This window comes from Tateyamaria sp., from assembly GCF_039945315.1.
Lineage (GTDB): Bacteria > Pseudomonadota > Alphaproteobacteria > Rhodobacterales > Rhodobacteraceae > Tateyamaria.
Genome location: NZ_JBDUXB010000025.1, coordinates 1 through 57,671 on the forward strand (window position 1 = coordinate 1; position 57,671 = coordinate 57,671).

A 57,671-nucleotide genomic window follows, 5' to 3' on the forward strand; every position below is an offset into this window, starting at 1 on the left:
GGAAAGGATCAAACGAAAGACGCTCGAAGCGCGCCGCTTGCAACACAGACAACGCGCCGCATAATCAAACCAACAAGATGAGCCAAACTCTCTCTTAGTTTAGGTCGCCATTGGTTCCAAAAACTCTGACGACCGACAGTCCGTACAACGCGACAAACAGATGCCGCTTTGGAAAAAGAATCGGGAACCGAGTTAGCGCTACGATTCATTGCTTTTCGTTCAGTACCATATCGGAGCGGCTTGGACGTTCACGAGTATCTCGATGACGCCTTATTTCAGCTTGCTTCCCCGGGGGGCGTGGATACGGGCGCCGAGGGCGAAATATTCACTAAAACCTTCGACTATTTGGAAGCCGCTTTGGGTGATTCCGCTTTCCAGAGATGGAATGGAGCTTCCTTCACCGGTAAGTTCCTGATGTCGCTTTTTGAGGTCATAGCTACAGGCACCTCAAAGAATCTAGCTGCTTTGGACGCAATGCAACCGAAGGACCGAAATGAACTTCTTATAGAGAAAGCCAAGAGCCTGCCTGAAGAACCAACATTCTCACAGAACTCCGGTGCTGGCGTTCGCGGCACAACCCGCCTTACAAACCTTTTGCCGATTGCAGAAAACCTCATGGCTCCGTGAGGGCACGCCGTGATTAAGGTCAGAACACTTAGTGAGATGCAAACGGCATTGGACCAAGAGATGGCTTGGCGCATCAAGGAGATCGGTGTTTTTAGAGTTGGCGCGGGTTCTAACGGTCCTCAGCGTAAGCCATACATTAGAGCTGGGGTCGCTTTGCTCTATGCACATTGGGAAGGCTTCATAAAGAACTCGTCCGAGATTTACCTCAGTTATGTTGAGAGCAGAGCCTTGCCCTATCGCGACTTGAAGTCTTGCTTTGTAGTTTTTGGTTTAAAGGGAAAGATAAATACACTTGTTGAAGGCAGGAAATCACTGCCTAACGTCGAGGCAATGGACTTTATCTTTTCGAAGATGGGTGAAACGGCAAAGTTGCAAATCAACTCCGCGGTCAAAACAGAATCCAACCTGACTTCTACGGTGTTCAGCAATATTGCCGGGTCCCTAGACATTGACACATCTCCCTATGAAACAAAATTCCACCTTATCGACTCCAGTTTGGTCGATAGGAGAAACAAGGTCGCACATGGTGAGTTCCTTGATATCAAAGGAGGCGACTTTGCCAGTTTGGTGGATGACATCCTGAGCCTTATGCGGCGGTACAAAACTGATATTGAGAATGCAGCTTCGCTCGAAAGCTACAAAAAAGCGGCCTGACTGCGATTTTCAGTCTTCCTTTGGGGGCAGTCCAGCATGTTGCAATGTCCGTATTGGGCTGGCTACGGTCATCTAGCCAAAACCATTAGATGGCGGCTCCGAGCCGGATGAGACTGAAGCTGCTCCCCGTCGAAGTGGCGGCAGTACGGAGAAAGCCGTTCGCATGAACGTGTTCCCACTTTTTTTGGCGGGTACTCAATCGTTTGGCCAAAATGCAAAAATGATTGGCCGGATTTGCTGGCCAACAGTTTGAGTGTGTCAGGTGTCTGCCAAATGGAAGAGGGCTTGAAATGTGTGCCGGTTGCTTTGGTTGAAAAAATTCTTGACACGCATTTGCATGAAACGCGCTGGATTTGCACGCTTATGGTCAATTTGCATTCAAGGTGTTGCTGGCTGGGATGGTAGGATTCGAACCTACGGTACACTGTACCAAAAACAGTTGCCTTACCACTTGGCTACATCCCAACGTGACGCGCTAATTAGTCTGCCATTGACCAGCGCGCAAGCCCCTTTACCGCAAAAACCTTGTCATTCGGTTAGTCCGTCATCCGTCAATAGGTCGGGGGTTTCGGGATCGTTTCGTTCTGCCTCGACAAGGCGGTCGAGGGAGGCCTGCGATGTATCTTCGACGTCTTTGGCTGCGATGGGCTGCTGTTTTGAAACCTGTTGGGCCTTTCGCATGGCAGGGGGCGGTGTGCTCTCTGGTCCTTTCCCCACCAATTGAATGCGATACGTTGTGTCCGGCACCTCGATCCCTTCAGCCTCGATCGCAGATTTGACCATCCGAATGGCCTCGCCCTTGGCTCGAGCAAGTGATGTGTTGCGCTGATCAATCCAGCCTGTGACCACAAGAATTATTGCGCCGTCGCCAATCCGGTCGATCCATGTCATGGGTGCCGGATCTTTTAAAGAGAAGGGCAGTTCTGCAACCACCTGTTCCGCTAAGTCGCGCACCTGCTCTAGATCTCCGTCGGAGGCCACGCCAATCTGGAAATCGTACCGGCGTTCTTCGTTGGTGGAGTAGTTCACAATCCGGCTCTTGAACACTGTGGCATTGGGAATCCGGATGTGATTTCCGTCAAAGCTGAGCAAAATGGTGGCCCGACTGGTCAGGCGAATGACCTTGCCCACATCTCCTTCGATTTCGACGATATCGTTTGGGCGAAACGGTTGACGGATCGAAAGCATGATTGAGGCGATAAAGTTTTCAACCGTGTCCCGTACCGCGAAACCAATGGCGAGCCCGACGATCCCGGCCGCCCCTAGGATTGTTCCAAGCAGAGCCGTCGCCCCTAGGATATCCAGAGCGATGACCAGTCCGCTCACGAAAAACACCATTCGCAGGACTTGCCGGTAGATATTTGCGATGAAAGCGTTCGGCGCAATGCGATCCCATGGACGGCGCATTCGAGCGAGCAGGATACCTGCAACAAAAACAATCGTGAATCCTAACAAGGCCACAGCCGCCAACGGCAAGAGCGCGACACCTTGCGCGAGGCGCGTTCGAAACCGATCAACGGCTGGATTAAGCCGTGCCATCAAATCCGTTGTTTCAGCGACTTCGTTTTCGATCGCCACGACACCGGCGATCCTCAAAACGATGTCATTCAAACGGGCAGCTTGTTGGGTTTCAATTGTGGTGCCGCGCAAGGTCACGATTCCGGAAGACACTGTCACGGTAATCTCATCGTAACCGTCCAGTTCGCTTAGGATGCTGCGGATCCGCACGGCGATGGCCGCGTCTTGCGAAGCGCTGTCTTCGACTGCGATCGTACCCTGCGGTTGGGTGGTGGTTTGCGCAACGGTCGGGCCTGCGCTCAGACACAGCAACAGGATCAGCGCGCGGATCATGCCTGCGTGTCCAACAGGATTGCTCCTGCACGATTGCCTGTTTCGACGGCGACGTGAGCCGCAACGCAGTCAGCTAAAGCAAAGGTTTCTGCGACTGGGCAGGTCAAGGCGCCCTGTTCAAGTGCTGTGTGCAGGTGTTGAATGGCGTGATCGCGCAAAGTCTTTGGCAGCAGATAAATCAGTAAGATATCAATGGTCACCGCTTTAAAAAGCATTGGCCCGAAGGCGAGCGTTGGGTTCATCTCTTTTGCTGATCCATATGCGGCGATGGTTCCATTGGGTGCGATCACTTCGGCATCGACAGCAGCGTTTAGCCCGAACTCAACTTCAACAATTCGGTCAACAAAGGCGCCTTGGTTTTCAGATAGTATCTTTTGCGCCAGATCGTCGCGAGCGTAGTCCAGAACGACGTCCGCGCCAGCTTTCTCGGCGGAGGGCATACCGTCGCCGCGCGCTGTTGCAATGACGCGTGCGCCGCCCCACTTGGCCAGTTGCACAGCCAGAAGGCCAACGGTTCCCGCACCGCCTTGAACCACAACCGTTTTGCCAGCGACTTCGCCGCCGCCAAACACGGCGTGACATGCGGTCAGCCCTGGTATGCCCAAGACCGCTCCGGTTTCCAGAGACACAGTGTCGGGCATTGCAACGGCCTGAGACGCGGGAAGGCAGATATGCGTTGCCGCAGTGCCGAAGGGGCGTTGCCATTGACCGTTCCAGATCCAGACGCGGGTTCCAACTCGTTCTATTGGTACTCCTTCGCCCACAGCCTCAATCACACCTGAGCCGTCGCTGTGCGGGATGATGCGCGGGAAAGGTGGCTTGGTCACGCCGGGGCGTGCGCCGGAACGGGCTTTGACGTCTGACGGATTCACTCCGGAATAGGCAAGCCGGACAAGCACTTCGCCTGGATTTGGCGTAGGAGTTGGAATCTCACTTAATTCCAGAACGTCAACGGCAGGCCCGAAGGCCGTGTAGGATGTGGCTTGCATCAGGTGTGTCCTGTATGAATTTTGTTTGAGTCAAGAATAACCGAGCGGGCCGAAATGGCCAGCCCTGACCCGACCAACCAGACAGGACATTTAAGTATGCCCAATCGAGCTTTGATCCCGCCTGCGCTGCGCGCTGCGCGCTGCGTGCGAAGTGGCGTGCATGTCGCCGGGTATCGCGGCAGATGGTTTTGTGTTCCTGACAGGCGTCACAGGGGCCAGCGCCGACGGGACAATGCCACAGGGGGATGTCGCCCAGTTTGAGCCTGTTTCGAAAAGATTGCTGCAGTACTCGCCGAAGCAGACCTGACGCTGGATTCTGTTGTGGAAATGACCAGCTATCACATCGGGTTGCGTGATCATTTCGACGTCTTTGATGCGGTGCGACGTGCGCATCTGCGCGATCCATACCCGGCATGGACGGCAGTCGAAGTCGCCGGATTGCGAAGGGTGGGCGCAGTTGTCGAAATCAGAGTCGTCGCGGCGCTGGACTAGTCGCGCAGTTCGTCCATGGCCACACCCCACAGGCGGGCTTTGGGCGCCCACCCTTTGTAACCGGCGGCCGTAACACGGCACCATTCCGGGTCGCATTTTCCGAGGCGGGCGATCACGCCAACCTCCAGAGCCGCGGCCACAGGTGCTTCGGCCTCGGGGCGTGTCCGAATGGTGAGCATGTCCTGTTCGATCAGAACCGTACGTGTTCCTGATAGGAGCGAATAGTGTATCCAACCACCCAGACCATCCCGGTCTTCGACACGACGCCAATGGCCGTGTTCGGCGGTGACTTGCAAAGGCATATCGCGACGAGTGTAGACCCAGTCGATCCGATGGGACAGCGAGGGCCCCCGTCGCACATTCCCTTCTGCCGCCTTAAGGGAGACATATCGCGGCATCGGCAGGTTTGTCACCGGGCCCACATCTTTTGCCATACTAGGACCTGCCAAAACACACAGACATAGCATTGTACTCAGTGCCGCCGAAATGGGGTTGGGAATACGCATCTCTCGCCTCTTGAAATGGCCGAGGTTCTTGTGCCTCGTGCTCACTTCCGCCACCATGATATGAAATGGCTCGTACGCCAAGGCCGGGGAGGGCACATATGCCAAAGGATCGCTTGAGTGTTGTCGTTACGCGACGGTTGCCCGCTGAGGTTGAGACACGCCTGAGCGAATTGTTCGATGTGCGCCTGCGTGAAGATGACACTGCGATGAGCCGGAACGAGATCGTGGAAGCAATGAAATCAGCGGATGTGCTGGTGCCCACAATTACGGACACTGTGGATGCGGCGATGATCGGGCAGTCCGGTGACAGATTGAAACTGATTGCGAATTACGGGGCCGGTGTCGACAACATTGACGTTTCTACGGCCCGCCAGCGCGGTATTCTCGTGTCCAACACGCCGGGCGTTTTGACCGAAGATACCGCTGACATGACAATGGGATTGATCCTGGCCGTGACCCGGCGCCTGCCTGAAGGGTTGGCGGCGATGCAAGCTGGCCGTTGGGATGGATGGTCACCGACCGCTTTCCTTGGCGGACGGATCGCAGGGCGGCGCTTGGGCATCCTTGGCATGGGTCGGATTGGGCGTGCTGTGGCAAAGCGTGCGGCGGCCTTTGGCATGCAGGTTCATTATCACAACCGACGCCGCCTGCGCCCGGAGGTCGAAGACGAATTGCAGGCGACCTGGTGGGAAAGCCTGGATCAGATGATCGCGCGCATGGATGTGATCAGCGTGAATTGCCCGCATACCCCGTCGACTTTTCATCTGATGAATGCGCGCCGTCTCAAGCTGATGAAGCTGGATGCGGTGATCGTGAACACCTCGCGTGGCGAGGTCATCGACGAAAACGCGTTGACCCGCATGTTGCGGGCAGGTGAGATCGCAGGAGCGGGGCTGGACGTTTACGAACATGGGCGCGAAGTAAACCCGCGTCTGAGAGAATTGCAAAACGTCGTGCTCTTGCCTCACATGGGCTCGGCCACCCGCGAAAGCCGCGTCGAGATGGGTGAAAAAGTCATCATCAATATCAAGACCTTCGACGATGGACACCGTCCTCCGGATCAAGTGGTGCCATCCATGCTGTAACGTAGCGGAAAACGCCCCATTTTCCGTTCGAGGATTTTGAAAAGCCCAGTAAGCCCAGAGGAGAGAGACATGCGTTTTTGTTTGACGGTCGCGTTTTTGATGTTGGCTGGTGCGGCGATGGCCCAGCAAGCCGCCGATGCGGTTCAGCCCGAAAGCGGGACGGGCGGAGACGCGGTTGTCACCTCTCAGGCTGTTGCAGACGCGCTGGCTGCAAAAGCGGACGGCGTTCCGGTTGAGGCACAGGATTACATGGTCGCAGCCGCCAATCCGCTGGCGGTGCAGGCCGGTGTTGATGTGCTGACTGCGGGTGGCACGGCGGCGGATGCTTTGGTGGCCGTCCAGACGGTTCTGGGCTTGGTGGAACCGCAATCCTCTGGTTTGGGAGGCGGTGCGTTTCTGGTCTGGTACGATGCCGCGACGCGATCTCTGACAACATTGGATGGCCGCGAAACGGCTCCTCTGGCGGTTACGCCGACGCTGTTCCAGAACGAAGATGGCAGCCGCATGGGCTTCTTTGATGCTGTTGTGGGCGGTCGATCCGTGGGAACGCCGGGCACGCCAGCACTGCTGGCCGAGGTGCACGCCCGCTGGGGCAATCAGCCTTGGGCGACCCTGTTCGAGCCAGGCATTGAGTTGGCGAGCACCGGATTTGAAGTCTCTCCAAGGCTCGCAGGTTTGATCGAGCGGGACGCGGAGCGGCTTGCCGTTTTTCCGACCACTGCGGAGTACTTTTTGCCGGGTGGTGCGCCTTTGACCGTGGGCGCTATGCTGCAAAATTCGGACTATGCTGCGACCCTTGGGGCACTGGCCATAGGCGGAGCCGAGGCCTTTTATACTGGTCAGATTGCGCAGGATATCACTGCAACAGTGCAGCAATTCTCCGCCAACCCTGGAGTGTTGTCTGAGCTTGATCTTGCCATCTATCAAGTCAAAGAACGTGGGCCGGTCTGCACGGCATACCGCACGCATGAGGTTTGTGGGATGGGGCCGCCGTCCTCCGGGGCGTTGACGATAGGGCAGATACTTGGGATGCTTGAAGCTTATGATCTGGCCGCCCTAGGGGCCGAAAACCCCGAAAGTTGGCGGCTGATCGGTGATGCCTCGCGCCTCGCTTTTGCAGATCGTGGGCGGTACATGGCGGATAGCGACTTTGTCCCGATGCCGACCGCTGGTCTGGTCGACCCTGCCTACTTGGAGCAGCGTGGCGCATTGCTGGGTGGGGATGGCGCGCTGGAGGAGGTCGCACCCGGCACGCCCGCTTTCGATCACAGTCTGAACTTTGCCGATGATCAGAGCATAGAACTCCCTTCAACCTCGCATATCTCGATCGTGGACAGCTTTGGCAACGTGGCGTCCATGACCACCACAATCGAAAACGCCTTTGGCTCGCGGCTAATGGTGCATGGGTTTCTGCTCAACAATGAGCTCACCGATTTCAGCTTTGCCACACATAACGACGGCGTACCGATTGCCAATGCCATTGCACCGGGCAAGCGGCCGCGCTCATCCATGGCGCCGACAATCGTGATGAAAGATGGCGCGCCGGTATTGGCCATTGGCAGCCCGGGCGGAAGTAGGATCATCGGTTATACAGCGCAGGCGATCATCGCGCACCTGGATTGGAATATGGACGTGCAACAAGCGGTCTCGATGCCTCATGCCGTCAACCGGTTCGGGACATTTGATGTCGAGGAGGAGACTGCGGCGACAGACCTTGTTCCCGCACTTGAGGCGATGGGGTATGAGGTGAATGTGCGCGGGTTGAACTCGGGTCTGCATGCGATTGCGATCGGTGACGGATTGCAGGGCTGTGCCGACCCACGCCGCGAAGGAATTGCGCTCGGGGAATGACCCGGACCACGACTGGAGGAGACACGCATGGCACAAGCTGTTGAACTGCCGCGAAATGAAGAAGGGATTGCCACTGCTCTTGGCATTCTCAAACAGCAGTTCGGGGATCGGTTTCATACCGGTCAGGCGATGCGGGACCAGCATGCGCACACAACCACCTACATCAAGCCGCAGGCCCCTGATGCCGTGGTCTTTCCGACCTCAACAAGGGAGGTTTCGGACATCATCAAAGTCTGCGCCATGCACAATGTGCCCGTGATCGGCTATGGTACGGGGACGTCGCTTGAAGGGCATGTGAACGCACCGGCAGGTGGGATCTGTGTGGACCTCAGCACCATGGACAAGATCATATCCGTCAATGCGGACGATCTGGACTGTGTGGTGCAACCGGGTGTGACCCGTGAACAGCTGAATACGTATCTGCGCGACCGCGGGCTGTTTTTTCCGATTGATCCCGGAGCGAATGCGTCGCTTGGCGGGATGGCGTCGACGCGTGCATCCGGGACGAACGCGGTGCGCTACGGAACGATGAAGGACAACGTGATCGCGCTTGAGGCCGTTATGGCCGATGGACGCGTGATCCGCACGGCGCAAAGGGCCAAGAAGACGTCCGCCGGCTATGACCTGACCCGGCTTTTGGTGGGCTCTGAGGGCACGCTGGGGTTGATCACCGAAGTGACACTGAAGCTGCAGGGCATCCCAGAGGCGATCCGGGCGGCACGTATGTCGTTTCCAAGCATTGATGCGGCTTGTCAGGCGGTGATGACGACGATCCAATACGGCATCCCGGTTGCCCGTATCGAGTTGATGGATGAATTGAACGTGCGCGCCGCTAATGCCTATGCAGGCCTTGATTTGCCTGAGACGCCTCTATTGCTGCTGGAGTTCCATGGCTCGGACAATGCAGTGGTGGAACAGGCCGAGATGTTTGGATCTATTGCTGAAGATGCGGGTGGATTTGACTTTGCGACCACGGGCACAGCCGAGGAACGCAACAAGTTGTGGAAGGCGCGCCACGATCTGTATTGGGCGACATTGCAGTTGCGCCCCGGCGCGCACGGAATTTCAACTGATGTCTGCGTGCCCATTTCGCGCCTTGCAGAGGCCGTGACAGGGGCGCAGGCCAAAGCGGCGGCGTTGGGCTTGTTGGCCCCAATCGTCGGCCATGTCGGAGATGGAAACTTTCATTCGCTTGTTCTGATTGATCTTTCAGATGCGGATGAAGTGGCCCGTGCCGAGGAGTTCACGGCCTACCTCGCTGATGAGGCCATCGCGATGGAGGGTACTTGTACAGGCGAGCATGGTATTGGGCAGGGCAAGATGCCTTACCTGATCAAAGAGCTTGGGGCTGCTGTCGAATTCATGGCGGCCATCAAGGACGCCTTTGATCAGCAGGGCATCATGAACCCAGGGAAAATATTCAAGCGCTGATCCTGCGGACGCCCTTGCGGGCGACGCCATGTTTTAGGGGCTCTGCCCCGTCCTTCGGATTCTCCGGGATTTTTTAAAATCAGAGAAGGGCGGTGCGGGTGGGCGTCGTTTTTTCGCTGTGACCGGTCGGCTTGTTGGCGCGCGAGAGCCTCCTTGTTTTCTAGAAGAGTGTTCAGGTCTTTGCGAGGAGTCGGCACATGAAAACGCACGTCAAAGCATTGGTTGTCGGGGGCGGAGCCGTTGGCACTTCGATTGCATATCATCTGGCCCGCGCGGGTTGGGACGATGTGATGTTGCTCGAGCGGGACGAGTTGACGTCTGGGTCGACCTGGCATGCAGCCGGTTTGCTCCCCTATTTCAACATGTCCTTTGCGACGACGCACATCCACGACTACTCAATTCGGTTCTACAAAACGCTGGAAGAAGAGACCGGCCTGAATGCGGGCTTTGCCGTAGTGGGCAATCTGCGCATGGCGCAGACGCAGGAGCGGATGGATGAGTACATGCTCTATGCCTCCACCGCGGAGACCTGCGGTGTACCTTATGAGTTCATGACCCCCGATCAGATCAAGGCGAAATGGCCGTTGATCAACACTGAGGACTTGAAAGGGGCGCTGTACCACCAAACGGATGGCTATATTAACCCTGCTGATGTCACCATGGCCATGGCCAAGGGCGCCCGGCAGCGCGGTGTCATGATCGAGCGTAAGTGGCAGGCAGATGCGTTCCACTGGACCGGTGAGGCGTGGGAAGTCACAGCCACCAAGATGGTCGAAAAAGGTGGCAACCTGATCCCTTCTGAAGAGCAGATCGTCATCACTGCCGAACATGTTGTGACGGCGAGCGGCAACCATGCCCAACGCACAGCCAAGATGCTGGGCATCAAGATGCCTGCGATCCCCGTTGAGCATCAGTTTATCGTTATGGAACGGGACCCTTCGCTGATGCAATTCCGCGAAGCAGGCAATGTCGAACACCCTGTGATCCGCGATGCTGACGCGCAGTCCTATGTGCGTGAAGAACGAGGTGGGTGGATCCTTGGGGTTTATGAAAAGGGTGCGCCTGCGCGCTTTGAGCATGGCGTACCCGACAGCTTCCGCGCCGATCTGTTCCAGCTCGATCTGGAGCGGATCGAGGATCAGTATATGGCGATGATCCACAGGGTCCCGTCCTGTGAGGAGAGCGGCCTTAAAGACGATTTCAACGGACCGATTTGCTACACGCCAGATGGCAACCCGCTGGTCGGGCCTGCGCCGGGTTTGCGCAACATGTGGCTGGCTGAAGGGTTCTCATTTGGCATCACCGCCGCAGGCGGCACTGGCTATTATCTGGCGCAGATGATGGTGGAAGGAGAGGCCGAGATCGACATGGCTTCGCTTGACCCCAAACGCTATGGCAAATGGATGACGACCGAGTTTGCGGCGCGCAAGAACGAAGAGTGCTACGAGCACGTCTATATCCTGCATCACCCGGACGAGGAGCGGCCAGCATGCCGGCCGCTGCGCACCTCTCCTGCCTATGACCGGCAAGCGGCCAAGGGAGCGCAGTTTGGGTTTGTGAACGGGTGGGAGCGGCCCAACTACTACGGACCTTTGGATGCGCCTGAAAATTTTGACCATGATGCCCGGTCGTTCCGGAGGGGTGGCTGGTGGCAATACGCCCATGACGAAGCAAAAGCCGTGCGCGAAGGTGTTGGCCTGATCGATGCGACGGCCTTTACCAAGCATGTGTTGCGCGGGCCCGGCGCGACGGCGTTTCTGGATTGGTTCACCTGCAACCGTTTGCCCAAAGTGGGACGCATCAACCTGACCTATGCGCTGACAGGGGCCGGCACGACGCGCACAGAATATACCATAGTGCGCAATGCCGAAGACGAGTATTATCTCGTGAGTGCAGGGGCTTGGCAGGCGTATGATAGCGATTACCTGCACAAGGCGATCGAGGATAAAATCCCAGAATTTGGCTGGATGTCGTGCCATGATGTGACGTCGCAATGGGGTGTGTTTGCCATCGCCGGACCAAAATCTCGGGATGTTTTGGGCGCACTGATCAAGGATGCTGATCCGGCGACTGCACTGTCGAACAAACGTTTCCCTTGGTTGTCAGCCCGGCAGATTGAGTTGGGGATGTGTCCGGTGAATGCGATCCGTGTGGCCTATACCGGCGAATTGGGATGGGAGTTACACCACCCCATCGAGATGCAGAATTACCTGTGGGATCAACTGGTTGCTGCGGGCGAACCTCATGGCATGAAGCTGGTTGGTGCGCGGGCGCAAAACTGGTTGCGTCAGGAGAAATCTTATCGCGCATTCGGCACCGAGTTGGGTCGGGATGCAACGCCGCTGGAGGCGGATTTGCCGCGCTTTGTGGACCTCAGCAAGGATTTTCACGGCAAGGCTGCGATGGAAGCGATTGGTGTACGTTCCAAGTGCGTGACGTTGTTGATTGATGGGCCGGATGACGCGGATCCGTGGGGGCGCGAGGCGCTCTACAATGGAGAGACCCGCGTGGGCCGTCTAACTTCGGGCGGTTACTCGGTGGCCTTTGGAAAGTCCATTGGCATGGGATATGTCTCTCCTGAGTTGGCGGTGCCCGGCACGAAGCTGCAGGTCAAGATGTTTGATCAACTGTGGGATGCGGAGATCGTGCAGGACAGCCCATATGATCCAGAAAACGCTGCGATCCGCATCGACGGGTAAGTCCGGCGGGGCGACGCTGTTTGCTTGGGCAAAGGCGTCCGTCCGCCGACCCGGGCGACGTGTTTCTTTAGCGAATTGTGCGCTGCTCCAGCCAGGACTGCCAAGACTCAGCGCTGCCATTGAAGACATTGATGTCCACCAATCCGGGTGTATTGGGCAGGGTGCCGGTGGCCGTGTATTGCCAAAAGCGCCACGACTGTCCCGGATAGGCTTCGGCCGGGGATTTGGCGGTGGTGCGCAACCAGAATTCGACGCCTTTGAAAGCACTTAGTCCGTTTTCCCGGTAAAAGCGTGGTGTGGTGTAAATAATCGGTTTCTGCCCAAAGTGTGCAGACACGATGTCTATCCAGCGCTGCATTTCATTGCGGACGGTCGCGCCGTCTGGGCGGCGCTGGCAGGTTGGGGAAAACGGGTTCCATTCCATATCCAGAACGGGGGGCAGGGTGCCGCGTGTGCGTGGGACTGTGTCGATAAAGAACTTTGCCTGCACTTCGGGCGTCGTGCAGAAATAGTAGAAATGATAGGCCCCGCGCACGATCCTGGCCCGCCCGGCGCCGCGCCAATGATCGTCAAACTTTATGTCCTTGAGATCTCCACCCTCGGTGGCTTTGAGAAAGGCGAACTCGATTCCGACGGCCTTGGCGCGTTCCCAATCGACGGAAGTCTGGAAGCGGGCGGCATCCATGCCGCGTACCGGGAACCTTTTGGGTTGGCGGCCGGAGAAGACAACCGGGGCGGTGTCCCCGATTTCCATGCGGCCGTTGAACTGTTCAGGGCTGGGCCCGCAGGCGGAGAGGAGGAGAAGCAGGACGGCGAGGATGCGGAGTGCCATGATTAATCCTTGTAAAAGCGGGCGGGAGAAAGGGATCGGATGGTTGCGGCGTCGATTTCGGGTGCTTGTTCAAGCGTGAGATCGGCCAGCAGTTGGCTGGCAGCGGGAGCCGTTTGGAAACCATAGCCGCCTTGACCTGCGCACCAGATAAACCGTTCGTTTTCAGGGTCTTGCCCCAGAACCAACGTACGATCCGGGGCAAAGCTCCGCAAGCCCGCCCACGACGAAGTCAGCCGTGTGACAGGTTCGGTGACGTGGTTCTCGTAGCGATCAAGTCCCTCGGCCAGAACCATGTCGTCTGCCCATGCATCATGTGGCTCTACCGGGTCCTCGTCCGCTGGAGAGACGAGCAACGCGCCCGCGTCGGGCTTCGCGTACCACGTCTCTCCGACGCCAAAGAAGATTGGCCAGCGGGACACGTCGTGACCGCCCGGGGCTGGGATACGCGCCATGGAGCGGCGATGTGGGGTGATCCCGACGGGATTTACCCCAGCCATAACAGCCACTTGATCGGCCCATGCACCGGCGGCGTTGACCAATAGATCTGCGGTTAAAGTTTCGTTGCCGCAACGCACGGACCACGTTTTGTCAAAACTGATCGCGCTGACCGCGTTCCCGGTCAGAACCTGCCCACCATTTGCGCGCACTGTCTTTGCGAAATCCTGAATCATACGGTCGGTGTCGATGTCGAAGGCGTCCGCGTGATAGGCTGCGCGGGTTATTGTTTCGTTCAGGATGGGAACGTGGTTGCGCGCCTCATTGACTGATATTTCGGGGCATTTCAGAGTTTTTGCATCTTTTTCAAACGCCTCGTCTTCGCCTGCGCGTCCGACCAGCAGAAAACCGCGAGGGCTGAGATAAGGTTGATGGAAGGCCGCACTGGCGTGGTTCAGCGTAATGACGGATGGCAGGCCGTAGTTTTCTTCAAACAGGGCCGCCGAACGACCTGAGGCGTGGTAGCCAAGCGAGTCTTCGCCCTCGATCAGAGTAACCTTTGCATGGGCTGACAGCCGTGCTGCGGCAGAGACACCTGCAATGCCCCCGCCGATCACGATGATGTCGCTCATGCCTCTTCGATCCGGTCCGTGGCGGGGGGCGGTGTGACACTGAAGCTGGTGATTTGTTCATAGAGTTCAGGTGTCATGTCGAAGTCGAGGGCCGCCAGCGATGGTTTGAGCTGATCGACTGACCGTGCTGAAACTATGGGCCGGGGCCGGGCAGGATGGGCCATGGCCCAGGCGACGGCCAGAGTTGCGGGACTGGTGCCGAGATCGCCTGCAAGGGCTGTCAGCTTCACGGCCGCATCGCGCATCCAGTCGACATTGTAGCGTGCTGCGTATCGGTGATCTTCGGTCAGCCGACCCGTGCCGCCGCTTGCGTATTTTCCGGTGAGCAACCCGCCTCCAAGCGGGGAGTAGGGCACGATTTCAAGGCCTTGATCCACGCACATCGGAAAGATTTCAACCTCTGCCTGCCGCTTGACGAGGCTGTGCATGGGCTGGACCATTTCGATCATCACGTCAAAGCCCAAGGCGACTCGCTGTACCTTGACCACTTGCCACGCAGCAAAGTTGGACACCGCGATGTGGCGGATTTTACCCGCGTGTTTGAGAGTTGCGAGGGCGTCGAAGGTTTCCTGCAATGGCGTGTCGTCGTCAAAGCGGTGCAGGTAGAGAATGTCGACTACGTCGAGGCCGAGCCGTTTTTGGGAGGTGTCAAAGCCGGTAAGGATATTTTCACGACTAGACCCGCCGTCATAGGCGGCCTTGGTGGCGATGATCAGGCTGTCGCGATCCTTTTGGATCATTTCGCCCAGCAGGGTTTCGGAGGCCCCGCCGTTGTAGACGTAAGCGGTGTCGAAATGCGTAATTCCGGCGTCGCGGGCAGCGTCAAACATGGCCCGGCTGGCAGCGGCGTTGGCATTGCCGCCAAACTGCATTGTACCAAAGGTGAGGGACGAGAGCGGGGTGCCATTCAGAGATGTAATCATGCTTCGATTGGTGCCATGACTGGGACCGTACGCGCAACGGTTAATGGGCACGCGGCCTGAAACGCTGCGAAAGCCCTTTAACCATGGGCTTTGAAGCCGGCACAATCTGTACACCGCACGTGCACAGTCTGTGCACAGCCACGTACACCGGGGTGTGGTTAACGCGGCGTGCGGTGGCGATTGTTACCAAAGTGTGAACGGCAAACTGGTCAGGATTTTTGGCTATGTTACCCTTGGTCCAGCATGATGAAGGGGGCGACGTTATGGCCGATGGTTTCGAGCAAATGGTTGAGGAGGCGCTTGCCTTTTTTGCACTGTTGGAGGCCAACAACTCCAAAGACTGGTTCAATCCGCGAAAAGAACACTACAAGGAAGCTATCGCTGGCCCTGCCGGGTTCTTTGCCGATCTGATGGCCGAAGATATTGCGCGCCTGACTGGCAAGCCCCACAGTTCGAAAGTGTTTCGCATCTATCGTGATGTACGCTTTTCCAAGGATAAGACTCTGCTAAACACGCACCTGCACATGATGTGGCAGCCTGCCGACAAGGATCCGTTGGCGCCAGTGTGGTTTTGGGGATTGAGCCGCGAGTACTTTGTTCAGGGCATGGGGGTGGTCGGTTTGCAGGGCGAGGCTCTGACCCGGTACCGTGCGTTTGTAGACACTTGGGGAGACGGGCTTCAATCCGCGTTGGATGATGCTCGCGATACGCTGGGCGCTGAACTGGGAGATTGGGGCCCTGAGCCTTTGAAGAAAGTGCCCAAGCCATATGACAAGGATCACCCGCACGCAGAGTTGCTCAAGCGCAAAGGCCTGACCGTCAGTTCGCCGATACCAAGAGATTGGCGCAAGACAGGTGTAATGAAGGCGACCCTGACCAATGCAAAAGGACTGATACCAGTGTGGGAGATGTTTGATGCGCATCTATGAGGGGCCGGGTAAAGAGTCGCGAGGAGGCCAGTCATGATTGATCACATCACCTTTGGCGTCCTGGATTTTGACCGCTCTACCGCCTTTTACGATTCTGCGTTTGCGCCTTTGGGTGTGCGGCGGGTTTTTGATGTTCCGCTCGAACATTCCGGTGGCGTGAAGGTGACGGGGTATGGGGATGACCGCCCATGGTTCTGGCTGGCTGAAGAGCGGGCGACCACGGGTATGATGCATATCGCGTTGCAGGCTGAAAGCCGCGCAGCGGTGGATGCGTTTCATACTGCTGCTCTTGCGGCCGGAGGGACGGACAATGGACCGCCCGGGCTGCGCCTCCATTACCATGCAGACTATTACGGGGCCTTTGTGCTTGATCCGGATGGCCACAATATTGAGGCGGTTTGTCACACTCCAACCGACTGATATTATAGTGTGATCTTAGAAAAACTTGAGCGTATCGCTTCAGTTTCAGCGTATCATGTTTGGTTCCACGAAAAAAAGTTTTCGCCAAATGTCCATCCGGTCTCTTCTCGTTCGTCATGTAGGTGAAAGCACTTTCGCTTTCGCCAACAACAAGGAGAGACGACTATGACACTTTGGACCATTCTTGCGAGCGGGGCGGGCGTTGTTGCTATCGCGGCTGCTGGCAGTCTGTTGCTGCCCCGCCACGTCCATGTGGAACGCGAAGCGACGTTGCAGGCCGCCCCCGAGGCCATTCTTGCGCTGGCTGCTTCCAACACTGGATACCAGCAATTCAACCCATACCTTAGCGTTGATCCGGCGTTGAAGATTGACCCCTTTGGGCCCCCATCGGGTGTGGGCTCGGGCTTTGCCTTTGATGGCAAGGACGGGACGGGCACTCAGATGGTGGCTGAGGTCAGTGATGGCGCCGTTCATTATGAGATCGATCTTGGCGCTATGGGTCAGCCGACGCAGATCATCGCTGTTGATCCGCTCGAAGGCGGTGTGCGCGTTACATGGAGCATGGACGCAGATATGGGTTTTAATCCTGTCGGTCGTGTCATGGGACTTTTCCTTGACGGGATGATCGGCAAGACTTTGGACCGTGGCCTGAGCAACCTTGCTGCCGCAATTTGAGGGAGAACTTCGATGCGTTATACTTTTTTGCTTTATACTGACCCTGCTGATCTGGCCCATATGGGTCCCGCGGACTGGGCCGAACAAAAACAGGCCTATGGCGCCTATATTGGTGCACTGAAGGAGGCGGGCGTTTTTGTGGATACCGACTGGTTGCAACCTGTCACCACGGCCACAACCCTTACGGCCAAGGATGGTACACAAGTTGTGCAGGACGGTCCGTTTGCTGAGACCAAGGAGCGGCTGGGTGGCTATTTCGTCATCGACGTGCCTGATCTGGATGCGGCCATGGAATGGGCGTGGAAATCCCCATCGGCCAAGACCAGCAAGGTTGAAATCCGCGCCTCGGCCATGGAGAGCTGAGTGAGCGATGCGGTCCGCGCTGCTGAAACAGCGGCGCGGGACAGCTATGGCCGATTGCTGGCTTATCTGGCGGCGCGCACCCGCGACATCGGGCTAGCCGAAGACGCGTTGAGTCACGCATTTACCAAGGCGCTGAGCGACTGGCCGGTCAGTGGTGTGCCTGACCACCCGGATGCGTGGCTGCTGACCGTGGCGCGCAACGCGGTGATCGACCGTCAGCGCCATCTGACCCGGTTTCACAAGGATACGGAGGTGCCCGACATGCCTGCGCCTGAGACGGCGGATGCCCTGCCGGACGAGCGGTTGGCTTTGATGATGGTCTGCGCTCACCCTGCCATTGCCCGCGATCTGCACACGCCCTTGATGTTGCAAACCGTATTGGGCGTAGAGGCGCGGGTGATCGCTCAACTCTTCATGGTCTCTCCTGCTGCGCTGACCAAACGGTTGGGCCGGGCAAAAGCTAAGGTGAAGGCGGCGGGCATTCCTTTTTCCTTGCCGGGGCCAGAGGATTTACCTGCGCGCGCCGCAGCAATTCGGGAAGCTATCTACGGGGCTTATGGTCTTGATTGGGTGGCGCCGGGGGACGGGCTGGGGGACGAGGCATTATATCTGGCGGATTTGCTTACCCGTTTGTTGCCTGGCGATGCGGAGGCTGCGGGGCTTGCGGCGCTGATCGCCTTTGGTAATGCCTGCGCGGGTGCACGTGTTGTCGAGGGCGTTTTGGTTCCCACGGACGTGCAGGATGTCCGCCTCTGGGATGAGGAATTGCAGTTTTACGCTGACCGTCAATTGACCCGCGCCTTTGGGCTGGGGGATCTGGGACGTTTTCAGATCGAGGCGGCCATTCAACAAGTCCATATGGCACGCAAAGACAACGGCGAAACGGATTGGAATGCGCTCAACTACCTCTATCACGGCCTGATCCAGATCGCCCCATCCGTTGGCGCCCAAGTCGCCCAAACGGTTGTAACTGCGCGGATTCATGGGGCTGAGGCGGGGTTGAAGGCGTTGACCGAGATCGAGTTGGACTGTGGTCATGCAGTTCAGACGCTTTGGGCGGCGCGGGCGGACATGATGTCCGATTTGGGAGACGTGGAGGCAGCTTGTGCCGCCTATGATCGGGCGATTGATTTAACAGCCGAAGCGCCGGTGATCGCGTTTCTACACGCGCAGCGGGCCAAGGCAGTCGCTCGCATTTGAGCTAAGTTTGCCTGATTGCCCCGACCGTCGAAAACCAGTTGTCAACGGATTTGGCTCATTTCCTTCAATACGCGATGATTTCAGAATGAGGTTGTTATGGAGCGGATGTGGGGCCTTTTGGCTTGCGTTGGATTGTGTTTGCAGGCGGCTTTTGCCTCTGCAGAGGCGCTGCCGATGGCAGCGCGGGGCAGTCTGCTGACCGATCGCAATCCGCTCTATGTTCAGACAGCAGTACGCGCACCCAATTCGCCCAGCCTGTTTGCGGGAAAAAGCGGGAACAGCCTGTTTCGCCCGATGCCTGTGTCTATCCGCGTGCCGTCTGGCCTCGGCGCGATGCCGTTTCATGATCTGGGACCTGTGGGGCAATTGCGCGCACTAATTGCGCAGGCAGAGGCAGGGGCCAAAGGGTATGACGCTGTGCAGCACGGTGCAGATATTCTTCCCAGTGGCCCACCGACGACCCTGACCATTGCGCAGATTTACGCGTGGATTGATGACACTCCGGGACAGCCCCACGCCATAGGCCGCTACCAGTTCATCCCGCCGACGCTGCGCCGTCTGGTCCGCCGGATGGGTCTGAAACATGACACACTGTTTAGCCCGAAGATGCAGGACCAACTGGCCAACCTTTTGCTTTACGAGGCAGGGTTGCACAAGTTTCAGTCCGGAGAGCTGGACCGCAAGGCCTTTATGAACAACCTCGCCAAGATTTGGGCGGGCCTTCCCAATGACACGGGCCAGTCCCATTACCACGGTTTCGCGGGCAATAAGGCTACGATGTCGTGGGTTTATTTTGACGCGCAAATGGGGCGGATTTTCCCGGGTTGAGCGCGAGTGTGTGAAGCGCACGACATTATCAAGGGCATGGAAAATCAAGTTTTGCGTGAGGCAGGAATAGGGGGCGAAACGTGCATAGTCAGCTTCTTTTGTGGAGGACGTTTTTTTGGCCGCAGCAGGGTGTGTTTGGCCCCAATTGCGGCCGCGCTTTTCGTCCCTGTTTGGGTCGTTTTTCGTGCGGAACAGTCTGTTCGAGCAAAGCTTTGGGTAGCTTGTGTGCCGGATCGGCACAAAAATTTTTGAAAATAAAAATCACCTAAATTCAATTGACTAAGTTCAATTCTCGCCAAAATGAGGTGCGCACCTCAAAATATGTATGGACGTGAGGTGCGTACCTCAAATAGCGTCATAGGTGTCCAATGGACGATTCGGCGACGTAAATTAAATGATGCCGATTTCACTCTGGGAGGAGAACCTATGAAACATTTGAAACTGGCATCAGCCAGCGCCCTCAGCATTGCAGCGGCGTCATTTGCAAGCACTGCTCAGGCCGAAGATCTGACATTGTGCTGGGCGGCGTGGGATCCGGCCAACGCTCTTGTGGAACTGAGCAAGGAATTTGAATCGCAATCCGGCCACTCCATGAGCTTTGAGTTTATTCCATGGCCCAACTTTGCCGACAGGATGCTGAACGAACTGAACTCGGGCGGTAAATTGTGCGACCTGCTGATCGGCGACAGCCAGTGGATCGGGGGCGGTGCCGAAAACGGCCACTACGTCAAACTGAACGACTTCTTTGACGCCGAAGGCATTTCGATGTCCGACTTTGCGGACGCCACCGTGTATGCCTACTCTACGTGGCCCAAAGGCACGCCGAACTACTACGCGCTGCCGGCGATGGGTGATGCAAATGGCTGGTTCTATCGCAAGGACTGGTTTGGCCGCGAAGACATTCAGGCCGCTTACAAAGAGGCCACCGGCGAGGATCTGCGCGAGCCACAAAGCCAGAAAGAAATGCTGCAAATCGCACAGTTCTTCCAGGGCCGTGAGATTGATGGCCAGACCGTTTACGGTGCTGCGATCTTCACCGAGCGTGGGTCTGAAGGCATCACGATGGGTGTGACGTCTGCGCTGTATCCTTGGGGCTTCAAGTACGAGAACACGCCAGGTTCCTATGACATGGACGGCGCTGTGAACTCGCCCGAAGCGGTAGAAGCGCTTGAATTCTATAAAGAGTTCTACCAAACAGCGACGCCTCCGGGCTATACGAACAGCTATATGGGTGAGAGCCTTGATGCGTTCAAATCCGGTCAGGTCGCCATGGCGATGAACTGGTTTGCCTTCTTCCCGGGCCTCTATGCAGACCCGAACACAGGCGGCGACAAGATCGACTTCTTCGTGAACCCACCGCAGAACAACGCGGGCTCCACGCTTGGCGGTCAGGGCATTTCGGTTGTGGCCTATTCCGACAAGCAGGATGCTGCACTTGAGTACATTAAGTGGTTCGCCAACCCCGACGTTCAGGCGAAGTGGTGGGAGCTGGGTGGCTATTCGGCGCACAACTCGGTCCTGAATGACCCTGGTTTCAAGGATAGCGCACCTTTTGCTGGTGACTTCCTCGAGGCGATGGGCTCGGTGCAGGACTTCTGGCAGGAACCGGCCTATGCCGAATTGCTGCTGGCGATGCAAAAGCGTCTGCATGACTACATCGTCGCCGATCAGGGCACAGCGCAAGAAGCGCTGGACAAGCTGGTCGAAGACTGGACCGAAGTCTTTGAGGACGAAGGCAAACTCTGACGCCTCCCGGATCACCCGTTTGCGCGGGTGATCACCCAAGACGGGCTGTCCCGGACATGTGTCCGGGGCAAGCCTTCCCTGCACCCTCACGTCTGGATCATCCCGCATGACTGATACCCCTGCCACCCGCGCGGCCCAAGCGACCCCGGTCGGCGTGGCGCGCAAGATCAAGGGACTGAGCGACCGCGCCATTGCGTGGATATTTGTTGGCCCCACGATCTTTTTGCTGCTGGCGATCAACATCTTTCCGCTGATCTGGACGATCAATCTCAGCTTTACCAACTTTCGGGCAAACCGCCTGAACCGCGAGGTCGACTACATAGGTCTGCGCAACTACGAGCGGATCCTGACAGACAGCGACATCTGGCTGAACATGCAGGCCACAGCACATTTTCTGTTCTGGACAATCTTCTTTCAGGTGCTCATCGGCTTTGCGCTGGCCTACCTGATCAACAAGAAATTCAAGGGCAATGACTTGTGGACCACGATCATCGTGCTGCCCATGATGCTGTCCCCAGCCGTTGTCGGTAACTTTTGGAAGTTCCTTTATCAGCCGCAAATCGGTTTGTTTAACTACGTCGTCTCTTTCATCACCGGCAAAGACCCGTCGAGTTTTGAGATGCTGGGATCGGTGCAGCTTGCCCCTTGGTCCATCGTGATTGTGGACACGTGGATGTGGACGCCGTTTGTGATGCTGATCTGTCTCGCGGGGCTGCGATCCATCCCAGACTACATTTACGAGGCGGCTGAGGTCGACCGGGCCAGCAAGCTGCGACAGTTCTTTACCATCACAATTCCCATGGTCTTACCTTTCCTGATGCTGGCGGTGCTGTTCCGGGGGATCGAAAACTTCAAAATGTTCGATCTGGTGGTACAGCTGACGGGTGGCGGGCCGGGTTCAACCACAGAGCTGACCTCGATCAACCTCAAGCGCGAGGCGTTTGAGAAGTGGCGCACCGGCTACGCGTCTGCCTACGCTATCATCCTCTTTGTAACCGTGTTCGGGCTCGCCTCGATCTACGTCAAAGCGTTGAACAAGGTGAAAGAAAGATGAGCAGTTTCTCCGTCACAGAACCGTCCAAACGATCCAAATGGTTCGCGGGCACGTTGGTCATCGTATATGCACTTATCACCATGGTGCCGTTGGCGTGGATCATGCTGACCGGGTTCAAGTCGCCTGCAGATGCGATCAGCTATCCGCCAAAAGTCTTGTTTGAACCCACGCTTGAGGGCTACGTGAATCTATTCACGACCCGCACCCGGCAAACGGACGAGTTCCTTGCGGCGAACCCGCCGCAGACTTGGTATGATGAAATCGTGCGTGAATACGACATGGTCATCGCGGGCCCGTCAAAGTTCGGAGAGCGGTTTCTGAACTCTGTGATTATTGGTTTCGGGTCTACCTTTCTCAGTATTTTCCTCGGTACATTAGCGGCTTACGCGTTTTCGAGGTTCAAGATACCTCTGGCGGATGACTTACTGTTTTTCATCCTCAGTACGCGGATGATGCCGCCCATTGCGGTCGCTATCCCGATCTTCCTGATGTACCGGCAACTGGGTCTCAGCGACACGCATCTGGGCATGATCCTGCTGTATACGGGGGTGAATATCAGCCTTGCCGTCTGGCTGCTCAAAGGGTTCATCGACGAGATTCCGTTGGAATACGAAGAGGCGGCACTTATCGATGGCTACACCCGCTTTCAGGCGTTTTACAAAGTGGTGCTGCCGCAGGCGGCCACGGGGATCGCGTCGACCGCAATCTTCTGTCTGATCTTTGCCTGGAACGAATATGCGTTCGCAGTCCTGCTGACGTCTGGAACCGCGCAAACGGCGCCGCCCTTTATCCCGACCATCATCGGAGTAGGCGGACTGGACTGGCCTGCGGTTGCAGCGGGTGCCACCATCTTCCTGCTGCCGGTCATGATTTTCACCATCCTGTTGCGCAAGCATCTGTTGCGCGGGATCACATTTGGGGCGGTGCGCAAATGACAAATTTTCTGAACGGATTGATGCGCCTGCGCCGTGGCCCGTGGGAGATGCTGGCCACAATTCTCATCGGGCTTGGGGTGTTCATGTTGATGCAGCCATTTGTGCTGTGGCTCTACACCTATTCCTTCATTGTAACGCTGGTGGGCACCGTGATGTTCATCATCGTCTCCCACTTCAAGGAGTAGCCGACTTGGCTCAGATCCAGATCAAGAACATCCGCAAGGATTTTGGCGACTTCAACGCGGTGAAGGAAAGCTCCTTCACAATCGAGGACGGCGAGTTTTTCATGCTGCTTGGCCCATCGGGCTGTGGCAAGACCACCACTTTGCGGATGATTGCGGGGCTGGAATTGCCAACGTCGGGCGAGATTTATCTTGACGGTGAAGAGATCAGCCAACTGCCTCCGTCCAAGCGGGACATCGCCTTTGTGTTTCAGATGTTTGCGCTTTATCCACATATGAACGTGCGCCGGAACCTTAGTTATCCGTTGGTGTCGCAGGGCATGGCCCGCAAGGATGTTAAGGCGAAAGTTGAAGAAGTTGCCGGGATCCTTGGCATTCAGGACATTTTGAACCGCCCTGTGGGTGGACTGTCAGGCGGCGACCGTCAGCGTGTTGCGCTGGGCCGTGCCATTGTGCGTGATCCCAAGGCCTTCATGATGGATGAACCTTTAGGTGCGCTGGACGCCGAATTTCGCGAGCACATGTCCGAGGAATTGCGCGCCCTGCATGATCGCATGAACGCCACAACCGTCTATGTCACCCATGATCAGCTTGAGGCGATGCAGATGGGCGACAAGATCGTCGTGATGAACAACGCAGTGGTCGAGCAATTTGGCACTCCACAGGAAATTTATGACAAGCCTGCGACGATGTTTGTGGCCGACTTCATTGGCTCGCCTTCGATGAACTTTCTGCACTTTGACGGCAACGTCGGAGAAGGGGCCGAGAGCGTGACGCTGGGTGGTGAAGTGATGCACGTCCCACGTACCCGTCAGGGCGCGTCGGGCAAGTTGGTGTTTGGGGTGCGCCCCGAACATGTGACGCTGTCGGACAGCGGTGCCTATCGTGGTGAGGTTTTGGCCTCTGAATACCTTGGGACCACACAGATCATCACTTTGGACACGCCCAATGGGGAATTGAAGGCACGCATCGACAGCGCGCAGGTGGCCAAGGTGGGCGAAAAGGTCGGACTTGGGTTTAATCCCAAAACAATCACACTCTTTGATGATGGCAGTGGCCACGCCCTGCGTTCTGACCTCAACAACGAGGTGCTGACCAATGGCTGAGGTTATTCTGAAAGGTCTGTCGAAATCCTTTGGCACCGATGTCGGTATTGCAGACGTGTCGATGACCATCCCGGACGGTGCATTTGTTGTGCTGTTGGGGCCGACGGGCGCGGGTAAAACGACTACCTTGCGTCTGATTTCGGGGCTGGAAAAGGCCGATGCGGGCGAGGTCTGGATTGGCGGGCGCAATGTTGGTGCCGAGACGCCGGCGCAACGCGATGTGGCGATGGTGTTCCAGCAATACTCGCTCTATCCGCATCTGAGTGTACGGGACAATCTGGCGTTTCCGCTAAAATCGCCAATCCTGAACACACCAGTGGACGAGATCGAACGCATTGTGGCTGAGGTCGCCAGTGTTCTACAGATTTCCCACAAGCTCGACAACAAGGCGACGGCCTTGTCGGGCGGTGAGATGCAACGGGTGTCCATTGGCCGTGCGTTGGTGCGGGAGCCATCGATTTACCTGATGGATGAGCCGCTGAGTTCGCTCGATGCCAAGCTGCGCACCGATTTGCGGGTCGAACTGAAACGCATTCAAGCGAACCTTGGCGCGACCCTGCTTTATGTCACCCACGACCAGATCGAAGCGATGACCATGGCGACACATGTGGGTGTTCTGAACGAAGGGCGGCTTGTGCAATACGGCACACCCCGCGAGATTTATGAGAACCCCAACAGCCTCTATGTTGCCTCGCGTCTTGGGCTGCCTCGCATCAACATTGTGCCGGCGGATGTCTTTGGCGGGATGCCTGCGGGTGTAACGCAGATCGGGATGCGCCCCGAACACATCCAGCAAGGCGAAGGGCAGGAGGCCGAAGTGCAGCGGGTTGAGCATCTGGGCGATCAGGCGAGGTTGCATCTGGTCCTTAAAGGCCACGCGATCACTACCATTGCCGACCCCCACACGACCTATACCCCGGGTGCACATATCAAGATCGCGCCCAAGAACCCGTTGTGTTTTGACGCCGAAGGCGCGCGCATTTCGTCAGGAAGGACAGTGACATGAGCCAGTTTATCAATGCCAAGGACACGCTTGTTACGGATGCTGTGGACGGCTTGCTGGAAACCTCCGGTGGCGTGCTGACCCGGCTGGATGGCTACCCTCATATCAAGGTGGTCTGCCGTGCAGATTGGAACAAATCCAAAGTCGCGCTGATTTCCGGTGGCGGTTCGGGACACGAGCCCGCTCATGCGGGATTTGTTGGGCAGGGCATGTTGACTGCGGCGGTGTGCGGCGAGGTTTTTGCATCTCCGTCTGTTGATGCAGTCCTGGCGGGCATTCTGGCAGTGACGGGCAAGGCGGGCTGTTTGCTGATCGTCAAGAATTACACCGGGGACCGTCTGAATTTTGGCCTGGCGGCTGAGCGCGCGCGCGCCTTCGGGCTTCAGGTCGAGATGGTCATTGTGGACGACGACATTGCCCTGCCGCACCTGCCGCAACCGCGCGGCGTGGCGGGCACGTTGTTTGTGCACAAGATCGTAGGAGATATGGCCGAAAACGGGGCTGATCTGGCAGCGATCAAGGCAACAGCAGATTGCACCATTGCGGCTATGTCCTCGATCGGGATGTCGCTGGATACCTGCACCGTACCCGGATCGGCCAAGGAAAATCGCATTCCTGTCGGCAAGGCTGAACTGGGCCTTGGCATTCACGGCGAGGCCGGAGTGGAGCAGGTCACACTGGAGGGTGCGCATTCCGCAATGGACATGGTTCTGGATAAGCTCAGCGCCAAAATCGAAACCGGCGAACATGTGGCCATTCTGAACAACCTTGGCTCGACCACGCCGCTAGAGATGTCGATCCTTGCCCATTGCCTGGCAACTTCGCCCAAGGCGGGCAATATCAAACATATCATTGGCCCCGCTCCGTTGATGACATCGCTGGATATGCATGGGTTTTCGGTCTCTGTCCTGCCTGTGGACGATACAAACCTTGCACCCTTATCGGCACCTGTTGATCTGGCGGCCTGGCCGGGCATGAAGGATATCGCGCCGGTCAAGGTACAACCCCTGCCGGACGGGTTGAGCCCGATCCAGCCCATTCCGTCCGCCAATGACAAAACCGCTGCCATCATTGCGCAATGTTGTGATTTGCTGATCGCTGCTGAGGGCGATCTGAACACGCTCGATGCCAAATCAGGGGATGGGGACACAGGCAGCACGCTGGCCACAGCCGCCCGTGCGCTGAAGGGCGCACTGGACCGGATGCCATTGGCTGACCTCACGCAGCTGTTCCGCGCAATCGGCAATGAGTTGAGTCAGACGATGGGTGGGTCCTCTGGTGTGATCCTTGCCATTTTCTTCGGTGCTACCGGGGATGCCTGTGCCAGTGGCAAGCCGACTCCCAAGGCGCTAAAGGCCGGGCTGGATCGGATCAGCCAGGTCGGTGGTGCTGCGCAGGGGGATCGCACCATGATTGACGCGCTCGCGCCTGCTCTGGCCGCGTTGCCCGAGGGGATTTCTGTTGCGGCCGCTGCTGCCCGGACGGGCGCGGATGGGACTGCGTCGATGGGGCAGGCCAAGGCTGGCCGCGCGTCATACGTGCCCGAAGAGAATCTACTGGGTCACAACGATCCGGGCGCCGAAGCCGTAGCGCGACTGTTTGAAGGGCTGGCCAAGGCCATGTGAAAACGCACAAAGGACGAAAGTGAAGCACCCCGACGACACCCTTTCAAATCCCACGATCAACGACATCGCCCGTGTCGCTGAGGTCAGCCTTGCGACCGTGGACCGGGTTCTGAACGCGCGCCCCGGGGTGCGCGAAGTGACGGTGCGCAAAGTGAACGCGGCGATTGCTGAACTGGGCTATGTGCGCGACACGGCGGCCGCCAATCTTGCGCGGGGGCGGGTCTATCACTTCACCTTCATCTTGCCTGCGACGCAGAACGAATTCATTTCACTGCTGGAAACGCAAATCGAGTTGCTCGGTCGCGGGCTGCGGCAGGACCGGACCAAATTGACCTTTGTTCGCGTGGCCGCCTTTGACCCTATGGCGCTGGCCAGTGCGGTAGATGCGATTGATCCGACCCAAGTGAATGGCGTCACCATTTTTGGCCCGGAAACGCCATCGGTGCGGGATTCTGTGGCGCACCTCAAGGCACATGGCGTCACGGTTGTCTCGCTTGTCTCTGACCTGCCCAGTTCAGAGCGTGACAATTATGTGGGCGTGGACAATATAGCCGCAGGGCGCACCGCGGCGCAATTGCTGGGCCGGTTTGTCGGGCAAAGGAACGGTAAGATCCTGGTGCTGACCGGATCCATGCTGGCGCGGGATCATCTGGAGCGCCGCCTTGGTTTTGACGAGGTCATGGCGCAGGATTTTCCCCAACTGGACGTTTTGGCCTCGCTTGAGGGGCGTGACGATCCGAATCTTATTCAGCGCTTGCTGCCCGATGCCTTTGCGGAAAATTCGGATATCATCGGAATCTACTCATCAGCTGCAGGGAACGATGGGCTGCTGCGGTTTTTTGCGACACATGATCAAACGCATCGCCCCATCGTGGTCGCGCACGAGTTGACGGACCTGTCGCGCGGGGCCTTGGCTGCCGGGCATTTTGATGCGGTCATCAGTCAGGACGCAGGCCATCTGGTTCGCTCTGCGGTACGCATCATGCGCGCCAACAGTGACCGCGCGCCGATTAATCTGGCACAGGAACGCATTCGGATAGACATCTATCTGAAAGAAAATATGGGCCCCTAAAGGGGTAAGATTTTGGCGCCGAGCCGGCGCATGATTTGGGAGGATCACTCATGAAAACGATAAAGGGACCAGCACTGTTCTTGGCGCAGTTTGCAGGCGATGAGGCACCGTTCAACTCGTGGGATGCGATCACGAAATGGGCGGCCGACTGCGGCTACAAAGGTGTTCAGGTGCCCAGCTGGGACGCGCGCTTGTTTGATCTGGCCAAAGCGGCCGAAAGCAAGACTTACTGCGATGAGTTCAAGGGGCAGGCCGCAGCAAACGGGATCGAAGTAACCGAGCTGTCAACGCATCTTCAGGGACAGTTGGTTGCGGTGCACCCGGCCTATGATACCGCCTTTGATGGCTTTGCTGATCCGTCCGTGCATGGGAACCCAAAAGCCCGTCAGGCGTGGGCTGTCGATCAGGTGATGAAGGCGATCAGTGCCTCGGCCAATATGGGTATAAAGAACCACGTTTCCTTTTCCGGCGCGCTGGCGTGGCCGTATGTCTATCCGTGGCCGCAACGCCCAGCGGGGCTGGTTGAGACGGCCTTTGACGAACTGGCAGCACGCTGGCGTCCCATTCTGGATCACGCCGAGGACAATGACGTTAACATTTGCTATGAAATTCATCCCGGTGAGGACCTGCACGATGGTGTGACGTTCGAGATGTTTCTGGAGCGGGTTGATAATCACGCGCGCTGCAACATGCTTTATGATCCCAGTCACTACGTGCTGCAATGTCTGGATTATCTCGACAACATCGACATCTACAAAGACCGGATCAAGATGTTCCACGTCAAGGATGCGGAGTTCAATCCTACGGGCCGACAGGGCGTCTATTCCGGCTATCAGCCGTGGGTGGACCGCGCTGGACGCTTCCGGTCGCTGGGCGACGGGCAGGTTGATTTCGCGGCGATCTTTTCCAAGATGGCGGCCAATGATTTCGATGGCTGGGCCGTTGTGGAATGGGAATGTTGCCTGAAGCATCCCGAAGACGGTGCCCGCGAAGGCGCGCAGTTTGTGTCCGATCACATTATTCGTGTGACGGAACGGGCCTTTGATGATTTTGCTGATGGCGGCACGGACGAGGCGGCGAACTGCAAAATGCTGGGGATTACTTAAGATGGCACGGATCAAGTTAGGCATGGTGGGCGGCGGCAATGACGCCTTTATCGGGGGCGTGCACCGCATTGCGTCTCGCATAGATGATCGGTTTGAATTGGTTGCAGGGGCGCTGTCCTCGACCCCGGAAAAGGCGCAGGCCTCGGGTGAGGCGCTGGGCCTGCCACGCATCTATGACGATTTCAAAGCGATGGCGATCCGCGAGGCTCGTCTCAAGGATGGAATCGAGGCAGTGTCCATCGTGACCCCGAACCACGTGCATTTTGCGGCAGCGCGCGAGTTTTTGAAGCGCGGCATTCACGTAATTTGCGACAAGCCGCTGACCTCGACTTTGGCGGACGCCAAGAAACTGGTGAAGGCGGCGGAAAGCTCGGATGTGTTGTTTGTGCTGACCCACAACTATACGGGCTATCCGATGGTGCGGCAGGCGAAGGCCATGGTTGATGCGGATGAGATTGGTACCATTCGCGTCGTGCAGGTCGAATATCCGCAGGACTGGCTGACGCAGGACGAGACCTTCAAGCAGGCCGAATGGCGCACCGACCCGGCGCGTTCGGGCGCGGGCGGATCGACAGGGGATATCGGGACCCATGCTCACAACCTTGCCTGTTTCATCACCTGTTTGGAGGTCGAGAGTCTGGCGGCGGATCTGGACGCGTTTGTGCCAGGCCGTCAGGTGGACGACAACGGCCATGTGATGCTGCGGTTCAAAGGTGGAGCAAAGGGGATGCTTTGGTGTTCACAGGTCGCGCCGGGCAACGAGAACGCTTTGCGCGTCCGGGTGTATGGGGACAAAGGCGGCCTTGAATGGGCGCAGGAAGACCCGAACTATCTTTGGCATACGCCCTTCGGAGAGCCGACGCGCAAGATCACCCGCAATGGGGCAGGGGCCGGCGATGCCGCGGCCCGAATGAGCCGTATCCCGCCCGGCCATCCGGAGGGGTATTTGGAAGGCTTTGCCAACATCTATTCCGAAGCTGCAGATGCAATCGAGGCCCATCGCGCAGGCACACCGGTTGCCACAGAGTTGATGTACCCGACCATACAGGATGGGTTGAAAGGGGTGCAGTTTATCGACGCCTGTGTCCGTTCATCAGCACGCAATGCTGCCTGGGTGTCGCTGTAGCGGCACTCAGAAAGGCGATGGATTTTGTGGAAATCTGTTCTGCGGAAGCAGTGAGATTTTATCGTTCGGCCGCTGATAGCTAAATCGCTTAAGATTTTGAGGTGCACGAGGGACCATCACTTGAACGCCGAGTGCTGCAAATGGTTGCTCGAATGCCGTATATGAAAACGCATCACGCTCTACCTGACCTGTTGATACTGTCTCGGGCACTCAGGTGGATTGGGTTTGGCTATCGAAGGGTTGGTCAGGCGCTGAAAGCTATCTCAATTCAGGTCGGGCGAGCGAAGTTGCACTCAGGATACGCGCTCGCAAATTCTCATTTGAACCCATCGACCGAGGAGAGCAGCTAACGCGTCTAATTTCCTCCTCGGTTGTCGTAGATCAAGTTTCCTCCAATTCGATCAGAGTAAAGTGACCCACCAATTGCTCGAAGATGTCGGGACGCAATGATCTATGAACCAACGAAGTTCGCATTTCTTAAGGCTGAAAGAGCCAAACTGGCTTCAGAAATGCTGGACACTTTCGCTTTGCTTGATGATCAACCGCGTCAGAATGTATGTGCAAAGAAGCAGTAGTGACAACTCTGCAGAAACGGACAGCAGAGCTGCCACACACGTTCCAGAAATTATGAACAGCTTTCAAAGGAGTAAACCATGCGTGTTAGTGACCATGGGCATACTGAGGCCGAGATCGCAGCACGCATAGGCAATCCGCCTGGCAAGGGAGTTTTGCGCGACGCCATCTACGGAGCAATTGACGGAACGGTCACGACTTTTGCCATTGTCGCCGGTGTTGCGGGCGCTGGGCTCTCGCCGTTCGTAATCGTTGTACTTGGGCTTGCGAACGTGCTTGCCGACGGGTTTTCGATGGCTGCGGCGAATTATTCTGGCTCAAAGGCAGAACAGGACAACGCCCGTCGAATTCGAAAAATCGAAGAGCGGCACATAGAAGAGTTCCCATCAGGAGAAAGACGAGAAGTCCAAGAGATTCTCAGTCGGATGGGGCTGGCCGGAAGTGTTCTCGAAGAGGCCACCGAAGCAATTGTCAGTGACAAGGAGCGATGGATCGCTCTGATGATGGAGGGCGAATACGGGCTAGGGGGGATCGATCCACATCCCCTGCGTGCAGCGGCGACGACATTTGTCGCGTTTTTACTGGCTGGGATGATACCGCTGGTTCCTTTCCTGCTTCAGCTGGACGGGGCGTTCTTTCTATCGGCAATCACAACAATGATGACTTTCTTCGGAATCGGGGCCATCAAGAGCAACTGGTCGCTAACAACCTGGTGGCGGTCGGCTGCAGAAACCATGGCGATTGGCGGCACTGCTGCAGCCTTGGCCTATTTTGTCGGATCTCTGCTACATGTTTAGAGAACCGCTGACCGGCCTTATTGGTCTGAACTCGTGGAATGCGCTCGCGGCCATCTAAGCGATCGAAATCATCAGCAAACCCGCGCTTGAAATGACGCCCAGAACTGGAACGGCGAATGGGGCGTGAATGGCACCTTCGGCTTTTTGTCCAGTCATTTTCAGTCTTATCAGAGCGAGGTTCACAAGTATGAACACAATCAAAACGATCTGAGAAGTGCGCTCAGCGAGAGCCTCAATCGGCAGAGCCAAACTGAGAAGCAAAATCATAGCTGTTACGGCCAAAGTTGCTACGATTGGAGTCTGTGTGGAGGGAGAAACTTTCGCTAAGACTGCTGGCAAGTGGTTTCGATCTGCCAGACCGTAGATGACGCGTGACGCCATGATCATCTGGATGAGGACACCATTTACAGTCGCAACGACTGCGATCAGTCCGAAGGTTTGCCTGGTTCTCTCTCCAGCCTCTGTGAAGACAAGAGAAAGCGGTGCCGAGGAAGAGGCCAGTGTCGCGATCGGGACTGCTACGAGTACTGCTATTGTCGTTCCGATGTACAACACGGTTGCCAGTATCAATGTCCACAAAATGGCTTTGGGCATAGTGGCCTTTGGGTTCTTAACCTCCTCGGCAACGTTTGCCATATCTTCAAATCCGACAAATGCGAAGAATGCCAACACAGAGGCTGACCCAATACCAACCCAATGTCCGAGTTCGGAAGGGGTAAGGGTTTCCATAATCGAAACGCCGTTAGGATCGGGGGCGCTGAAACCCCAGTACATTACGAAAACAAGCCCGGAAATTTCGATTACTGTGATCACCGCAGCGATGGTCACTGACTGTGTAATCCCCCAGAGCGCAATAAGTCCCATGACGATCACGACGCCTGACGTCAGAAACGCCTCAGATACGGCCCAGAACTCATGAAGATATGATCCCGCCCCAATAGCCACGGCCGATGCCGACACCATACCCGATGCGGCCACGAGCAGACCGACTGTTGTCGCGAGCCAGCCGCGCTTGAAGCCCGCTTCAACATAGGCAGCCTCGCCAGCACTTACGGGATACCTTGTCGATAGTTCTGCATAGGAAAACGCAGTGAAGGCCACAACGAGCGCTGCCATGAGAAATGCGATTGGAGCGAATTGGCCTGCTTCAGCAGCAGTGGTGCCCACGAGAACGTAAATGCCCGCACCAATTGTCACACCCAACCCGTAAAGAACCACCATCGGCGTTGTGAGGGCGCGCCGAAGTTTTGGCTTTCCCGTCGCGTTGATGCCACTGGAGCCTTGCGCACTAAGCTCGGAGACACTGTCAGGTGCGTTTCTCATGTTCTACGGCCCTTTGGACAAAAGCGGAAAAACTCCGAAGATCGTTCACATTTGCCCAATCAAGTGAAGAAACGTGTCAAATCTGCATTTTCACCGTATGTACGTCACCGAAGAACGTGCACTGCGCATTTGGCGTGACGCACGACCCGATGTGCGGTCGATCCCAAAAAGTAGTCCTTGAGGCCCGGACGGTGGGAGCACATGATGATGCAGTCAACGTTTGCCTGCTCAGCATAGTCAACGATTGTGCGCCCGGCATGCCCAGCAACAACGACTGCTTTCACATTTGGGATACCTCCGACTTCGGCCTTGAGCTCCGCTTCCGCTTCTTTTCGCCGGTTGGACAAGATTTCGGCAGGGATCTCATTTGCGGCAAAGGCTGGAATCTCTTCGACAACATATAGAGCCGTCATTTCCGCGCCCTCGTCCGTAAGGAGGCGGGCGACTTCGAATGCTTTTCCGTTTTCAGTGGAGTGATCCAGAGCAATGGCGACAAGGATATTCCTGTACATCTTATTCTCCTTTGTATGACCCGAACGAAGCAAACAAGGTGCGGGTGTTTCAGGTCATGTGGTGAACAGTTTCGACCTGCGCCGCGTGTATGGGGCGGCCAGACCACAACCATCACCTGTTGGTTTGCGATCTATCAAACTTACTTGGTTGGGCTTTCCCCTGCTTTGACACATCTCAAATTTCTAATGTTCATTGGAGATGTGTCGCCAAAGGTCTCGATCTTTGGGTCAGCAAGCAAAGTGGTGCTGGTTATGCCTAATTGGCCTTTAGGCAAGCAGAAGAAACTCTGCCCCGTGGCGGCGGGGGGCAAAGAAGTTTTCCAGTCGACTATACTTTTGGATAGGTGGCTATACGGAGTCGTACTTGCCCGGTCGGCCACGATCCTGTCTTTTCAAAGAGTGCTGGCAGCACAAGGGACGACGGAAGGCTAAACAAAATTCGCTTTCAGCTACACTCACGGATCGCGTAGAGCTTTCGGTTGTTCGACCTGTCTGTGTCATTTGTCCCGACATAGGCACTACTGGAGTCCAACGAATTGGATTCAGTCCCCGCGTTTTGGGAGGGCGCGGGGACTTCCCTTTTCTAATGCCCTCGGTTTTATGATTGGCTCTGGAAACGCCTTCATAGCAATTGGTGATGTTAGTGCCATGGAAGCTGACCTGGCGGCGATTGAAACACTCGGGCTCCTAATTCGGACATTCTACAGCTTGGAAACATAGCTGTTTTTCAAATAAAAAAGGCTCCACGCAGTGTGGAGCCCCTAATTTCATGATTTTGGGCAGGGCCGCTTATTGCGGAATCTCGCCTTCAATCCCTTCGACGTAGAAGTTCATGCCGGCCAGCGTCCCGTCATCTGCCGTCTCACCTTGGGCGAGCCAAGGTGTGCCGTCCTGCTTGTTCAGCGGGCCAGTGAAGGCGTGGTAGGAGCCGTCAGCCAGTGCGTCTTTCATCGCCAGTGCTTCGGCTTTGACGTCTGCAGGGACGCGGTCGCTGATCTCACCGATGCCAACCATGCCGGGGCCGATGCCGTCCCATGTGTCCTTCTGCTCCCATGTACCTTCCATCACGGCGCGGGTGCGGGCGATGTAGTAGGGCGCCCAGTCGTCAATGATCGAGGAGACGCGCGGGAAGGGCGCGTATTGGCCCATGTCGGAGGCTTGGCCGAAGGTGACCACGTTGCCGGCCTCTTGGGCGGCGGCCTGAGGTGCTGTAGAGTCGGTGTGTTGCAGAACAACATCCGCGCCCTGTTCGATCAGCACTTTGGCGGCGTCAGCCTCTTTGGCGGGGTCAAACCATGTGTAAACCCAGATCACCTTGAATTCGACGTCAGGGTTTACGCGCGATGCGTGGATATAGGCCGAGTTGATGCCCCGGATCACTTCAGGGATCGGGAAGGAGCCGATGTAGCCGATGATGTTGCTTTCGGTCATGTTGCCCGCGATGTGGCCCTGAATGGCGCGCCCTTCATAGAAGCGGGCCGAGTAGGTCGACACGTTGGGGTGCAGGCGCTTGTAGCCAGTGGCGTGTTCGAATTTCACATCAGGGAACTTGGCCGCGACGTTGTTGGTCGGGTCCATGTAGCCAAAGGACGTGGTAAAGATCAGGTCGGCGCCGTCGAGCGCCATCTGCGTCATTACACGCTCGGAGTCCGGGCCCTCTGCGACGTTCTCGACATAGACGGTTTCAACGGCATCGCCGAATTCCGCTTCGACCGCGAGGCGGCCCTTGTCGTGCTCGTAGGTCCAGCCGCCGTCGCCGATTGGGCCAACGTAGACGAAACCGACTTTGGTCTTTTCGTGACCGTCAGCGATGGCGCCGCCGGCAAAGCCAAGCGCAAGCGCCGCACTGGCCATCAGTGTGGTGAATTTCATGAGTGGATTACCCCCTAGTTTATGCGCCTCTTATCCCGAGGCGTGGAATGTACGCCCCAGTGACCCGGGCGCGCGTGATTTGTCGCTGGATAGAATCACCAATACGATGATCGTCACGATGTAAGGGGACATTGCCAAATACTCGACCGGAATGGCAACGCCCGCGCCTTGAAGGTTTAGCTGCAACTGAGTGATTCCGCCAAAAAGATAGGCACCGAGCAAAACCCGCCACGGTTTCCACGAGGCGAATACCACCAGTGCGAGTGCGATCCACCCCACGCCCGCTGTCATCCCTTCGGTCCACTGAGGCACGCGGATGAGCGAGATATAGGCCCCGCCAAGTCCTGCGCAGGCTCCACCGAAAAAGATAGCCGCAGTGCGGATGCGTTTGACCTTGTAGCCAAGCGCATGCGCGGCGTCGTGGTTTTCGCCCACTGCGCGCAAGACCAGACCGACCCGCGTGAATTTCAGCGTCGCCCATGTGACGGCAACGATGGCAAGGCCGAGGTAGACGATCATGTTGTGGCCAAAGACGATGGGGCCGATCACCGGGATATCTGCCAAAGGCCCAAGCGGTGTCGCCTCGGTCCGGGGCGGTTTGATCCCCACATAGGACTGGCCCATGAGGGCCGACAGACCCAGCCCGAAAAGGGTGAGCGCAAGGCCGGAGGCAACCTGATTGGCCAAAGCCACTTGGGTAAGAAAGGCAAAGAGCAGGCTGAGCACCGCGCCTCCCACGGCTGCGGCGATAAAGCCGACCGTTGGTGAACCTGTGTTGACGGTGATTATAAAGCCGCACACCGCGCCCGTGATCATCATCCCCTCAACCCCGAGGTTCAGCACACCCGCACGTTCGACAACAAGTTCGCCAATGGCGGCAAGCAGGATCGGGGTGGATGCCGCGATCATAGCTGCGATAAGAAGAATTGGGTTGATGGCTGAGAGGTCCATCACAAAGCTCCGCCGTGAATTACAAGATGCGTGACGCCTGCGGCCACTCCGGCCCCGGCAAGCATCAGCCCCACATGTTGCAAAGAGGGACGATGCAAACGCCCGGCCAATCGACGCAGGCGCTCAGAGGCAAAGAAGGGCAAAGTCAGTGCCAAACTCAGAATGGCAACATGTGCGCCCACAAAAAGGAATAGAGCGCTAAAGCTGCGGCTCTGACCTCCGGTCAGTTGCAAATGGAGCATCCAAAGCATCATCAGCCCCATAGCTGTCCCCATGACCACGGGCATTGCCACATGTCGCATCATGCTACCTCTCCTGTCCCAAATCGCACTCGGTAGTTTGTGAGGACATCCAGTGCGAGCAGGAAAAACAGCAGCATCCCCTGAAACACTTGTATTGCCGCCGCAGGCAATCCGAGCTGTGACTGGGCGATGTCCCCGCCGATGTAAGTCAGTGCCATGAGCAATCCCGCCGCCACAATCCCTAACGGGTTGAGCCGCCCGAGGAAGGCAACGATGATTGCCGTGAACCCATAGCCCACATTGAAATCGATGCTGATCTGCCCTGAGGGTCCTGCCACTTCAAACATGCCCGCTAGGCCCGCGAGCAGGCCCGACATGCCGAGGCAAAACAGGATCAGTCGCGCAGGGTTCACACCGCCAAACTTGGCGGCGCGTGGCGCTTCGCCGGTCACACGGATGGCAAAGCCAAGGCGGTGTCGCGTGAGCAAGACGTAAGAAAAAATCACCGCAATCAGGGCGGCGACGACACCCCAGTGCATTCCGGTGTTCGTGATGATCTCTGCATTATGCGCGGATGGGTATTGCTGCAGGTTCCGTGATCCGGGAAAGCCGAACCCTTCTGGATTTTTCAACAATCCCAAAGACATGGAGGCCAAGAGCTGCTCGGCCACGTAGACAAGCATCAGGCTGCCTAGGATTTCGTTGGTACCAAATCGCACCTTGAGAAAGCCGGGGATCAGCGCCCATAGGCAACCGCCCAAAGCACCAGCCAAAATCATAAGCGGGAAGATCAAAATGCTCTCTGTCGGGTAAAACGCCAGACCCGCGCCCGCGCCGCAAATGGCACCGACGATATACTGGCCCTCGGCCCCGATGTTCCAGATGCCTGCCTTAAACCCCAGCGCCAGACCAATGGCGATCAGCACCAGAGGCGCTCCTTTGATCAGCAATTGTGGGCGGTAAAAAAATGAGAACTCGCCAAAGAGTGGTTCCCAGAAAATAGTCAGAATGGCCTCGATCGGGTCCTTGCCGAGTGCTGCGAATAAAGCTCCCCCAAAGATCATCGTCGCCACAACGGCCAAGAGCGGCGTGGCCCATGACATCGTCGCGGACGGCTGTGGCCGTTTCTCAAGCCGGATCACGTGTGCATCCCTCGCTTCATCTTGCCAGATACACTCCGCCCGGAGGCTCCCGAATGATCACACATGCGCCACCTCCATTCCATGCGCGCCACCCAGCATCAGTCCGATCTGCTCCACATCCAGACCGGCTGTTGGCACCGGTGCACTCAGTCGCCCTTCGTTCAGGGCTGCAAAACGGTCCGAAATTTCCATCAACTCATCCAGATCCTGAGAAATGATCACAAGGGCAGCGCCACCCGCCGCCAAATCAAGCAAAGCTTGCCGAATGGATGCGGCGGCTGCGGCATCCACGCCCCACGTGGGTTGGTTCACCACCAGCACTTCGGGGCGTTGCAACACCTCGCGCCCAATCACGAACTTCTGCAAGTTGCCCCCTGACAGGGATCGGGCCGCATTGTGCGGCCCCGGGGTCCGTACATCAAAGTCGGCGATGATCCGTTCGGCAAAATCGCGTGCACGTGTCCAGTTTAGCATTCCGCCCTTCGACAGTTTCTCGCGAGCCATACCCGTGAGCATGGCGTTTTCTGTCAGCGACATATCCGGGGCTGCGGCGTGGCCCAAACGCTCTTCAGGTGCGGCCAGCACACCAAGCCCACGCCGTTCTTCAGGGCCTATGCCAGACAGATCGCGCCCCTGAAACTGGACCATCCCGGGGATACACGGCAATTCACCAGACAGAACGCCCAACAATTCGTCCTGACCGTTCCCGGCCACACCACCAATGCCCAGCACCTCACCGGCCTGAACCTCAAACGAGATATCTTTCAACGCCATCCCAAAAGCGGACGGAGACGCAGCCGACAATCCCGTGACGGACAGCATCACATCCCCGGTCGCATGGACCGCTCCTTTGGGTGTGGCCAGTGTACTGCCCACCATCAGCTCGGCCATTTCGCGAGCCGAGGTGTCACGCGGTACACAGGTACCGACATTCTTGCCGCCCCGCAGGATCGTGGCCGCATCGCACAGCGCGCGGATTTCTTCGAGCTTATGCGAGATGTAAAGGATCGCAGTGCCTTCCGCCTTCAGCTTGCGCAGGGTCTCGAACAGGATGTCCACCTCTTGCGGTGTCAGCACGCTGGTCGGCTCGTCCATAATCAGAAGTTTGGGGTCTTGTAGCAAACAGCGAATGATTTCAACGCGCTGGCGTTCACCTGCGGACAAATCACCCACGGTGCGATCCGGTGACAGGGGCAAGCCGTAGTTCTCGGACACTTCACTGATGCGGCTGGCCAACGTGGCCATAGGTGGGGGCGCCTCCATGCCGAGGGCGATGTTTTCGGCCACGCTGAGCGCGTCAAAAAGCGAGAAATGTTGGAACACCATGCCAACGCCCGCCGCGCGCGCGGCCCGCGGGTCGACGGGGGCAAAGTCATCGCCGTTCATCTTCATCAATCCGCTGTCGGGTTTGACCAGCCCGTAGATCATCTTGACCAGCGTCGACTTCCCGGCACCGTTTTCCCCCAAAAGGGCGTGTATTTCGCCAACACCGATTTCAAAGGATACGGTGTCGTTTGCAACGACCCCCGGATAGGCTTTGGTCAGGCCTGAAAGTGACAAAAGGGGTGTTGTCATGCGCGCACCTCCGCCCGGTACTGGGACTGTTTGCGCCTCATCAGTAGCTGATGGGCCACCCCAATCGCAATCATATGTGGCTGTTTGCCCAAAGCAGGATCACCGATTGGGCAGGTGATGCACGCAATTTGCTCAGACGTATGGCCCAATGCAGACAGCCGTTTGCGAAAGCGGGCCCACTTAGTGGCTGATCCGATCAACCCGACAGAGGCGAAATCGCGTTGTAGCAGTGCATGGCACAGGCCCAGATCAAGGTCGTGGGAATAGGTCAGGATCAAATGATCGGCGTCAGTCGCCGCATGAGGCACCAAAAGCAAAGGGTCTTGCGCAGGCACCACGGTGACACCAGACGGCACCGTACTCGGAAAGCGATCCGCCGCGGTATCAACCCACGTCAGAGTGACCCCGGGGACAGGGTGCAAAACATCAACAAGGGCGCGCCCGACATGGCCCGCGCCCCAAATCCAAAGGGGTTGGTCTGGCGGGCGGACTCCCTCGATCAACCACCCATCTATGCGTTGGGCGTTTGGCAACTGACCCTGATTGCGCGCGATTTTCAGAACCCGTTTGACGGACATCGGCATCGGTTCTGGCCCACGGGCGATAACGTCTTTGGGCAAGGCGCGGGCGCGTTCCAGATCAAACACTTCGCTGATCACCTCGACTGCGCCGCCACAGCATTGACCCAAATCAGGACCAAGGGCATGGCGGCTTGAAGTATCACTGGTCAGCCCACGGGCGGTCTGCGCCAGTTCATATTCCAGCGCGCCGCCTCCGATGGTGCCGGACTGGTCATTGGCCCAGACGCACATGGATGCGCCTACTTCGCGCGGGGCTGATCCGTGAATAGCGGCGACGACGACGCGCACCACACTCCCATGAGCCACACAAGCAGCGATCAGGGCGTCACGGTCAAACATCCAGAGCCCTGTGAGTAGAGGCGAGCACGCCTTCGGCGGTCGCGGGAGCGTGCAGGTCCGGATAGTTGGGGCCACAGGCTGACACCGCATCGCTCAGCGCCAGAAGGGCAGAGATGCCCAGCATCAGGGGCGGTTCCCCCACGGCCTTTGATTTGTAGATAGTGTCGGCGCGGTTCTCTCCGTCCCACAGGGCGACGTTGAAAATGTCAGGACGGTCGCCACAGGCTGGGATTTTGTAGGTGGAGGGCGCATGGGTGCGCAGCCGGCCCGCGTCGTCCCAAACCAGTTCTTCGGTCGTCAGCCACCCGGCACCCTGAACGTATCCACCCTCAACCTGCCCGATATCGAGTGCCGGGTTTAGGGACGCACCTGCATCATGCAGGACATCCGCGCGCAGAATGCGGTTTTCGCCGGTCAGAGTGTCCACAACCACTTCGGTTACTGCCGCCCCGTAGGCAAAGTAGAAAAACGGGCGGCCATGGCCTTTGATCCGGTCCCATTGAATGTCCGGGGTTTTGTAAAACCCTGTCGCTGACAGACTGATGCGCGCCTGATGCGCCATCCCGGCGACCTCGGCAAAGCTGTAATCCGCCTCGCCTGCCTGAACCCTGCCTTCGTCAAAGACCACGGCATCGGGGCGGCACTGATGCAATTGCGCCAGATGCTCGGCCATGCGGTTGCGCAGGGTGTCGCAAGCGGCCTTGACGGCCATGCCGTTCAGATCACTGCCAGAAGAGGCTGCGGTGGCAGAGGTGTTGGGCACCTTGGCGGTGTCAGTTGCAGTAATTTTTACCGCCTCCAAAGGAACGCCAAACCGGCTGGCAGCTACTTGGGCGACCTTTTGGAACAGACCCTGACCCATTTCTGTGCCGCCATGGTTCAGATGGATCGATCCGTCGGAATAGACATGTACCAACGCGCCCGCCTGATTGAGGTGGGTCAGGGTAAAGCTGATCCCGAACTTGACCGGCGTGAGGGCAATGCCCTTTTTCAGCACCGGATTGGCAGTGTTCCACTCAGCGACGGCGGCCCGGCGTGCGTCATACTCAGACGTCTTTGCCAATTGCGCGACCAGATCATCAAGGATGAAATCGTCGACGGGCTGTCCATAGGGCGTTGTCTGGATCTCTTGACCAGAGGAGGCATAGAAGTTTCTTTGGCGGACCACCAAGGGGTCAAGCCCCAGTTCGGCTGCCACGTGGTCCACGATCCGTTCCATCCCCAACATGCCTTGCGGCCCGCCAAATCCGCGAAAGGCGGTCGCACTTTGGGTATTGGTTCGCAAACGGTGGCTTTCGATCCGAATGTTGGGCAGCCAATAGCCATTGTCGGCATGGAGCATTGCGCGGTCTGCCACGGGCAAGGAAAGGTCCATTGCCCAGCCACAACGGGTGTACTGGCGCACATCTAACGCCGTGATATGGCCTTCCTCATCAAAACCGACGTCGTAGTCGATGCGGAAATCATGCCGCTTGCCCGTGATGATCATATCGTCATCCCGGTCGTATCGCATCTTGCAGGGCTGGCCCGTCAGACGCGCAGCGACGGCGCAGGCGACGGCCAGTGCGTTGCCCTGACTTTCCTTACCGCCAAATCCACCACCCATCCGCCGGGTTTCGACCCGAACCGCATGCATCGGCAGTCCGATGGCCTCGGCCACTTTGTGCTGGATTTCGGTTGGGTGCTGGGTGGAAGAGATCACATGCATGTCCCCATTCTCACCCGGCTGTACAAGGGCAGCCTGTCCTTCGAGGTAAAAGTGTTCCTGACCCCCAATATCCAAAGACCCGCTAAGGGTGTTTTCGGCGGCGTCCAGAGCGCTTGCAGCGTCTCCTTGCGCATAGATGCGCGGGCCGTCCTCGAAGCGTGCATTGGCGGCCAATGCGTCTTCAATGGTGAAAATGGGTTTTGTTTCGGTGATGTCGATCTTGCCCTGACGGGCGGCAAAACGGGCCTGCAAATGTGTTTCTGCGATCACCAGAAACACAGGCTGGCCCATGTAGTGCACAGCGTCCGTTGCCAGCAGCGGTTCGTCGTGGGCTGAGGGCGAGACATCGTTGTCAAAGGGTAAATCGGGTGCTGCCAGTACTGCAACGACACCGGACGCTGCACGAACTGCATCCAGGTCCATGTTGTCCAGGGTGCCGCAGGCTGCGGTGCTCATCCCAAAGGCAAGGTGCAAGGTGCCGGCGGGCGTCGGCATATCATCTACATAGCGTGCAGCACCTGTCACATGCAGGTGGACGGCGTCATGGGGCAGGGGTTTGGCGACGCTCATGGACCGACCTCAAGCACGTTCGCGACCTGTCCCTGATCTTCGAGCCATGCGCGCAGGAGCATGTTCTGGGCCGCTTCCATCCGGTAACTGGCGGAGGCACGCATGTCCGACAGTGGCGTAAAATCATGTGCCAAGGCGGTCATGGCTTTGGCCACGCCCGTCTCGCTCCACTTTCTTCCGATCAAAGCCGCCTCAGCGTGTGGGCTGCGTTTTGGTGTGCCTGCCATGCCACCAAAGGCGAGACGGGCAGCAAGGACAACGTCGTCTACGGTTTTGATCCAGAAACACCCACAGACTGCCGATATGTCCTGATCAAAGCGTTTTGACAGTTTGTAGCACCGCAGGTGATCGCCTTGGCGCGGAATAGTGATCGACTCTACGAATTCGTTCTTGGCGCGGTCCTGTTTGCCATACTCCACAAAGAAATCCTCAAGCGGCAAGCTGCGCAGCCCGTTCACACTGCGCAGATGCAAAATGGCCCCCAAAGCGATCAGCGCAGGAGAGCCATCGCCGATGGGCGAACCGTTCGCGATGTTGCCGCCGATGGTCGCGGCATTGCGCACCTGCACAGAGCCATAGCGGCGGATCAACTCGGCCAAGCTTGGGTGGTGGGGCATGATCGCGCTGTGCAGTTCGCTTAGAGTTGTTGCGGCCCCGATGCGAATTTCTTCGTCAGTGACGGTGACCCCGGACAACGCTGGAATCCTGTTCAGAAAGGCAACGGGCCCCAATTCGCGAAAACCCTTGGTCACCCAAAGACCCACATCTGTGGCCCCTGCAATCAACGTGCCATCGGGGTTTTCATCCATCCATGTTGCGAGGTCGTCTGGCGTGGTTGGAGGTTCTGCCTTCGTCGCCTCCCCTGTGGCTTTTTTAGCCTGAAGAAGTGTGGCGTCGTGCATATGCTCAGGGATAGGGGCCCCCGAGGCGTCTTCGGCGGCGCGGATGATTGGAGCATAGCCTGTGCAGCGACACAAATTGCCCGCAAGCTGGGTGTCGTAATCAGTGGCTCCGTTCAGGTGGGCGCAGGCCATCGTGGTGATAAAACCTGGTGTGCAGAAACCGCACTGGCTGCCGTGATGTTTGATCATGGCCTGCTGCACCGGGTGCAAAGTGCCATCTGGGGCGGCGATCCCTTCGACGGTGCGGATGGCTTTGCCCTCTAGCTGGGGCATGAACAGTATGCAGGCGTTTAACGCCCTCGCCCCGTCCTCATCCGTCACGATCACCGAACAGGCGCCGCAATCGCCCTCATTACATCCCTCTTTCGTACCTGTCAGGCGCTGATGTTCGCGTAGCCAGTCCAACAAGGTAGTGGTGGGAGAGGTATCTGCAGTGACGCGCCTTCCGTTGAGAAGAAATGTCGTATGCATGCTGTCGACCTGCCGCGGTACTCAGAAGCCCAGTTGTTTGCGCAGCCTCGATGCGGCGTAGAGGCAGGGCGCGGGCGAATTGTGGTTGAGGATGGCGGTGTGCGTGCCACTTGGCAAGAGCGATTGCGATTCGTGATGCATGGGCCGATTTGGTGTGCATAACTTTGCAGCACCACTGGATATAGGGGCGGGCTGGCCCTATTCTGCGATTCATGACTGACAGCCCCCGATTCATTCACCTACGCACCCATTCCGAATACTCGCTGCTGGAAGGTGCCATGCGCCTTAAAAAGCTGCCCGATATTGTGCGTGGGGCTGGGATGCCTGCGATTGCACTGACAGACACGAACAATATGTTTGCTGCGCTGGAATTTTCGGTTGGCATGGCTGGTGCCGGTGTCCAGCCGATCATCGGATGTCAGGTTGACCTGCAATACGTCGCACCCCGCCCCGGGGAGCGGCCCCGCCCACCGGCACCTCTTGTTTTGCTGGCCCAATCCGAGGCGGGTTACGAAAACCTGATGAAGCTGAATTCATGCCTTTATCTGCGCGAAGGGTCCGAACTGCCCCATGTCACGCTAGAGGAACTTGCAGGGCACGCTAGCGATGTGATCTGTCTGACCGGTGGGCCAGAAGGGCCGGTGGGCATGCTGCTACAGGGCGCCCAGCGCCCGGCGGCTGAGGCGCTGATTGATAGTCTGAGCGCGGCTTTCGGTGACAGGTTATATGTGGAATTGCAGCGCCATCCAGGTGAGGGCGGCGCGCCTGAAGCCGAAGTTCTGACCGAACGCGGATTTGTCGAGATGGCCTACGCTCGCGACATCCCATTGGTGGCGACCAATGACGTCTATTTCCCAAAAACGGACATGTACGAAAGCCACGACGCCCTCATCTGTATCGCTGATGGGGCATATGTTGATCAGCAGGAACCGCGCCGTCGGTTGACTGCCCAGCATTATTTCAAGTCACAGGCTGAGATGGTCACGCTCTTTGCCGACTTGCCAGAGGCGATCGAGAACACGGTCGAAATCGCGCGCCGCTGTGCGTTCATGGCCTACAGGCGCGACCCGATTCTGCCCAAGTTCGCGGATGACGAGGTCGAGGAGCTGCGCAAGCAAGCCAACGCGGGCCTCGTGGAACGTTTGAAGGTCATCCCGCATGCCGCAAGCGTCGAAGAGTACCAAAAGCGTCTCGATTTTGAGCTGGATATCATCGAAGGAATGGGGTTCCCCGGCTACTTTCTGATTGTTGCCGACTTCATCAAGTGGGCGAAGGACCACAACATTCCGGTGGGGCCGGGACGTGGGTCTGGTGCTGGGTCATTGGTGGCCTACGCGCTGACGGTGACCGACCTTGACCCCCTGCGTTACGCCCTACTGTTCGAACGGTTTCTGAACCCGGAACGGGTCAGCATGCCGGACTTCGACATCGACTTCTGTATGGACCGGCGCGAGGAAGTCATTCGCTACGTCCAAGAGAAATACGGCCGCGACAAGGTCGGGCAGATCATCACCTTTGGCGCGCTGCTGTCCAAAGCGGCCGTGCGCGACATTGGCCGGGTTCTGCAAATGCCCTATGGGCAGGTGGACCGCCTGTCCAAGCTGATACCCGTCGAAGGGGTCAAACCCGTCAGCATCGAAAAGGCGCTAGCGGATGAGCCGCGCCTGCGCGAAGAGGCCCGCAACGAAGAGGTGGTGGCTCGACTGCTAGAATACGGTCAGCAGGTCGAAGGCCTGCTGCGCAACGCCTCGACCCACGCAGCCGGCGTTGTGATTGGGGATCGTCCGCTCGACGCCCTTGTTCCGCTTTACCAAGATCCACGCTCGGACATGCCTGCGACCCAGTTCAACATGAAATGGGTGGAACAAGCTGGCCTCGTCAAGTTCGACTTTCTGGGTCTCAAGACGCTCACCGTAATCCAGAATGCGGTTGAACAGATACTCGCTTCGGGTCGCCCCCTCCAAGTGGCCGCCGATGGCACAGAACTCTATACGCCAGCGCACGGAATGGAGAACGACATCGGTGGCATCCCATTGGATGACGAGGCGTCCTACAAGCTTTATGCCTCGGCCAAGACGGTCGCCGTGTTCCAGGTGGAAAGTTCGGGGATGATGGATGCGCTGAAGCGCATGAAACCGGACTGTATTGAGGACATCATCGCCCTTGTTGCCCTGTATCGGCCCGGCCCGATGGAGAACATTCCGAAGTTCTGTGAGGTCAAGAACAAGCTGTCGGAACGGGATCTGCTGCATCCGACGATCGATCACATTCTGGACGAGACCCAAGGCATCATCGTCTACCAGGAACAGGTGATGCAGATCGCGCAGGTTCTGTCTGGCTATTCCCTCGGCGAGGCGGATCTTCTGCGCCGGGCCATGGGTAAGAAGATTGCCGCGGAGATGGAAGTCCAGCGCGCGCGCTTTGTCGACGGTGCCGTTGAGCGCGGTGTGAACAAGGCGCAAGCCGGATCGATCTTCGACCTTGTGGCAAAATTCGCGAACTACGGCTTCAACAAATCCCACGCGGCAGCCTATGCGCTGGTCTCCTATCATACAGCCTGGTTGAAGGCGAACCACCCGGTGGAATTCATGGCCGCGTCCATGACGCTTGATATGGGCAACACCGAAAAGCTTGGCGACTTCCGGCAGGAAGCCCGTCGGATGGGCATTGAGATCGTTCCGCCCTCGATCAACCGGTCCATGGTCGAATTCGATGTGCAGGACGGGAAGGTCGTCTATGCCATGGGTGCGATCAAGGGGGTCGGCGAACAGGCGGTCGAACATATCGTTGAGGTGCGCAGCCAGGGGGCGTTCAAGAGCTTGGGCGATTTTGCCCGCAGGATTTCGCCAAAGCAGCTGAACAAACGCACTCTGGAAAACCTTCTGGCGGCAGGTGCATTTGATGAGCTGGAGCCCAACAGGGCCCGCGTTCTGGAGGGGCTCGACAGGATCATGGGGCTGGCTCAGCGAACCGAAGAGAACAAGACACTCGGGCAGGATGAGCTGTTTGGTGGTAGCGACAGCGAAGAGCCCTTGCAACTTCCCGATGTTGCGGGCTGGACGCCGGACGTGCGTTTGCAGCGTGAGCATGCGGCCATTGGCTTCTATCTCTCGGCGCACCCGCTTGATGAATATGACGAGTTGCTCGAGAAAATGCGGGTTCAGCCTTGGGCGAAATTTGCCGAAGCCGTGAAGAAGGGCGCTTCAGCAGGGCGGCTTGCCGGTACGGTCATTTCCAAGCAGGAACGCAAGACCAAGACCGGAAACAAGATGGGCATCGTCCGCTTTTCCGATGGCACGGGGCAATTCGAGGGGCTTCTCTTCAAGGAAAAGCTCGAGCAGTTCCGTGATGCCTTGGAGCCGGGGCGCTCCATGGTGATTCTGGTTGGCGCGGACATGCGCGATGACGAGCCTTCGATCCGGATCGAACAAGTCGACCCGATCGAGAAGGTGGCGGCGCGCGTCCAAAAGAGCATGCGCGTGTTTTTGCGCGACGACCGTCCGATCCAAAGCCTCGTGCGCCATCTCAATGTGCGCGGCGAGGGGGATGTGACGGTGGTTGTTCTGTTGGAAAACGGTGCGCGCGAAGTGGAGGTGAAGCTGCCAGGCCGGTTCCGTCTCTCACCGGAAATTGCCGGAGCGCTCAAGGCCGTACCCGGGGTGACGGATGTTCAGATGGCCTGACTCAGATCGTCTGGCTTCAGGCGCTTAAGACGCCGCAGGCCAGATGATTTCGAGGCGGATGCCGCCGGGCTCGGCGAACATCATGTGCATGCGTGGCCCGCTCGACAGTGGTTCGGGCTGAAACTCGATGACGACACCTGGCCAGCTGGAGACTTTTTCGGCCATGGCCATAAGAGCCGCTTGGCTCTCCACTTCGAGGGCGACATGGTGCAGGCCAATGTTGGACCTGCGGTCGAATGGCGTTTTCGAAGAATTCCGGTCTGCTTGCCAGAGCGTGAAACGGCAGGCGCCGTCAGTTACTGTCGTGCGCGGGTAGCTCTCATCGCGGTTTAGCAGGGTCCAGCCCAGGCAGTCGGTAAAGAACGTCGTGGTCTGGTCTAGATCAAGGACAGTGAGTCCCAAGTGGTTGATCCCGATTGTACCTGGCATGCATACTCCTGTTCCGCCGATGGCTGCTATTGAGTGGAAGATGCAATTGAAACGGGTGCTTGGCAACCGGAAGGGCGGGACACGCCGAACTTGCGTTGTTTGCCGCCTTCATGAAGGTGGTCGTCCCAAGATCTTGGGACGCTTTGAAAACACGCATGTTTTCTAGGCAAAAGGTCTTGAATTTATAGAAACTGCCGCTTATAAGGCGCGCATTCCACACGCAAGGGGCGGAAACCGAGCTTATCGGCCTTCCATCCGGTGACGATCTGGACTTGTCCAGCGTCCAAATCCTCTTGCGGAGGTCAAACCGGAAAACTCAGGAGTTCAGGGCCATGGCTTTGCCCGATATCAACATGCGTCAGCTTCTCGAAGCTGGTGTTCACTTTGGTCACCAGAAGCATCGTTGGAACCCGCGTATGGGTCAGTACATCTTTGGTGTACGCAACGATGTGCACATCATCGATCTGGCTCAGACCGTTCCGCTTATGCACCAAGCGCTGAAAGCTGTTAGCGACACTGTCGCAGGCGGTGGCCGCGTTCTGCTCGTTGGCACCAAGCGTCAGGCGCAGGAAGCTGTTGCTTCAAGCGCGCGCAACTCTGCGCAGTACTTCGTCAACGCTCGCTGGCTCGGCGGCATGCTGACCAACTGGAAGACCATCTCCCAGTCGATCCAGCGTCTTCGCAAGCTCGAAGAGACTCTCAATTCTGATGCAGCAAACGCTCTGACCAAGAAAGAGCGTCTGTTCATGGACCGCGAGCGCGAAAAGCTCGAGCGGAACCTTGGCGGTATCAAGGACATGGGCGGCATTCCGGACCTGATCTTCGTGATCGATACGAACCGTGAATCCATCGCCATTCAGGAAGCACGCCGTCTGGGTATCCCGGTCGCCGCGATTCTCGACAGCAACTCCAATCCGGAAGGCATCACCTATCCGGTGCCGGGCAACGACGATGCTGGTCGTGCAATTGCGCTTTACTGCGACCTGATTGCCCGCTCCGCCATCGACGGCATCTCCCGTGCACAGGGTGCTTCGGGCATGGACGTTGGTGCTGGTGAAGAAGCTCCGGTTGAAGAAGCTCTTGCTGAAGCTGCTGCTGAAGAAGTAGCTGCTGAAGCCGCTCCTGCAACGGAAGCTGCTGCAGAAGCTTGATTTTTTCCTGCCGCGGCGACGCGGCAGGTTCTTGTTAAATTCGCAGATGTTGGCGCCTTTTGTTGCGCTTTCGTCATACAGGTACGGTGCCAGTCGGCTAAACCGTATCTATCAATAACCCCCATCCACGAGGCAATCGATGAGCATTACCGCTGCGATGGTCAAAGAGCTCCGCGAAAAATCCGGCGCTGGCATGATGGACTGCAAGACCGCCCTGAAAGAATCGGGTGGCGACATGGAAGCAGCTGTTGATTGGCTGCGCACCAAGGGCCTTGCCAAGGCCGCCAAGAAGGCCGGCCGCGTTGCTGCCGAAGGTCTTGTCGGTGTTGCTGCTGAAGGCAGCAAGGCTGCAGTCATTGAGCTGAACTCAGAGACCGACTTTGTTGCACGTAACGAAGGCTTCCAGGAACTGGTGAAGAATGTTGCAAAGGTTGCCGTTGGCACCGATGGCGACCTCGAAGCCGTTTCTGACGCCGGCTACCCGGGTTCTGAAAAGAACGTCAAAGACAGCATCACAGATGCTATCGCGACGATCGGTGAGAACATGACCCTCCGCCGCACGGCAGTTCTGTCCGTGTCCGAGGGTGTTGTCGCGACTTATGTTCACGGCGCAGTCACTGAAGGTCTTGGAAAGATCGGCGTTCTGGTTGCTCTGGAATCTTCCGGAGACAAGGAAAAACTGAACGGTCTTGGCCGTCAGATCGCGATGCATATTGCTGCGACGAGCCCGCTCGCTCTCAGCACTGATGATCTCGACCCGGCTGTTGTTGACCGTGAGCGCTCGGTGTTCGTTGAGCAGGCTCGCGAATCCGGCAAGCCGGACAACATCATCGAAAAGATGGTCGAAGGCCGCATCCGCAAGTTCTATGAGGAAGTGACACTGGTCAAACAGTCCTTCGTCATCGACCCGGACAAGACGGTTGAACAGGCTGTTGAAGCTCTTGGCAAGGAGCTCGGCACAGAGGTCAAGCTCACAGGCTTTGTCCGCTTCGCCCTTGGCGAGGGTATCGAGAAAGAAGAGCAAGATTTTGCTGCAGAGGTGGCCGCGGCCACCGGGCAGTAAGCTTCCCAAGGGCGCCGGTTACGACCGGCGCCTTTTTTTTAGAAGGACCCACAAAGAGAAGGCCACGATATGAACAAGCCCCTGCGTTGGAAGCGAGTGCTCTTGAAACTCTCCGGTGAGGCGCTGATGGGATCCCAGCCATTTGGGATCGATCCGGCGATTGTCGAGAGAATTGCAAAGGAGATCGCAGACGCGGTTGCGCTTGGTGCGCAGGTGGGCATCGTGGTTGGCGGCGGAAACATCTTCCGCGGGGTTGCTGTGGCAGCCAAAGGCGGCAACCGCGTCACTGGCGACCACATGGGCATGCTTGCGACGATCATGAACTCCCTGACGATCGCTGATGCCCTTCGCCGGCTCAAGGTCCAGGCCCGTGTTCTTTCAGCGGTTTCGGTTCCCTCGATCTGCGAGACATTCAGCCAACGTGTGGCTGAACGGTATATGGAAGACGGCGACGTCATCGTCTTTGCCGGTGGAACGGGAAATCCCTTCTTCACAACGGATTCGGGCGCTGCTCTGCGTGCCGCAGAGATGCGCTGCGATGCCTTTTTGAAGGGTACTCAGGTGGATGGTGTCTATTCCGACGACCCCAAGACCAATCCGGATGCCGAGCGCTATGAGACACTCGGTTACGAAGAGGTGATCCAGCGTAATCTGAAGGTCATGGACACCACCGCGATTGCACTTGCGCGTGACAATTCGATCCCCGTCATTGTCTTTTCCATTCACAGTCCCGGTTCGCTTGTGAACGTTCTTCAGGAGAGCGGCCGGTATACTGTTGTTGGCGATTGATTCTTTTGCCAATATCCGCGGCACAGGGCCTTGTGTTTCGATGCAAGTGTGCGATCTTTGCCGCGGCCGAGACACAGTAAGCCAACAAAGCAAGAATTAAGTGAGGAAGTTATGCCGGTAGAAGGTATAGACCAGGACGATCTCAAGCGCCGGATGCAGGGCGCGTTGTCGGTGCTCAAGACAGAGTTTGCCGGCCTGCGGACCGGCCGTGCCTCATCCAGCATGATGGACCCGATCATGGTGAGCGCCTATGGCCAGGCGATGCCGATCAGCCAAGTCGCGACCGTCAGCGTTCCAGAGCCACGCATGCTTGCCGTTCAAGTGTGGGACAAGGGCATGGTTGCTGCTGTCGAGAAAGCGATCCGCGAATCCAACCTTGGTCTCAATCCTGTCGTGGATGGCCAGCTGTTGCGCTTGCCGATCCCGGAACTGAACCAGGAACGCCGTCAGGAATTGATCAAGATTGCTCACAAATATGCCGAGCAGGCCAAGGTCTCGATCCGCCACGTCCGCCGCGACGGCATGGACACGGCGAAGAAACTCGAGAAAGATGGTGATATCAGCCAGGATGATGGCCGTGTCGCATCCGACGAGATTCAAAAGCTGACCGACAGCATGATCGCGGAAGCAGATACGATGCTTGAAAAGAAAGAGCAGGAAATCTCCCAAGTCTAAGCTGAACAATCAATCTGGCCAGGTCGGGAAAGGTATTCTAGACCCAGCCACTCGGGGGGACTTTATGACTGCAAATCCGGATCCGGCCGACAGCATGTTTCCCTTGCCAGATGGCAAGGCCGCACCGGTGCGTCATGTCGGTCTGATCATGGATGGCAATGGCCGATGGGCCCAGGCGCGCGGTCTCTCCCGTTCAGATGGCCACCGTCATGGCCTAGATTCCTTGCGCCGAATGATCCGCCACGCGGTTCGGATCGGCCTTGAATATGTGACGATCTACAGCTTTTCCTCTGAAAACTGGAATAGGCCTGAGACGGAAGTGAGCTTTCTCATGTCACTTCTGCGCCGTTTTGTTCAGAGAGACCTTTCGGAAATTCACCAGGCCAATGTTCGGATACGGGTGATTGGCGACCGTGAAGGGCTCGAGCCCGGCATTCGCCAACTGCTTGTTGACGCCGAGCAGCTGACGCGAACAAACTCGGGGATGACTCTGGTCGTTGCGTTCAATTATGGCGCGCGCGATGAAATTACGCGAGCTGTCCGGTCGATTGCGCGGGACGTGGAAACTGGTGTTATTGAGCCTGACGCGGTGACGCCAGAGCTTATTGGCGACCGCCTTGATACTTCCGGCATGCCAGATCCTGATCTGATCATTCGAACCAGCGGTGAAATGCGGCTTTCCAACTTCCTCATGTGGCAGGCGGCGTATTCGGAATTCTATTTCTGTGAGTGTCATTGGCCAGACTTTGATGAAGTGGCCTTTGACAAGGCGCTCGCCGATTACAGCAGCCGTGAGCGCCGTTTTGGCGGGCTCAGCGCCAAAGCGCTCTGAATGTCTGAGCCTCTTCAAAAGCCTGACGGCGGATCCCGGATGTCTGATCTCAAGCTGAGGATTATCTCCGCTGCGATACTCGGGCCTGCGGTGCTGGCACTTGCCTATGTTGGTGGTCTTTGGTTTTTTGCGCTTGTTCTTGTGGCTGCGGTTCTGTTCCAGCATGAGTGGTTTTCGATCACCGGCACATCCGACAAAAGCGCTTCCGCGGCGATTGGATACACGGCGCTATGCGCAGCGTGCGCTTCTTACGCCTTGAGCTATCCAATCCTTGCGATTGTTTTTGTCGGCGGCGGAGCACTTGCTGTCTATTTGGTTGGTGGCCTGAGCCAACCTGCGCGGTGGGGCGCCGAAGGTATCATTTATTCGGGGCTGGCCTTGCTGTCCCTCATGGCCTCTCGCCTGGGCGATATCGGCCTCGTTTTCGTTTTCTTCCTGTTGATCGTTGTTTGGGCCACGGACATCTGCGCCTACTTCGTTGGCCGTTTTCTCGGTGGACCGAAGCTATGGAGACGTGTTTCGCCGAACAAGACCTGGTCGGGAGCGCTCGGTGGACTGTCTTTCGCTGTTCTATTTGGCGTTGGATTCGTCGCTGCAGTCGGACAAGTGGATCTTTTGCGCTGGGGTGGGCTCGCGGTTGTTCTTTCCATTGTCTCCCAGGCAGGGGATCTCTTGGAATCCGCAATCAAGAGGCGCTTTGATGTCAAGGATTCCAGCCGCCTGATACCTGGACATGGCGGCATCATGGACCGTGTTGACGGTCTTGTGGCGGCCGCGATCATGGCCGCTGCCCTTGGACTTGTCTTCGGCGGTGACCCGGTCAACCCGATTTTGGGTTTGGATCTGAGCTAACTCCGCTCCGATATCGTCGCTAAACCAGAAAGCAAACAAGGTGGATATGTCTGCAAACTCTGAGAGATGGCCCCATGGGGCTTCGGGCAGACGGATGCGGCTGAGCGTTCTGGGCGCGACGGGATCCGTCGGTCGCAGCACGCTTGATATCGTGGCGCGCAATCCCGACCGCTTTGACGTCGTCTCCCTCGTGGCCAACTCGGATGTTGCAGGTCTGGCGGAGTTGGCCCGAAAGGTGGGGGCTGATTGCGCGGTTCTTGCCAGATCCGACAAGAGCGCGGCGCTGGCCGATGCATTGGCCGGAAGCGGTATTGATTGCGCTGCAGGAGAGGACGCTGTTCTCGAGGCCGTGGACCGTCCCGTGGACATGGTCGTGGCTGCCATCGTTGGAGCCGCGGGTCTGCGACCTACGCTGCGGGCAATGAAGTCCAGCCGAGCTGTCGCTCTTGCCAACAAGGAGTGCCTCGTTTCCGCTGGTGATCTTTTCATGTCAGAGGCGCGACGTAGCGAAACGACTGTTCTTCCCGTCGACAGTGAACACAGCGCTATTTTCCAGGTTTTCGAGCAAGAGAATGCGGATCAGGTTGAGAAAGTGATTCTGACTGCGTCGGGCGGGCCATTTCGGATGGCGTCGAAAGCTGCGATGGTTGGTGTCACGCCGGAGCAGGCTCTCAGGCACCCGAATTGGGACATGGGAAGCCGCATTACGATCGACAGTGCCACGATGATGAACAAGGGTTTTGAGGTGATCGAAGCCTTTCACCTCTTTCCCCTGGCTCAGGATCAGCTGGACGTGCTCGTGCATCCGCAATCCGTTGTTCATGGTCTGGTGCAATATCGGGATGGCTCATTGCTAGCGCAGCTGGGGTCGCCGGACATGCGCACGCCAATCGCACATTGTCTGGCCTGGCCACACCGCATGGATGTTCCCGTGGAGAGGCTGGACCTTGCGCGGATTGGCGAGCTGTCATTCGAGGCACCGGACCTTGACCGATTCCCGTCACTCGCACTTTCGCTACAGGCAATGAGGCGCGGCGGCGGCGCGACGACCATCCTGAATGCAGCGGACGAGGTGGCCGTTGCCGCCTTTTTGAACCGGCGGATCGGTTTCATGGATATTCCATCCGCGGTCGAAGCGTCGCTTGAAAGGCTGGATGCTTCTCACGGGGGGAGGGCCCTTGAAGGAGTTGAGGACGTTCTGGCCGTCGACGAAGAAGCGCGGGACGCCTGCAAGAGATGGGTTGCATCTCGCTAACCAATAGGGTCGAAATCGGACAGGGCTTCAAAAATCGGTGTTGTCCTTTAACCTGCCTTAATTGCACAGCGTATATCCTGTAAGAATACAGGATCAAACGAGCCTGAAACGGGACCTCATAATGGAATTGATTTCGTCGGCTTACGACCTCCTGATCGGCTATATCGTGCCGTTCCTCTTCGTTTTGACCATCGTGGTTTTCTTCCATGAGCTCGGGCACTTCCTCGTTGCACGCTGGTGTGGCGTCAATGTCGATGCATTTTCGGTCGGTTTCGGGCGTGAGATCTTTGGCTGGAACGACAGCAAGGGAACGCGCTGGAAACTCTCGATGATCCCGCTCGGTGGCTATGTGAAGTTCGCCGGAGACGAAAATGCAGCGAGCGTTCCTGATCGCGAGCGCGTTGCAGCGATGAGTGACTCCGAACGGGCAGGGGCGTTCGTCGCCAAGCCGGTCTGGCAGCGCGCCGCAGTGGTTGCCGCTGGTCCGATTGCAAATTTCATCCTGGCGGTTGTCATCTTTGCATCGATCTTCATGACCTTCGGCAAGATCGTTACCTCTCCCGTCGTTGAAACCGTTCAGCCGGACAGTGCAGCAGAGGTTGGCGGGCTGCAGGCCGAAGATCTGATCCTGTCGGTCGACGGGCGTGAGATCGCCACGTTCTCCGATCTGCAGCGGATTGTTTCTGTAAGCGCGGATGTTCCTCTATTGCTTGAGGTTGAGCGCGGTACGAGCGTCGTCACGCTTACTGTTACGCCGCAATACCGGGAATTGACCGACCGTTTCGGGAATGTTCAACGTCTTGGTCTTTTGGGAGTTTCACGCAGTCCCAAGCCGGAGGATCTCATTCAGCAGACTTATGGCCCCTTGGAGGCCGTTGCTGAGGGAACGCATGAAACAATCTATATCGCCGGGCGGACACTCGATTATCTGTGGGGCGTTCTTTCCGGCCGGGAAGCGGCTGATCAGCTCGGTGGACCGATTCGGGTCGCGCAGGTTTCCGGACAGGTCGCCACACAGGGCATAATTCCCTTGCTGAGCCTTGCGGCGGTCCTGTCGATCTCCATCGGACTTTTGAATCTGATGCCCATCCCGATGCTCGATGGCGGACATCTGGTCTATTATTTTGCCGAAGCTGTCCGAGGAAAGCCTTTGAGCGAGGGTGTCCAGGATATGGGGTTTCGTATTGGCATCGGTATCGTTCTTCTGTTGATGGTCTTTGCGACCTGGAACGATGTCATGCATCTGACGAAGCTTTAAACAATGAATTAGCGTGGGGAATTGGGGCGTGGCATCCTCGCAACGCCTTCAATTGAAATCGATTTTCGGCCATGAGCCCGGTTGCACATTCGGTAAAAGACTGTAAAACCATTTCAGTTGCTGAGAATCTGGGGTTACCTCTGCGCTTTGGCGCATTGGATTTAAAAACATAAAGGCATAGCGCACTAATGCAGCGATTGCAGAAACTCACTCGCGCCGTTGTTCTAGCGGCCGCCGTATTTTCTACGGGCGCGATTCTTCCCGAGACCTTTGGTCCGTTTTCCTCTGTGACGGCAGAAGCTGCTGTCGCCCGGAGTGTTGTGGTTCGCGGAAACACGCGTATCGAGGAGGAGACCGTCCTCAGCTACATGACGATCCAGCCTGGCCGCTCCTACAGCGCCGCGGACGTTGATGAGTCGCTGAAGGCGCTTTTTGCGACAGGCCTTTTTGCCGACGTGAAAATTTCGCCCCAGGGCGGAACTGTCGTTGTGACAATCACCGAGAACCCGATCATCAATCGCGTTTCCTTCGAAGGAAACAAGAAGCTCAAGGATGATGCGCTCAAGACCGCTGTGCGCTCGACTGAAAGGTCGATGCTGACGAGTGCCAAGGTTCAGACGGACGTTCAGAACATCCTTGAAGCCTATCGCCGTTCCGGTCGCTACGGCGCTTCCGTTGACCCCAAGATCATTGATCGCAGTAACAATCGTGTCGATCTGGTCTTTGAAATCAATGAAGGCGACAAGACTGGCGTCGAGCGGATCACCTTTATCGGCAATTCTTCATTCAGTGATGGTCGCCTGCGTGATGTGATCAGAACCCGTGAGAGCGGTCTTCTGAGCTGGCTGCGCAGCACAGATACATACGATCCTGATCGCCTGTCCGCTGACCAGGAGCTGCTGCGTCAGTACTATTTCAAAAAAGGCTACGCTGACTTCCGTATCGTTTCGGCCTCGGCTGATCTCGATCGCGAGCAGAACGTCTTTCACGTGACCTTTACGGTCGATGAGGGCGAAGAGTACACCATCAGCGATGTTGAGGTGGTCTCGTCGCTCGCAGAAGTCGACCCGGAAGCCCTGCGCTCTCAGGTGAGAACTCGCGCTGGACAGACCTTCAATTCGCTTCGCGTCGAGCAGAGCGTGGAAGACATTACGGTCAAGGTGGCTGAGAACGGTTACGCATTTGCCCAGGTTCGTCCTCGTGGTTCGCGTGACTACGAAAACAAGACGATCTCTCTGACCTACTACATCGAGGAAGGCCCGCGGGCTTATGTTGAGCGTATCAACATTATCGGCAACGACCGAACACGTGAATACGTCATTCGCCGTGAGTTTGATCTCGCTGAGGGTGATGCTTTCAACCGTGCGCTCGTCGACAAGGCTGAACGCCGTCTCAACAATCTAGGTTTCTTCGAGCGTGTGAGCATTACGACGGCTCAGGGCTCCGCGGCGGATCGTGTTGTGATCAATGTTCAGGTCGACGAGAAGCCGACTGGTGAAGTCTCCTTCGGTGTTGGCTACTCGACAACAGATGGTATTGTTGGCGATATCTCGATCACCGAGAAAAACTTCCTCGGTCGGGGGCAGTTCGTAAAAGTCGCCGTTGGCGGTGGTACAGATACACAGTCTTACGAGTTCGCCTTCGTCGAACCCTTCTTTATGGGGCGTCGTATCGCGCTTGACCTCGATGTGTACAAGAAGGTCACTGATGCAAACGACTACCGGTCCTATGACGAAGATAAGATCGGTG

51 protein-coding genes and 1 tRNA gene (1 of these 52 running past the window's edge) are annotated in these 57,671 nt (G+C 57.4%); 34 read left to right on the forward strand and 18 right to left on the reverse strand.

What is annotated here, in order from left to right; translation table 11 throughout:
* Nucleotides 1-168 precede the first annotated feature (168 nt).
* Nucleotides 169-627 carry a hypothetical protein gene (locus ABJD00_RS06455; protein ID WP_413853631.1) on the forward strand — a complete coding sequence of 153 codons (459 nt, stop codon included), beginning with the start codon at nucleotides 169-171 and terminating at the stop codon, nucleotides 625-627.
* A 36-nt stretch (nucleotides 628-663) separates the two neighbouring features.
* Nucleotides 664-1,281, forward strand: coding sequence for an MAE_28990/MAE_18760 family HEPN-like nuclease (locus ABJD00_RS06460; protein WP_413833155.1), 618 nt, complete (start codon nucleotides 664-666; stop codon nucleotides 1,279-1,281).
* Nucleotides 1,282-1,671: 390 nt separating this feature from the next.
* Here ABJD00_RS06460 and ABJD00_RS06465 read toward each other — a convergent pair.
* The 3 genes from ABJD00_RS06465 to ABJD00_RS06475 form a co-directional block, all read right to left on the reverse strand.
* Nucleotides 1,672-1,746 (reverse strand) — tRNA-Gln (locus tag ABJD00_RS06465).
* A gap of 63 nt (nucleotides 1,747-1,809) precedes the next feature.
* Nucleotides 1,810-3,132, reverse strand: a complete 1,323-nt coding sequence (locus ABJD00_RS06470; RefSeq protein ID WP_413833149.1) for a mechanosensitive ion channel domain-containing protein — start codon at nucleotides 3,130-3,132, stop codon at nucleotides 1,810-1,812.
* Nucleotides 3,129-4,121 carry an NADPH:quinone reductase gene (locus tag ABJD00_RS06475; protein ID WP_413833147.1) on the reverse strand — a complete coding sequence of 331 codons (993 nt, stop codon included), beginning with the start codon at nucleotides 4,119-4,121 and terminating at the stop codon, nucleotides 3,129-3,131. The genes ABJD00_RS06470 and ABJD00_RS06475 overlap by 4 nt, the downstream gene beginning before the upstream one ends.
* Before the next feature lie 321 nt (nucleotides 4,122-4,442).
* Here ABJD00_RS06475 and ABJD00_RS06480 point away from each other — a divergent pair, with 321 nt between their 5' ends.
* Nucleotides 4,443-4,613: a Rid family hydrolase gene (locus ABJD00_RS06480; RefSeq protein WP_413833145.1), complete on the forward strand. Its 171-nt coding sequence runs from the start codon at nucleotides 4,443-4,445 to the stop codon at nucleotides 4,611-4,613.
* Here the strand turns inward: ABJD00_RS06480 and ABJD00_RS06485 are convergent.
* Entirely contained in the window at nucleotides 4,610-5,047 is a 438-nt protein-coding gene (locus ABJD00_RS06485) for an SH3 domain-containing protein (protein ID WP_413833143.1), read from the reverse strand. The genes ABJD00_RS06480 and ABJD00_RS06485 overlap by 4 nt on opposite strands.
* Before the next feature lie 170 nt (nucleotides 5,048-5,217).
* Here ABJD00_RS06485 and ABJD00_RS06490 point away from each other — a divergent pair, with 170 nt between their 5' ends.
* The 4 genes from ABJD00_RS06490 (at nucleotide 5,218) to ABJD00_RS06505 (ending at nucleotide 12,185) form a co-directional block, all read left to right on the forward strand.
* Nucleotides 5,218-6,204 (forward strand): 2-hydroxyacid dehydrogenase, encoded by a 987-nt coding sequence (locus tag ABJD00_RS06490; RefSeq protein ID WP_413833141.1) that lies wholly within the window; start codon nucleotides 5,218-5,220, stop codon nucleotides 6,202-6,204.
* 69 nt (nucleotides 6,205-6,273) lie between these two features.
* Nucleotides 6,274-8,055: a gamma-glutamyltransferase gene (ggt, locus tag ABJD00_RS06495; protein WP_413833139.1), complete on the forward strand. Its 1,782-nt coding sequence runs from the start codon at nucleotides 6,274-6,276 to the stop codon at nucleotides 8,053-8,055.
* Between the two features lie 27 nt (nucleotides 8,056-8,082).
* On the forward strand, nucleotides 8,083-9,486 hold the full coding sequence (locus ABJD00_RS06500; RefSeq protein WP_413833137.1) for an FAD-binding oxidoreductase: 1,404 nt from the start codon (nucleotides 8,083-8,085) through the stop codon (nucleotides 9,484-9,486).
* A 197-nt stretch (nucleotides 9,487-9,683) separates the two neighbouring features.
* Entirely contained in the window at nucleotides 9,684-12,185 is a 2,502-nt protein-coding gene (locus ABJD00_RS06505) for a GcvT family protein (protein WP_413833135.1), read from the forward strand.
* A gap of 67 nt (nucleotides 12,186-12,252) precedes the next feature.
* Here the strand turns inward: ABJD00_RS06505 and ABJD00_RS06510 are convergent, their stop codons facing one another.
* Genes ABJD00_RS06510 through ABJD00_RS06520 form a run of 3 tightly spaced genes read right to left on the reverse strand, consistent with a single transcriptional unit; the run spans nucleotide 12,253 to nucleotide 15,007 of the window.
* A complete protein-coding gene (locus ABJD00_RS06510; RefSeq protein ID WP_413833133.1) occupies nucleotides 12,253-13,017 on the reverse strand; it encodes a GH25 family lysozyme in 765 nt (254 codons plus the stop codon).
* 2 nt (nucleotides 13,018-13,019) lie between these two features.
* On the reverse strand, nucleotides 13,020-14,084 hold the full coding sequence (locus ABJD00_RS06515; RefSeq protein WP_413833131.1) for an NAD(P)/FAD-dependent oxidoreductase: 1,065 nt from the start codon (nucleotides 14,082-14,084) through the stop codon (nucleotides 13,020-13,022).
* On the reverse strand, nucleotides 14,081-15,007 hold the full coding sequence (locus ABJD00_RS06520) for an aldo/keto reductase (protein WP_413833129.1): 927 nt from the start codon (nucleotides 15,005-15,007) through the stop codon (nucleotides 14,081-14,083). Before ABJD00_RS06520 ends, ABJD00_RS06515 begins: the two co-directional genes overlap by 4 nt.
* A 224-nt stretch (nucleotides 15,008-15,231) precedes the next feature.
* On the opposite strand from ABJD00_RS06520, the gene ABJD00_RS06525 reads away from it, so the two are divergent.
* The 17 genes from ABJD00_RS06525 to ABJD00_RS06605 all read left to right on the forward strand — a co-directional run bounded on the left by ABJD00_RS06525 (nucleotide 15,232) and on the right by ABJD00_RS06605 (nucleotide 31,747).
* Nucleotides 15,232-15,936 (forward strand): TIGR02453 family protein, encoded by a 705-nt coding sequence (locus tag ABJD00_RS06525; protein ID WP_413833127.1) that lies wholly within the window; start codon nucleotides 15,232-15,234, stop codon nucleotides 15,934-15,936.
* A gap of 33 nt (nucleotides 15,937-15,969) precedes the next feature.
* The gene (locus tag ABJD00_RS06530; RefSeq protein ID WP_413833125.1) at nucleotides 15,970-16,356 is read left to right on the forward strand and encodes a VOC family protein; all 387 of its coding nucleotides are present in this window, start codon (nucleotides 15,970-15,972) and stop codon (nucleotides 16,354-16,356) included.
* A gap of 165 nt (nucleotides 16,357-16,521) precedes the next feature.
* Nucleotides 16,522-17,031, forward strand: a complete 510-nt coding sequence (locus tag ABJD00_RS06535; protein ID WP_413833123.1) for an SRPBCC family protein — start codon at nucleotides 16,522-16,524, stop codon at nucleotides 17,029-17,031.
* Nucleotides 17,032-17,043: 12 nt separating this feature from the next.
* Nucleotides 17,044-17,394 (forward strand): YciI family protein, encoded by a 351-nt coding sequence (locus tag ABJD00_RS06540; protein ID WP_413833121.1) that lies wholly within the window; start codon nucleotides 17,044-17,046, stop codon nucleotides 17,392-17,394.
* Nucleotides 17,395-18,594 (forward strand): RNA polymerase sigma factor, encoded by a 1,200-nt coding sequence (locus ABJD00_RS06545; protein ID WP_413833119.1) that lies wholly within the window; start codon nucleotides 17,395-17,397, stop codon nucleotides 18,592-18,594. It abuts the gene before it with no gap.
* Between the two features lie 96 nt (nucleotides 18,595-18,690).
* Nucleotides 18,691-19,422: a hypothetical protein gene (locus tag ABJD00_RS06550; protein ID WP_413833117.1), complete on the forward strand. Its 732-nt coding sequence runs from the start codon at nucleotides 18,691-18,693 to the stop codon at nucleotides 19,420-19,422.
* 426 nt (nucleotides 19,423-19,848) lie between these two features.
* Entirely contained in the window at nucleotides 19,849-21,168 is a 1,320-nt protein-coding gene (locus ABJD00_RS06555) for an ABC transporter substrate-binding protein (RefSeq protein ID WP_413833115.1), read from the forward strand.
* Between the two features lie 106 nt (nucleotides 21,169-21,274).
* Complete coding sequence (locus ABJD00_RS06560) at nucleotides 21,275-22,222, forward strand: carbohydrate ABC transporter permease (protein WP_413833113.1); 948 nt, start codon at nucleotides 21,275-21,277, stop codon at nucleotides 22,220-22,222.
* On the forward strand, nucleotides 22,219-23,157 hold the full coding sequence (locus ABJD00_RS06565) for a carbohydrate ABC transporter permease (protein ID WP_108836181.1): 939 nt from the start codon (nucleotides 22,219-22,221) through the stop codon (nucleotides 23,155-23,157). Before ABJD00_RS06560 ends, ABJD00_RS06565 begins: the two co-directional genes overlap by 4 nt.
* Complete coding sequence (locus tag ABJD00_RS06570) at nucleotides 23,154-23,342, forward strand: hypothetical protein (RefSeq protein ID WP_413833111.1); 189 nt, start codon at nucleotides 23,154-23,156, stop codon at nucleotides 23,340-23,342. Before ABJD00_RS06565 ends, ABJD00_RS06570 begins: the two co-directional genes overlap by 4 nt.
* Before the next feature lie 5 nt (nucleotides 23,343-23,347).
* A complete protein-coding gene (locus ABJD00_RS06575) occupies nucleotides 23,348-24,445 on the forward strand; it encodes an ABC transporter ATP-binding protein (protein WP_108836182.1) in 1,098 nt (365 codons plus the stop codon).
* Nucleotides 24,438-25,451 carry an ABC transporter ATP-binding protein gene (locus ABJD00_RS06580; RefSeq protein WP_413833109.1) on the forward strand — a complete coding sequence of 338 codons (1,014 nt, stop codon included), beginning with the start codon at nucleotides 24,438-24,440 and terminating at the stop codon, nucleotides 25,449-25,451. Before ABJD00_RS06575 ends, ABJD00_RS06580 begins: the two co-directional genes overlap by 8 nt.
* A complete protein-coding gene (locus tag ABJD00_RS06585; RefSeq protein WP_413833107.1) occupies nucleotides 25,448-27,073 on the forward strand; it encodes a dihydroxyacetone kinase subunit DhaK in 1,626 nt (541 codons plus the stop codon). Before ABJD00_RS06580 ends, ABJD00_RS06585 begins: the two co-directional genes overlap by 4 nt.
* Before the next feature lie 19 nt (nucleotides 27,074-27,092).
* Nucleotides 27,093-28,145: a LacI family DNA-binding transcriptional regulator gene (locus ABJD00_RS06590; RefSeq protein WP_413833105.1), complete on the forward strand. Its 1,053-nt coding sequence runs from the start codon at nucleotides 27,093-27,095 to the stop codon at nucleotides 28,143-28,145.
* A gap of 50 nt (nucleotides 28,146-28,195) precedes the next feature.
* Nucleotides 28,196-29,251: a sugar phosphate isomerase/epimerase family protein gene (locus ABJD00_RS06595; protein WP_413833103.1), complete on the forward strand. Its 1,056-nt coding sequence runs from the start codon at nucleotides 28,196-28,198 to the stop codon at nucleotides 29,249-29,251.
* Between the two features lies 1 nt (nucleotide 29,252).
* Complete coding sequence (locus ABJD00_RS06600; protein ID WP_413833101.1) at nucleotides 29,253-30,377, forward strand: Gfo/Idh/MocA family protein; 1,125 nt, start codon at nucleotides 29,253-29,255, stop codon at nucleotides 30,375-30,377.
* A gap of 653 nt (nucleotides 30,378-31,030) precedes the next feature.
* Complete coding sequence (locus tag ABJD00_RS06605; protein WP_413833099.1) at nucleotides 31,031-31,747, forward strand: VIT1/CCC1 transporter family protein; 717 nt, start codon at nucleotides 31,031-31,033, stop codon at nucleotides 31,745-31,747.
* Between the two features lie 54 nt (nucleotides 31,748-31,801).
* On the opposite strand, the gene ABJD00_RS06610 is transcribed toward ABJD00_RS06605, so the two are convergent.
* From ABJD00_RS06610 to xdhA, 10 genes are all read right to left on the reverse strand, one after another.
* Complete coding sequence (locus tag ABJD00_RS06610; RefSeq protein WP_413833097.1) at nucleotides 31,802-33,070, reverse strand: APC family permease; 1,269 nt, start codon at nucleotides 33,068-33,070, stop codon at nucleotides 31,802-31,804.
* 104 nt (nucleotides 33,071-33,174) lie between these two features.
* A complete protein-coding gene (locus tag ABJD00_RS06615) occupies nucleotides 33,175-33,582 on the reverse strand; it encodes a universal stress protein (RefSeq protein ID WP_413833095.1) in 408 nt (135 codons plus the stop codon).
* Nucleotides 33,583-34,371: 789 nt separating this feature from the next.
* On the reverse strand, nucleotides 34,372-35,454 hold the full coding sequence (locus tag ABJD00_RS06620) for a BMP family ABC transporter substrate-binding protein (RefSeq protein ID WP_413833093.1): 1,083 nt from the start codon (nucleotides 35,452-35,454) through the stop codon (nucleotides 34,372-34,374).
* Between the two features lie 30 nt (nucleotides 35,455-35,484).
* A complete protein-coding gene (locus ABJD00_RS06625) occupies nucleotides 35,485-36,405 on the reverse strand; it encodes an ABC transporter permease (RefSeq protein ID WP_413833091.1) in 921 nt (306 codons plus the stop codon).
* A complete protein-coding gene (locus tag ABJD00_RS06630) occupies nucleotides 36,405-36,710 on the reverse strand; it encodes a hypothetical protein (protein ID WP_413833089.1) in 306 nt (101 codons plus the stop codon). The genes ABJD00_RS06625 and ABJD00_RS06630 overlap by 1 nt, the downstream gene beginning before the upstream one ends.
* Complete coding sequence (locus tag ABJD00_RS06635; protein ID WP_413833087.1) at nucleotides 36,707-37,789, reverse strand: ABC transporter permease; 1,083 nt, start codon at nucleotides 37,787-37,789, stop codon at nucleotides 36,707-36,709. The genes ABJD00_RS06630 and ABJD00_RS06635 overlap by 4 nt, the downstream gene beginning before the upstream one ends.
* A gap of 57 nt (nucleotides 37,790-37,846) precedes the next feature.
* Nucleotides 37,847-39,364 carry an ABC transporter ATP-binding protein gene (locus ABJD00_RS06640; RefSeq protein ID WP_413833085.1) on the reverse strand — a complete coding sequence of 506 codons (1,518 nt, stop codon included), beginning with the start codon at nucleotides 39,362-39,364 and terminating at the stop codon, nucleotides 37,847-37,849.
* Nucleotides 39,361-40,284, reverse strand: coding sequence for a xanthine dehydrogenase accessory protein XdhC (gene xdhC, locus ABJD00_RS06645; protein WP_413833083.1), 924 nt, complete (start codon nucleotides 40,282-40,284; stop codon nucleotides 39,361-39,363). The genes ABJD00_RS06640 and xdhC overlap by 4 nt, the downstream gene beginning before the upstream one ends.
* Nucleotides 40,277-42,562, reverse strand: a complete 2,286-nt coding sequence (gene xdhB / locus ABJD00_RS06650; RefSeq protein ID WP_413833081.1) for a xanthine dehydrogenase molybdopterin binding subunit — start codon at nucleotides 42,560-42,562, stop codon at nucleotides 40,277-40,279. The genes xdhC and xdhB overlap by 8 nt, the downstream gene beginning before the upstream one ends.
* The gene (gene xdhA, locus ABJD00_RS06655; protein WP_413833079.1) at nucleotides 42,559-43,935 is read right to left on the reverse strand and encodes a xanthine dehydrogenase small subunit; all 1,377 of its coding nucleotides are present in this window, start codon (nucleotides 43,933-43,935) and stop codon (nucleotides 42,559-42,561) included. The genes xdhB and xdhA overlap by 4 nt, the downstream gene beginning before the upstream one ends.
* 212 nt (nucleotides 43,936-44,147) lie before the next feature.
* Between xdhA and dnaE the strand changes: the two genes are divergently transcribed.
* Nucleotides 44,148-47,618 (forward strand): DNA polymerase III subunit alpha, encoded by a 3,471-nt coding sequence (dnaE, locus tag ABJD00_RS06660; RefSeq protein ID WP_413858069.1) that lies wholly within the window; start codon nucleotides 44,148-44,150, stop codon nucleotides 47,616-47,618.
* Between the two features lie 24 nt (nucleotides 47,619-47,642).
* On the opposite strand, the gene ABJD00_RS06665 is transcribed toward dnaE, so the two are convergent.
* A complete protein-coding gene (locus tag ABJD00_RS06665; RefSeq protein WP_348191283.1) occupies nucleotides 47,643-48,047 on the reverse strand; it encodes a VOC family protein in 405 nt (134 codons plus the stop codon).
* A gap of 332 nt (nucleotides 48,048-48,379) precedes the next feature.
* On the opposite strand from ABJD00_RS06665, the gene rpsB reads away from it, so the two are divergent.
* The 9 genes from rpsB to bamA all read left to right on the forward strand — a co-directional run.
* Nucleotides 48,380-49,198: a 30S ribosomal protein S2 gene (rpsB, locus tag ABJD00_RS06670; protein ID WP_348191286.1), complete on the forward strand. Its 819-nt coding sequence runs from the start codon at nucleotides 48,380-48,382 to the stop codon at nucleotides 49,196-49,198.
* A 139-nt stretch (nucleotides 49,199-49,337) separates the two neighbouring features.
* Nucleotides 49,338-50,261, forward strand: coding sequence for a translation elongation factor Ts (gene tsf / locus ABJD00_RS06675; RefSeq protein ID WP_348191289.1), 924 nt, complete (start codon nucleotides 49,338-49,340; stop codon nucleotides 50,259-50,261).
* Nucleotides 50,262-50,330: 69 nt separating this feature from the next.
* Nucleotides 50,331-51,050, forward strand: a complete 720-nt coding sequence (gene pyrH / locus ABJD00_RS06680; protein WP_348191292.1) for a UMP kinase — start codon at nucleotides 50,331-50,333, stop codon at nucleotides 51,048-51,050.
* Between the two features lie 111 nt (nucleotides 51,051-51,161).
* Nucleotides 51,162-51,725 (forward strand): ribosome recycling factor, encoded by a 564-nt coding sequence (gene frr / locus ABJD00_RS06685; RefSeq protein WP_348191294.1) that lies wholly within the window; start codon nucleotides 51,162-51,164, stop codon nucleotides 51,723-51,725.
* A 64-nt stretch (nucleotides 51,726-51,789) separates the two neighbouring features.
* Nucleotides 51,790-52,557, forward strand: a complete 768-nt coding sequence (locus tag ABJD00_RS06690; protein WP_413858075.1) for an isoprenyl transferase — start codon at nucleotides 51,790-51,792, stop codon at nucleotides 52,555-52,557.
* On the forward strand, nucleotides 52,558-53,409 hold the full coding sequence (locus tag ABJD00_RS06695; protein WP_413858078.1) for a phosphatidate cytidylyltransferase: 852 nt from the start codon (nucleotides 52,558-52,560) through the stop codon (nucleotides 53,407-53,409).
* Nucleotides 53,410-53,455: 46 nt separating this feature from the next.
* A complete protein-coding gene (gene dxr / locus ABJD00_RS06700) occupies nucleotides 53,456-54,664 on the forward strand; it encodes a 1-deoxy-D-xylulose-5-phosphate reductoisomerase (RefSeq protein ID WP_348336040.1) in 1,209 nt (402 codons plus the stop codon).
* Between the two features lie 121 nt (nucleotides 54,665-54,785).
* Nucleotides 54,786-55,922, forward strand: a complete 1,137-nt coding sequence (gene rseP, locus ABJD00_RS06705; RefSeq protein ID WP_348191303.1) for an RIP metalloprotease RseP — start codon at nucleotides 54,786-54,788, stop codon at nucleotides 55,920-55,922.
* Nucleotides 55,923-56,110: 188 nt separating this feature from the next.
* A protein-coding gene (gene bamA / locus ABJD00_RS06710) for an outer membrane protein assembly factor BamA (protein ID WP_348191306.1) crosses the window boundary here: on the forward strand, nucleotides 56,111-57,671 show its 5' portion. It continues 815 nt past the right edge of the window; only the first 1,561 of its 2,376 coding nucleotides appear in the window; it begins with the start codon at nucleotides 56,111-56,113; its stop codon lies off the right edge, out of view.

Bases quoted from the DNA above. Each gene is read 5' to 3' on its own strand.
- ABJD00_RS06530 (WP_413833125.1), top strand. From the start codon at position 15,970: ATGATTGATCACATCACCTTTGGCGTCCTGGATTTTGACCGCTCTACC.
- ABJD00_RS06640 (WP_413833085.1), bottom strand. From the start codon at position 39,364: ATGACAACACCCCTTTTGTCACTTTCAGGCCTGACCAAAGCCTATCCG.
- ABJD00_RS06615 (WP_413833095.1), bottom strand. From the start codon at position 33,582: ATGTACAGGAATATCCTTGTCGCCATTGCTCTGGATCACTCCACTGAA.
- ABJD00_RS06695 (WP_413858078.1), top strand. From the start codon at position 52,558: ATGTCTGAGCCTCTTCAAAAGCCTGACGGCGGATCCCGGATGTCTGAT.
- ABJD00_RS06690 (WP_413858075.1), top strand. From the start codon at position 51,790: ATGACTGCAAATCCGGATCCGGCCGACAGCATGTTTCCCTTGCCAGAT.
- ABJD00_RS06490 (WP_413833141.1), top strand. From the start codon at position 5,218: ATGCCAAAGGATCGCTTGAGTGTTGTCGTTACGCGACGGTTGCCCGCT.
- ABJD00_RS06555 (WP_413833115.1), top strand. From the start codon at position 19,849: ATGAAACATTTGAAACTGGCATCAGCCAGCGCCCTCAGCATTGCAGCG.
- ABJD00_RS06665 (WP_348191283.1), bottom strand. From the start codon at position 48,047: ATGCCAGGTACAATCGGGATCAACCACTTGGGACTCACTGTCCTTGAT.
- rpsB (WP_348191286.1), top strand. From the start codon at position 48,380: ATGGCTTTGCCCGATATCAACATGCGTCAGCTTCTCGAAGCTGGTGTT.
- ABJD00_RS06525 (WP_413833127.1), top strand. From the start codon at position 15,232: ATGTTACCCTTGGTCCAGCATGATGAAGGGGGCGACGTTATGGCCGAT.
- ABJD00_RS06580 (WP_413833109.1), top strand. From the start codon at position 24,438: ATGGCTGAGGTTATTCTGAAAGGTCTGTCGAAATCCTTTGGCACCGAT.
- dnaE (WP_413858069.1), top strand. From the start codon at position 44,148: ATGACTGACAGCCCCCGATTCATTCACCTACGCACCCATTCCGAATAC.
- ABJD00_RS06535 (WP_413833123.1), top strand. From the start codon at position 16,522: ATGACACTTTGGACCATTCTTGCGAGCGGGGCGGGCGTTGTTGCTATC.
- ABJD00_RS06510 (WP_413833133.1), bottom strand. From the start codon at position 13,017: ATGGCACTCCGCATCCTCGCCGTCCTGCTTCTCCTCCTCTCCGCCTGC.
- ABJD00_RS06565 (WP_108836181.1), top strand. From the start codon at position 22,219: ATGAGCAGTTTCTCCGTCACAGAACCGTCCAAACGATCCAAATGGTTC.
- ABJD00_RS06500 (WP_413833137.1), top strand. From the start codon at position 8,083: ATGGCACAAGCTGTTGAACTGCCGCGAAATGAAGAAGGGATTGCCACT.
- ABJD00_RS06515 (WP_413833131.1), bottom strand. From the start codon at position 14,084: ATGAGCGACATCATCGTGATCGGCGGGGGCATTGCAGGTGTCTCTGCC.
- xdhB (WP_413833081.1), bottom strand. From the start codon at position 42,562: ATGAGCGTCGCCAAACCCCTGCCCCATGACGCCGTCCACCTGCATGTG.
- ABJD00_RS06610 (WP_413833097.1), bottom strand. From the start codon at position 33,070: ATGAGAAACGCACCTGACAGTGTCTCCGAGCTTAGTGCGCAAGGCTCC.
- tsf (WP_348191289.1), top strand. From the start codon at position 49,338: ATGAGCATTACCGCTGCGATGGTCAAAGAGCTCCGCGAAAAATCCGGC.
- ABJD00_RS06460 (WP_413833155.1), top strand. From the start codon at position 664: ATGCAAACGGCATTGGACCAAGAGATGGCTTGGCGCATCAAGGAGATC.
- dxr (WP_348336040.1), top strand. From the start codon at position 53,456: ATGTCTGCAAACTCTGAGAGATGGCCCCATGGGGCTTCGGGCAGACGG.
- ABJD00_RS06560 (WP_413833113.1), top strand. From the start codon at position 21,275: ATGACTGATACCCCTGCCACCCGCGCGGCCCAAGCGACCCCGGTCGGC.
- ABJD00_RS06540 (WP_413833121.1), top strand. From the start codon at position 17,044: ATGCGTTATACTTTTTTGCTTTATACTGACCCTGCTGATCTGGCCCAT.
- ABJD00_RS06585 (WP_413833107.1), top strand. From the start codon at position 25,448: ATGAGCCAGTTTATCAATGCCAAGGACACGCTTGTTACGGATGCTGTG.
- pyrH (WP_348191292.1), top strand. From the start codon at position 50,331: ATGAACAAGCCCCTGCGTTGGAAGCGAGTGCTCTTGAAACTCTCCGGT.
- xdhA (WP_413833079.1), bottom strand. From the start codon at position 43,935: ATGCATACGACATTTCTTCTCAACGGAAGGCGCGTCACTGCAGATACC.
- ABJD00_RS06470 (WP_413833149.1), bottom strand. From the start codon at position 3,132: ATGATCCGCGCGCTGATCCTGTTGCTGTGTCTGAGCGCAGGCCCGACC.
- rseP (WP_348191303.1), top strand. From the start codon at position 54,786: ATGGAATTGATTTCGTCGGCTTACGACCTCCTGATCGGCTATATCGTG.
- frr (WP_348191294.1), top strand. From the start codon at position 51,162: ATGCCGGTAGAAGGTATAGACCAGGACGATCTCAAGCGCCGGATGCAG.
- ABJD00_RS06520 (WP_413833129.1), bottom strand. From the start codon at position 15,007: ATGATTACATCTCTGAATGGCACCCCGCTCTCGTCCCTCACCTTTGGT.
- ABJD00_RS06595 (WP_413833103.1), top strand. From the start codon at position 28,196: ATGAAAACGATAAAGGGACCAGCACTGTTCTTGGCGCAGTTTGCAGGC.
- ABJD00_RS06485 (WP_413833143.1), bottom strand. From the start codon at position 5,047: ATGGCAAAAGATGTGGGCCCGGTGACAAACCTGCCGATGCCGCGATAT.
- ggt (WP_413833139.1), top strand. From the start codon at position 6,274: ATGCGTTTTTGTTTGACGGTCGCGTTTTTGATGTTGGCTGGTGCGGCG.
- ABJD00_RS06620 (WP_413833093.1), bottom strand. From the start codon at position 35,454: ATGAAATTCACCACACTGATGGCCAGTGCGGCGCTTGCGCTTGGCTTT.
- ABJD00_RS06600 (WP_413833101.1), top strand. From the start codon at position 29,253: ATGGCACGGATCAAGTTAGGCATGGTGGGCGGCGGCAATGACGCCTTT.
- ABJD00_RS06475 (WP_413833147.1), bottom strand. From the start codon at position 4,121: ATGCAAGCCACATCCTACACGGCCTTCGGGCCTGCCGTTGACGTTCTG.
- ABJD00_RS06570 (WP_413833111.1), top strand. From the start codon at position 23,154: ATGACAAATTTTCTGAACGGATTGATGCGCCTGCGCCGTGGCCCGTGG.
- ABJD00_RS06505 (WP_413833135.1), top strand. From the start codon at position 9,684: ATGAAAACGCACGTCAAAGCATTGGTTGTCGGGGGCGGAGCCGTTGGC.
- xdhC (WP_413833083.1), bottom strand. From the start codon at position 40,284: ATGTTTGACCGTGACGCCCTGATCGCTGCTTGTGTGGCTCATGGGAGT.
- ABJD00_RS06550 (WP_413833117.1), top strand. From the start codon at position 18,691: ATGGAGCGGATGTGGGGCCTTTTGGCTTGCGTTGGATTGTGTTTGCAG.
- ABJD00_RS06625 (WP_413833091.1), bottom strand. From the start codon at position 36,405: ATGGACCTCTCAGCCATCAACCCAATTCTTCTTATCGCAGCTATGATC.
- ABJD00_RS06605 (WP_413833099.1), top strand. From the start codon at position 31,031: ATGCGTGTTAGTGACCATGGGCATACTGAGGCCGAGATCGCAGCACGC.
- ABJD00_RS06630 (WP_413833089.1), bottom strand. From the start codon at position 36,710: ATGATGCGACATGTGGCAATGCCCGTGGTCATGGGGACAGCTATGGGG.